The following is a 57,671-nucleotide window of genomic DNA, read 5'->3' on the forward strand; positions in this document are numbered from 1 at the left end:
ATGATCCCGAGCTCGCGCAAGCCTATGCCGGCCTGTGTGACATCTTCGTGATGGACGCCTTCGGCACCGCTCACCGGGCCCAGGCCTCCACACATGGTGTGGCCAAATTCGCCCCGGTGGCCTGTGCCGGGCCGCTGCTGGCGGCGGAGCTGGACGCGCTGGAGAAGGCGCTGGCCGAGCCCGCGCGGCCGATGGTGGCGATCGTCGGTGGCTCCAAGGTGTCCACCAAGCTGACCGTACTGGAGACCCTGTCGGCGAAGGTGGACCAGCTGATCGTGGGCGGCGGTATCGCGAATACCTTCCTCGCTGCCGCCGGTAAGCCGGTGGGCAAGTCCCTGTGCGAGCACGAACTGACCGACACTGCCAGCGCGCTGATGGAGAAGTGCGAGATCCCCCTGCCGGTGGATGTGGTGACCGGCAAGGAGTTCAGTGAGACCGCCGCGGCCGAGACCAAGCCGGTGGATGAGGTCGAGGCCGACGACATGATTTTCGATATCGGCCCCGAATCCTCCGCGAAGCTTGCCGAGATCCTCAAGGACGCGAAGACCATTATCTGGAACGGTCCGGTGGGGGTGTTCGAGTTCGACCAGTTCGGCGGCGGCACCGAGCACCTGTCGAAAGCCATCGCCGACAGCGATGCCTTCTCCATTGCCGGGGGTGGTGACACCCTGGCGGCGGTGGACAAATACGGTATCGCCGACAAGGTCTCCTACATTTCCACCGGCGGTGGTGCCTTCCTTGAATACGTCGAGGGCAAGACCCTGCCGGCGGTGGCCATGCTGGAGGAGCGCGCCGCCGAGTGACGGCGCGCCGCTAGAGGCCGAGTTTTCCCAGGTCACCCCGGCGCAGATCGGGGGACCTATCTAGAGAGATGTCAAAAAACCAAAGGTAAATTCCATGGCATTGATTAGCTTGCGTCAACTGCTGGACCACGCCGCCGAGCACGGCTACGGGGTCCCGGCGTTCAACGTCAACAACCTGGAGCAGATGCGCGCGATCATGGAGGCGGCCAAAGAGACCGACTCCCCGGTGATCGTGCAGGCCTCTGCCGGTGCGCGCAAATATGCCGGCGCACCCTTCCTGCGCCACCTGATCCTGGCTGCGATCGAGGAATTCCCGGGGATCCCGGTGGTGATGCACCAGGACCACGGCACCAGCCCGGCCGTCTGCCAGCGCTCCATCCAGCTGGGCTTCAGCTCGGTGATGATGGACGGCTCCCTGCAGGAAGACGGCAAGACCCCGGCCTCTTATGAGTACAACGTCGACGTTACCCGGCGTGCGGTGGAAATGGCGCACGCCTGTGGCGTGTCCGTGGAGGGCGAGCTGGGCTGCCTGGGCTCACTGGAAACTGGCATGGCCGGCGAGGAAGACGGCGTTGGCGCCGAGGGCCAGCTGTCCCACGACCAGCTGCTGACCGACCCGGAAGAGGCTGCGGACTTCGTGCAGAAGACCCAGGTGGACGCACTGGCGATCGCCTGCGGCACCAGCCACGGTGCCTACAAGTTTACCCGCCCGCCCACGGGCGACATCCTCGCCATCGATCGGATCAAGGAGATCCACGCGCGCATCCCGGACACGCACCTGGTGATGCACGGTTCCTCCTCGGTGCCGCAGGAGTGGCTGGCGGTGATCAACGAGTTCGGCGGTGAGATCCCCGAGACCTACGGTGTGCCGGTCGAGCAGATCTGCGAGGGCATCAAGCACGGCGTGCGCAAGGTCAATATCGATACCGACCTGCGCCTGGCCTCCACCGGTGCCACCCGCCGCTTCCTGGCCGAGAACCCGTCCGAGTTCGATCCGCGCAAGTTCTACAAGGCAGCCCTGACCGCCATGAAGGACATCTGCGTGGCCCGCTACGAGGCGTTCGGCACCGCCGGCAATGCCAGCAAGATCCGCCCGCTGGGGCTGGAGGCCATGTACCAGCGCTACGAGGCCGGCGAACTGGAGCCGAAAATCAAGTAACGAGCCGATAGCCGATTAATACAAACCGGTTAATACAGAAAAGGGGCGCCCCCTCAGGAGGCGCCCCTTTTTTGTTTCCGCTCCATGAGGTGGTAACAGCGGCTGCCCGTCGCGGTGGGGTGAAAGTGACTGATAGCGAGGGCCGGGCTGGCCCCTTGAGCCGCTCGCTTGCACGCGCCACGCCAACAGGGGCATTATCGTTGCTCGTAACCTCTCCGGGCCCCTGTGGCAGCGGCCTCAAAAAACAAGAAACATGGCGGAATCACTGATCGTGCTGGAGCCGCAGGCCGACAAGGGCCTGCAGCAACAGATTCGTGAAAAAATTATCCAGGGTATCCTTTCCGGCGGTATCCCGGCGGGCCACCGGATGCCTTCCTCGCGCCGGCTCGCCGGGCAACTGGGGGTTGCCCGCAACACCGTGGTATTGGCCTACCAGCAGCTGGTGGATGACGGCTTCCTGGTGACTCGCGAGCGCAGCGGGTTTTACGTCACCGATTCCGTGCAGTCCCATGGTGTTATCAGCCCCGGTGAATCCGGCACCGGTGTGGCGACCAGCGAGCCGGATCGTGCCTTCTGGCGGGAGCGGTGCAACCCTGTGCATGTCAGCCGCCGCGCCCTGCGCTCTCGTCCGGCCAACTGGCTGCAGTACCCCTTTCCGTTTATCAGTAATGAATACGACCCGCGCCTGTTCCCGGGGGCGGAGTGGCGGGAGTGCTCGCGGGATATATATGCCGGCCGCGAAGTCGCCCAGTGGGCGACGCTCGGCGCCAATGAGGATGACCGCCAGCTGGTGGAACAGATCTGCACCCGCTTGTTGCCGCGGCGCGGTATCTACGTCGATCCCGGGCAGGTGCTCGTGACCAGCGGTCTCGACCAGGCGTGCTACCTGCTGGGCGAGCTGTTTATGGGAACCGGCCGGCAGCTGGCGATGGTCAGGCCGGCCTGTGCCGGGACGGAGGAGATCTTCCTCGCTACCGGGGTCAACGTTAACGCCGTTACGCAGGACAGCGACGGCCCCGAGCTGGGGACGGGGCTCACTGACAGTGACTGCTGGTACCTGCAGCCCAATGCCCACAACCCGACCGCGGTGACCACCAGCCTGGAACGTCGCCGCCAGTTGCTGCGCCTGGCCGGTGAACAGGGGGCGGTCATTATCGAGAATGATTGCGAGCACGACTTCTGCTATCACGGCAGCCCCCTGCCGCCATTGAAAAGCCTTGCCGGCGGTGAGTCGGTGATCTACCTCTACCAGCTGCCCAGGGCGGTTGACCCGGGGATGCAACTCGCAGTTATGGTGGCGCCCAAGCCGGTGGTCCAGCGATTGCGGGCCCTGCGTCATACCCTGCGCGAGCGGGTGCCGGCGATCAACCAGCGCCTGCTGGCGAAATTCATCGCCGCCGGCCACCTGGATGCCGCTACCTTCCGCATCACTCGCCAGCTGCGGGAGCGCTGGGTGGCACTGGGCGAGGCGCTCATGCACCACCTGCCCAAACTACTGGTTCGCCGTGCCAGTTGCGGCACCGCCTGCTGGCTGGAGTTGCCGGACCGGGTCAGCGCCGAGCAGTTGCAGAAACAGGCTGAGCAGCAGGGGCTGCTGCTGGAGGTGGTGCGCGAATACAACGCGCTGAGGATCGGGTTTTCCGCCATCGAGGCGGACCGCATCGAGGCTGGGGTGAGTATCCTGGCAAGCCTGATCAACGGCGAGTTGTCGCAGGATGAGGAGACGCTGGCCACCACCGGGGGCCGCCGCCTCAATGCCGCAGACATCACCGCGGAGTTTCCGGGCACTGTCCTGCTCGGTACCAATGCACTTGGCGAGTCCTACCGTATCGAGGTGCTGGAGGACGGCACCCTGCAGGGGTATGCGCGCAACGACGTCGACGTGGACGAGACAGACACGGGGCACTGGTGGCTGCAGGGTGATATGTGGGTGCGGCAGTGGCGCAACTGGTCCTACGGCCGCCAGGCGGCCTTTTACGTGGTGCGCGACGCGCACCAGGTCAAGTGGTTCAACGAGGAGGGCCTGCTGATCGACACCGGGATCGTCGCCCGGGAATAGTCGGGCTCGCCACAGCGGGCAGCAAGGCTATCCGCGATGGGGTATCAGGATTGAGCCCGGTCGAGCCGCGCTGCCGATGGCAGTGCAAGCATGCAAACCAGCAGCATGAAGCAGGCAATTCCCACCAGCTGGGTGTAGCTGCCGCCGCCGGAAATAAAGTATCCGGCCACCAGCGGGCCACAGGCCAGTCCCATCTTCGAGGCAAAACCGCCGAACGCCCCCATCTGGCCCGCGCTGTCGAACCTGGAGGCCATGGTCAGCAGGTAGGGCACACAGAATGCCCAGGTCATGCCGGTGGCAATGTTGGCGAGGATAAAGACCGGCCTGATATTGCTGAAGGCGAACATGGCCAGGCCCAACAGGGTGATCAGCAGGGCGATCCCGAGCGGGGCTGCCAGGGGGAAGCGCTGTCCCGTGTAAGCGGCGAGCGCCGCACCGCCGATGGCAATCAGGTTGGCCCAGAACAGGGTCTGGCTGATGAAGTCGAGCGGCAGGGCAAACGACTTGCCCAGGTCGAAGATAAAGGCGAACAGAGCCATGTTCGCGAACTGGAAGCAGAACAGCGCCCCCAGGGTGATCACCATCGGGGTTAGGGAAGGCCGCTCCTGCGCAATCGCCTCACCTACTTCCGTATCCGTCGGCAGCAGGGTCTTCCCGGCTCCCCGCGGCAGGGGGTAATCTGCCACAAACGGGAGCATCGCCAGTGTCAGGGTGCTGAAGGTAACCAGTGCATAGAAGGGCACATAGGTCCCGTGCTGCTGGACCAGCCCCGGCAGCACCAGCAGGCCGATGGCGCCGCCCGTGTACTGCACCAGCAATACCATGCTGTAAGCGCGCCCGGCGATACCGCTGCGTGCGATGGCCGCAAAGCCGAGTCCCACAAGTGCCCCGCCCAGGATGCCGTGTGCCAGCCGCAGGGGCTTCAGCAGTTCTATATTGCCAAGGCTGATAGTCAGCAGGTCCATGCCGATAGAGGCCACGAGCAGGCAGGCGGCAGCCAGTTTCCAGCGGGGTATCCTGCGGACAAGGAGGGAAATACAGAAAGCGCCGATCACCGCGCCGACCGTGTTGGCAAAAGTGATTTCCCCGGCCTGTGCTGCGGAGAGCCCGGCACCGGCCATCAGCGAGTCCACGATCACGGGGAAAATATTCACATAATAGAGCCCCGCCGACGACAGGAAGGCCAGCAGCAAGCTGGCAACCCAGCCATCTTCCGCCGCCCGCGGGAATCCCCCGCCCAATAATCCGCTGGCAGCGGCAGGCCGCCCCGGTTCAGTGATGCTTTCTGCGTTGTGGCTCATTGGTTCTCCCGGAACGGCTTTCGATCAGCATAACTTCTTTAGGACTTCCTGTGATGCGGGCGAGTCCGACGTTGCTGGCCCTAAGCTAACGCATAGCCACCGCACGAATAGTGCCAGTTGGGTCCGGGCGATGGGGCCAGCGGCAGAATTACGACCGTGCGGCCGGGCATTTTTCCGCCTGGCCTCATCGACAGCACGCATCTGGACCTATCGACCTCCCACCCAATTATCCAAGATACAGCCAGATCAAAGGCCCGGCCGAGCGGCGGGGCAACAAGCAGGAATCAATCTGGTGATGAAGAACAGGACATTCGGGATAGCGGCGCTGCAGTTGCGACTGGACGAGGCAGACAACCTGGAGCTGCTGTTGCAACGCATCCAGAAAACCAAGCTGCGCTATCCATGGGTACAGATGATTGTGCTGAGCGAACTGGCGCTGCGCGGTGTGGGGGTGCAGCACGCCCGGGAGCTGCCTTCGCCGGAAGAGCAGGCCTTCTGTCGAAGTGCCCGCGAGCTCGGGATCTGGCTGGTGCCCGGCTCCATGTACGAAAAGTGCGGCAGCTCGGTGTTCAACACCACCCCGGTCATCAACCCGGACGGTGAAGTGGTGGGGCGCTATCGCAAGATCTACCCGTTCCTGCCCTATGAGCGGGGCGTTGCCAGCGGTGGCCAGTTCCTGGTTTTCGATGTTCCGGATGTAGGCCGCTTCGGGGTCTCCATCTGCTACGACATGTGGTTTCCGGAAACGACCCGGGCCCTGACCTGGCTGGGAGCGGAGGTCATTATCCATCCCACCAAGACAGACACTATCGATCGCCGCGACGAGCTGGCGATTGTGCGCGCCAGTGCCGTCACCAACCAGTGCTACATCGTCGATGTGAATTCGGCCGGGGCGCAGGGCGTGGGACGCTCGATCATCGTGGGGCCCGAGGGTGAGACAGTCCACGAGGCTTCGGTGGAGGAGGAGGTTATCCCGTTCGAGCTCGACCTGGAGAAAGTTACCCGTGTCCGCGAGCGCGGCATGAAAGGCCTCGGCCAGGTACTAAAGAGCTTCCGCGATACGCCAGTGCATTACCCCCAATACGATGAAAATGCGGTCTCTCCTGCCTATGCGCAATTGGGACCATTGAAGGTACCGGAGTAACGGCCGGGAGCAACCCGGGTCATTTTATTTCAAGGCAACGACACCAAACGGCGCAGTCAGGCCGATACAATAGAGAAAATATCGAGGGAATCATGAAAAACCAAGCTAAAAGGAGTTTCAGCAAGCATCACCTGGCCCTGGCCATCACCGCGGTATCGGCTGGCTATGCCCTGTCAGTGAGCCAGGCTGTTAACGCGCAGGCCGACGACGCGATAGAGGAAGTCATCGTCACCGCGACTGCCCGTGAAACCAGTGTGCAGGATGTTCCCTACAACATCTCTGCGGTCTCCGGCGATGATATCAGTGCGGCGCAGATTACCGACCAGGCAGAGCTGATGCGGAACGTGCCCGGAGTTGCGGTGGTTGACCGTGGCAGCCGGAATTCCGGTGTGATCAACGGCATTATGATTCGCGGCCTCAATGTAGACAGCGCCGCGCTGGGCGATTATTCCGTTGCCGCAGCCCCGACTGTCTCAACTTATGTAAACAGCACCCCGGTATACGCCAACTTCATCCTGAAGGACCTGGAACGGGTGGAAATCCTGCGTGGGCCCCAGGGCACGCTGTACGGTTCCGGCTCTCTTGGCGGAACTGTCAGGTATATTACCCGCAGTCCCGATACCGAAGGCAATTCCGTGGATTTCAGTTCCGGTGTCTCCAGTACGACCGGCTCCGATGGCCTGAATTACAGTGCCGATTCGGTCGTTAACCTCGCCCTGTCCGATACCCTTGCCATCCGCGCCGCCGCCGGGCTCGTCGACAATGCGGGCGTGGTGGACTACGTGAATGTTTACCGGCTCGACAACAGTGGAATCCCGGTCGCACCCGAGGGGGTCCTGTCACCGGAAGCGGAGTACCGGACTGTCGAGGATGCGGATACCGTGGAAATCACCTATGCCAGGTTCGCGGCGCTCTGGCAGCCCACGGATGACTTCGAGGTGCTCTTCACCCACATGACCCAGGAAGACGAGATCGGCGGGCGGCGCCAGCAGACCGAGGGCCTGGATGGCTGGGGCAATGCCTACGACGATTACGAAAACGGGTCGATCCAGCTGGAACCGTCCAGCCGGGAAGCCTCGCTGAACAGCCTGGAGGCGGAAATAGACCTGGGTTTTGCCACGCTGACCTCCTCCAGCTCCGATTACGATCACAGCGGCGATTCGGTTTCAGAGAACACCGGCTTCTATGCCCAGAATGGCTGGATCGGTGCTTTCTATTACAACTACAACCGCCCCATGGCCTCCGCCGTGCGCCAGTATGAAGACTCGGCGTTTATCCAGGAACTGAGGCTGGTTTCCAACGGTACCGATAGCCTCGACTGGATCCTGGGTGCTTTCTATATCGACCAGGACACGGCGGGAGCCCAGCAGAGCTACCTGCGCGGTTACCAGCAGTGGGCCGATGCCGCCTGGGGCGCAGGTATCGTTGCCAGCGACCAGGACTGGGATTATGCGCGCGACGACAATTTCACCGAAACAGCATTCTACGGTGAACTGACCTGGCACCTGGACGCCCTGCACCTGACACTCGGTGCGCGCCAGTTCAGTAATGAGTATGAATCTGCGGTTTACATGGATTTCCCCGCTTATGGCTCGGGGGCAATTTTCCCGGTGCTTAACGACAGCCGCGTTACCGAGGATGATGGTCTCCTGTTCAAGGCGAACGCCGCCTACGATATTTCCGCAGACATGATGGCCTACGCCACTATCTCCGAGGGTTACCGCCGGGGGGGATCGAACGCAGCCCCCACCAGTGGTTTCTTCGGTGAAGATCCCTCCTGGGCTGAGTACGAGGCAGATACCGTGGTCAACTATGAGGCCGGTATCAAGGGCAGCGTTGGCTCTATGACCTACACCGCTGCCGCCTTTGCGGTGGAGTGGGACAACGTGCAGGTAAATACGGCCACGCCCTACTGGGGATTCTTCGCGGTCACCAATGGAGAGGCGGCGAGCACCTCGGGTATCGAGCTTGAGCTGAGTGGCGACCTGAGCCAGGACCTCGGCTACAGCCTCGGCTATGCCTATGTCAACGCCGAACTGGATTCAGATCTCACCGCGCCCGGTCGCTCCGCGCCGCTTGCCAGTGCCGGGACGCGCCTGCCGGGAACGCCCGAAAATACCCTGACGGCAGCGCTGGACTACCGCGCGCCGCTCGGCAATGGCGGGCTGGAAATGATCGGCCGCATGGCGGCTTACTACCAGTCATCGACCATGAATGCCGCCAGCGACAGCCAGACCTACGCCGCTGAACTGGATGGCTTCTCGCTGCTCGATGGGCACATCGGGGTGGCCGGTGAATGGTGGACGGCAACGCTGTTTGCCAAGAACCTGACCAATGAGGAAGGCACCACCGGGCTGTTCAAGGAAGAATACATGGGAACCGATCCCTCGCAGCAGTATTACGGCAACGGGGCCAAGAGCTTCCTGGTTCAGCCGAGAACCATTGGCGCGAACCTAAAATTGAGCTTCTGATTTCTTCCTTGAATGGGTACATTGGGGCGCATTGCGCCCCTTTTTTATCTTTGCAAAGCGAACAGACAAGTGAATGCCAGAGAAGAGCAGGCCAGTCTCCAGGGCGGAATAGCCGACGTTAACCGGTTGCTGGGCGAGGCGCGATTCCTCGCCGCAGACCAGGCAATCGCGCAGCTGCGCCGGGACTTCGCCGACAACCTGGATTTGCTGTCGCTGCATATCCGCTGTCGCCTGTTCCTGGGCAAGCACCGCGATGTCAGGGCACTGCTGGCGGAGTACCGCCGCCGTGCGGGACAGGACCGGCATCACCTGGAGTGCTGTGCTGAACTGTTTTCACAGGTCCAGGTGCCGGCGGAGGCGATGGCAATCTATCGCCTTCTGGCAAGGGACGGCAATCGCAATGCGCGCTATAACCTGGCGGCAAACCTGGTCGCCCTGGGAGACCTCGGGGAGGCTGAGTCGATTCTGGAGCGACTGGTACAGGAATGGCCAACCGATGGCCAGGCCCACCAGGTGCTCAGTGGTATACGCCGTGTGTCCACCGATTCCAGCCATATCCCGACACTTGAGAAGCTTATCGCACGCAGTGATCTGGCGCTGAAAGACCGCATCCAGCTGCATTACGCGCTGGGCAAGGAATTCGAGGATATCGGTGAATTTCGCCGCGCATTCGAGCAGTTCGGGCGCGGCGCGCAGTTACGCCGCGCGACCATGCGCTACCAGGTCGAGGGGGATTTACAGGTACTCGAATTGATCGGCGCGGAGCACAGTAAGCCTGCAGCGGAAAGTGATGTCGACCAACGGGGGGAGGAGGCGGTCTTTGTCTTCGGCCTGCCGCGCTCCGGTACGACACTGGTAGACCGTATTCTCTCAAGCCATAGCCAGTGTGACAGCTTCGGTGAAATCACCGACCTGCCGCTATCGCTGATGGTGACTGCCGGCCACAGCCTCCCCAAGGAGGAACTGGTGCGGGCGACGGCCCAATGGTCGGGCAAACAGATTGCGTCTGCCTACCTGGAGCGGCTCGCACAGTTCGATTCAGCCGCGCACAAACATATTGATAAGACACCACAAAACTTTCTCTACGCCGGATTGATCGCGCGCAGCATGCCCGGCGCAACCATGATCTGGATGGATCGCCACCCACTGGATGCCTGCTTTGCCATGTTCAAGACCCTGTTCCGCATGGGCTATCCGTTTTCCTACAGCCTGCAGGACCTGGGGCACTACTACATTGCCTACCATCGATTAAGGGAAACGTGGCAGGAGAGGTTAGCCGACCGGATTCGTTTCCAGTCCTATGAGAGGCTCGTGGAAAAGTTCGATGACGAGGCGCCGGCACTGGTGGCCGCGGCCGGGCTCGATTGGGAGCCGGCGTGTGGGGAATTCCACCGCAACCGCAGCCCCGTGGCGACCGCCAGTTCGGCCCAGGTGCGGCAGCCGCTCTATACGCGCTCAGTGGGACACTGGAAACATTACCGTGAGCAGCTGGCGCCACTGGCTGAGGCGCTGGACAAGGCGGGCATTGCGGTGGAGTAAACGGCTGGATGCCGGCACACGCCGGCATCCGGTACTTGGGTAGGCGGGATCAGCGCGACAATTCGCGCACGAATTCCGGTGCCTGTTCGCGCTGGGCAATACACAGGTCGATGGCCTCGGCAGTCTGCGCCAGGCTGCGCTGGTGCCCCGGGGCCAGGTCGCCGTGCTTGTCGAACAGGTCCCGCAGCTGGTGCAGGCGGTCGCGGTTGCAGAAGGTGCGCGCGAAGGCCGGCGTGCGGCGGCGCCACTGCCCGGGGATCTTCTCGATCACGGCAGGGAAGTTCTCCTGCAGCCACTGCCAGTGCTCTTCCTGCACTGCCGGCTCGGCCATGGCGCTGGCGATCAGCCCGAAGGCCTCGCGCGGACCAACCTCGTTGCTGAGGGCCAGTTTCTGTACATCCCCGGCCTGCTCCGGTTTGTTGGCGGCGCCGATGGCATTGGCACTGGCGTTGTCGAAACGCGGGTCGTCCAGTTCGCCGCGCACCCTGACCAGGTGCGGCAGGAATTCGTCGCCGGCATCCTGAACCGCCACTACCAGCGCCGGTTCGTACAGGTCGGAATCCAGCGCGGCGGGATCGCGCTTGCCCTTGAAACCGGTGAAGGCGGTGGCCTTTTCGGCAAGCTTCCCGCGTGCCTGCCTGTCCTCGGCAACCAGCGCCATAAAGGCCAGCAACTCGCTGTGCAGCAGCTTCTCTTCTGCGTCGCTGCTGCCGGCGGTGCGGTCCAGGACCGGCTGGTAGAGCTCGCGCAGGAAGCGGGAGAAGTCCGGCAGCGCTTTCTCCGGCAGCATACTGCGGCGGTACTCTGCCAGGTTGCCGAGCGCTGCGGTGATTACCTGCCGGCGCTCGGCGGCGGCGGATGCACGCACCACCCCGAGCAGCGTCGCGACCGGCAGTTCGCCCGCCTCGAATGCGGCGAAGGCGCTGTCGATGACGGAGAGTTGCTCGGTGGCAGTGAGATCGGCGAAATGCTCAACCAGCGGCTGCCACTGGTCGCCGGCGAAGTTCCAGCGGTAATAGCCACTGCCGTCCGCGTTGGGCAGCAGCCAGTTCGGGCACTGGTCGCCCTCCAGCGGCACTGTCTGCTGGTTTTCCGCCAGCATCAGGCACTGGCGACCCCGGTCGGTGCGCAGGCACAGTGGGATGGTCCACCGCTGGCCGCTCTGCTGGATCGGCGAGCCCAGTGGGCGATAGCGGTCCTGGCTGATGGTTACCTGCGGCTTGCCGGCAGTCTCGCATTCCAGGTTTACGGTCAATACCGGCACCCCTTTCTGCTCGACAAAACTGCGGAAGGTATCGGTCAGCTCCGGGGTATTGGTCTCCTCACCGATTACCCGGTAGAAATCCTCTGAGTCGGCCACGCCGTCGGCGAAAGTCTCGACATAGCGTCCCAGCGCCGGGCGAAAGCGGTCCGGCCCGAAGTACTGGTCAACCATGTGGATCACCGCCAGGCTCTTGGCATAGGTGATGGAATCGTAGGCATTGCGGATATCGTCGTTGCCATCGATGGGCTCGCGGATCGCCCGGGTGCTGTCGAGCGAATCGAGCTGCATGGCGCTGATGGCCCGCACCGCGGCGTTAAGCTCGTGGCCGCCTTCGGGCTCGAAGATGGTCAGGCTGAGCGGCGTGCCCCAGGTGGCGAAGCCCTCCTTGAGCCACAGGTCATCCCACCAGGGCGGGGTGACCAGGTTGCCGAACCACATGTGGGCCAGTTCGTGGGCATGCACACCCAGCAGGGCCAGCCGCGCGCCCGGCGCCGGCTCATCACCCTCCACCAGGATGCGTTGCTCGCGGTAGGTGATGGCGGCGGACAGCTCGGTAGCGCCACTGGGCCACTGCGGCGCGGCGATAATGTCGAGCTTCTCGAACGGGTAGGGGCGCTGCAGCTCCTGCTCGAAAATCTCCAGCATGCGTGGTGTGACGTCGAGGATATAGGCCATGTCGTCGCCGCGACCCTTGCGCGCGAAACCCCGCAGGGGTACGGCTTCCTTGCGGTATTCATTGGCCGGGATTGCCGGGCGCTCCACCACGTCGAAAGGCCCTACTGCCAGTGACAGCAGGTAGGTGGGAGTGGGGCGGGTGGTGGCAAAGGTTACTTTCTCCAGGCCATCGCCGGCGGGCTCGCGTTTCGCCTCCGGTCCGTTACTGATGGCGACGTAACCCTCGGGGATGGTCAGGCTGATATCGAACGGCGCCTTCAGCCCCGGCTCATCGAAGCCGGGCAGGTACTTGCGGGCCTGGATGGATTCGGACTTCGCCAGCGCGTAGGACTCACCCTGCTCCTCCACCTTAAAGAGCCCGGCGAGGTTGCGGTCGAAGTCGGCGCTGTACTGGAGCCGCAGGGTGAACTCGCCGGCGGGCAGCGGCCGGGCAAAGCTTACCCGCACCACGCCGCTGTCGAGTACCTGCTCGTAGTCGGCGGCCACTTTTTCACCCGCGGGCGTGACCGCGGTGGCCTCGCTGACCCGGAGATCCTTGCCGTGCATCCAGATATGCTCCGCCGGCTGGTCGAGCTGGATGTCGATCTCCACGCTGCCGGAGAAATCGTCCCGGCGCGGGTCCAGCAGGAGGTCCAGGCGGTAGGCGGTGGGGCGCACGCCCTCGGGCAGGCGGCCATCGGGCGCTGGCGAGACTGCGGCCTCGCCGGGGGCCTCCGCTGGCCCGGCAGCGGTGGACTCGCCCGAGCCGGATGGGGATTCATCAGAGGGGCCGCAGGCGGCCAGTGCCAGTAGCGCCACGGCCAGCAGGCTGCGCAGGGTTATCTTCTTCATAGGCTCCCGTTACTTGGCAAAAGCCATCATTGTAACGGGTCGGGAAGGCATTGGCCCACGACCGGCCGTCGCCATCCCGGTGCTGGCCGGGCTCTGGCAACCATGCAAATGACCCCTGCGCCATTCCCGGCGGCAGGGCTCGGGAGGCGGAAGGAAAGGTGACTGCCCGGATTTTCCTGGTCCCAGAAAGTCCGACGGACGCCCGGTTCTCGTCTAAAATTGTTCTTTTTTTGTACAGCCAAAACCGGTAGTGTGTGAGCCTCTTCGACCTGCCATGGAGGGCGTTAGCAGAACTCACTAGTGGCAAGAACTATGTTCCATCGCACGCTCGCTTTGTTGGTAATATTTTCCGGTTTGATCCTCTCCGCCTGCAGCGCGCAGCACAACCTGGGCGAGGAAACCTGGTACCAGGTGGACAGCGAGAACTTCCGTATCGTGACCAATGGCGACCCACAGGCGGTAGAGACGCTGGCTCGTGACCTGGAGCGCTACCGTGCGGTGGCGCTGAAACTGCTGGGGGCCGAGGGGGCCCGGCAGGAACAGCAGAAGCTCACTATCTACGCCACCGCGGATCGCCAGACCTACGCCGGCCTGGTGGGAGCCGAGCTGGCGGAGATGACCAATGGCCTGTTCGACACCACGGCCCAGGGCAGCTACGCGCTGGTGAACCTGGATGGCCGCAGCGGCACGCGCCAGCTGCAGGCGCGCGAGTTCCTGTTTCACGAATACACCCACTTTCTCAGCTACCACGGCAACACCACCCATTACCCCTACTGGTACAGCGAGGGCTTTGCCGAGTTCATGTCCACCATGACTTTCCCGGTGCCGGGCCGCTACAAGCTGGGTGCCGTTCCCGAGGAGCGGGCCATGACCCTGCTCTACGCCAGCCCCATGCCGATCGAGCAACTGTTGCGTGCGACCGTAATGAACACGCCGAATGAGGAAAAGCCCCGCGTCTATGCCAGTGGCTGGATGCTGGCCCACTGGCTGATCATGGAGAGCGGCAAGGTAGAAGAGTTCAAGGATTATGTCCGTGCCTTTAACAGCGGGGCTGACCCGGTGGAATCCCTCGAGAGTACTTTCGGGGTCAAACTTGCCGACGTCGAAAAGCGTTATGAGCAGTTGTTCCAGGAAGGTGAATTCGAGATGGCGGGCGGCATAGTCCCGGCTGAATTCCGCGAGGTGACACCCGATGTCCGCCAGCTCCCGCCGCAGCGTGCGATCGCGGAGGTGGGTCACTTCCTGGTGCTCTCCGGCTATAACCTCGGCGGTCTCGATTCCCTGCTCCAGTATGCGCACGCCAATGGCCTGATGAGTGCGGAACTGGTCGCCGTCCAGGCCGATGCGGAAACCCGCATGGGTAACTACGAGGCGGCCGAAAGGTTACTGGCATCTGTTCCGGTGGCCGAGCGCAGCAAGTTTCGTTACCAGCATGTGGACGCCTGGCTGGGGCTGACCCGCCAGGCCAACACCACCGTCGACCAGCGTAATCGGGAAGAGCTGAAAAAAGTGCGCGACAAGTTCGTGTTCCTGGTGAACAACGATGCTGAAACCGCTTCCCACTGGTATGGGCTGGCGATGAGCATGGAGATGCTCGATTACCCCCGGGAAAAATACCTGGAGATGCTCGAGCAGGCCTACCTGCGTGCACCGCGACAGGTCCATATTGCCCAGTGGATGGCCCGCGAACTTTATGACAAGCGGGACGCCGAATATTTCGCCCGGGTGGCCGAGCCGTTGCTGATGGAACTCAATGACGAGGACCAGTACCAGCAGATGAAACTCATGCTGGCGGAGATGAAGGCCGAAGAAGAACCCGGGGTGAAAGCCCGGGTCGACAGGACCCTGGCCAGTAAGGCCAGTGAAAAAAACGAGGGATAACTCCCCGGATAAACCCCGCCACCTGGCGGGGTTTTTTGTTTAGGCCTTCAGATGGTGGCCCCGCTCGCTGCGTCGGGCGATTCGCCGGAACCCGCGCCGTGTTCCGCGGTGGTCGGGTCGATAATATTGCGCACCTCTGCCACCGAATCGGCTGGGAAGCCCCCCATCTCGGCGTGCTTCAAAATCGATTCCCGGTCCGGCGCGATGTAGATGCAGTAAACCTTGTCGTCCGTTACATAGCTCTGCACCCACTGTACCTGGGGGCCCAGCTGCTGCAGGACGTCACAGGATTTCTGCGAAATACCGGCCAGTTCCTGCTGGCTGAGTTGGCCGGCCTCCGGAATTTCCCTCTCGATTACAAATTTGGGCATTGGTGCTCCCTCCCGTGTCCGCTGTCATTTTATGTCTCCGGTGTGCGCCGCTGGCGAAGGCTGGCCGCCCCCGGACAAGCGCAAGCTGAAACAGTTTAGACGGTCAGGCAGGCTTCTGCGGCTGGCCCTTCTTCCTGCTTGTCGACAGTGGCTGGACAGAAAACACCCTCACTGGTTTCGATCCCCTCACTGGAGGCGCGAGAACTCTCTCACAATACTGGAGTCGTAACTGCGAGCAGGGTGCCAGCGCGGCATCGTAGCGCGTGGGGCGAGTGGTACCATATGGCGGTGCTGGTGCAGTAAATTTCGGGGCGGGAATCCTGGCTATACCGATTGGCTGCGGAAGAATAATGGGTGTGATACCCGGGTAGTACGTCAGGCCTGGCAATATGATGAGTTTGCAAGAGTGGCGCAACGGCGCCAGCATTTTCGCCCACGGGGATTTCCCGGTTTTCACCCGTGTCGGCGGTAATCCCGCCGGGCCGGCGCTGTTGCTGCTGCATGGCTTTCCCACTTCCTCCTGGGACTGGAACCGCGTCTGGGATGCGCTGGCTGCCAATTTCAGCCTGTATACCCTCGATATGCTCGGCTTCGGTGACTCCCCCAAACCGCGCAATTTCCCCTATCGCATCGAAGACCAGGCGACCCTGGTCGAGTCGTGGCTGCTGCACCTGGGGGTGGGGGAATTCCATATCCTCGCCCACGATTACGGTGATACCGTCGCCCAGGAGCTGCTGGCACGCTACCGGCAACGACAGGATGCAAGCGGGGATAAAGGCGTCGGCCTGCGGGTCGCGAGTGTGTGCCTGCTGAACGGTGGCCTGTTTCCGGAGGCCCATCGGCCGGCGCTAATCCAGCGCCTGCTGTCTTCACCGGTGGGGCCGCTGGTGGGGCGCATCGGTAACCGCAAAAGACTCGCCGCCAACATGGCGCGGATTTTCGGCCCGCAGACCCAGCCCTGCGAGGAGGAAATCGATAATTTCTGGAAGCTGCTCTGCAACCGCGACGGCAGGAGAATCCTGCACCGCCTGGTACGCTATATGTCAGAGCGTCGCCGACACCGCAAACGCTGGGTAGGCGCGCTTTGCGAGACTGAGGTGCCCTTGAAACTGATCGTTGGCCTGTTCGATCCTGTCTCCGGCAGGCATATGGCCGCGCGCTACCGCGAGCTGGTTCCGCAGGCAGATATAACCGGGCTCGAGGGTATTGGTCACTACCCGCAACTGGAAGCGCCCCAGGCAGTGCTGGATGCCTTGCGGGGGTTTATGCTCCGCCACGGGCTGGCAAAATACCCGGCGCAGGTGCTGGCCGGGGCCTGACGACCCGCAACTGTTTGAAGGGGAAAGAGTCGATGCGCTGCTGGCGCCGCTACTGGAAATTCCTACTGGCACTGGCCGTGGTGGTGGGCCTGGTCCTGTTGCAATTCTCCGGCAGGCGCGGGGAGAACCGCATTGCCCCTTCCCTTCATGAAACTGCCGCTGGCCACGGTTCGCTGCTGTCGCCCCTCCCGGCCTTCCGCCTGCGATTCATCCCTTCCTGATCCCCCGCCGCGGTCATTCGCCCACGCGGTTTGGCGCACGGAACTACGCGAGACTGGCAATGCGAGGTCGTTAACGCGGCGCATTAATGGTCCATTCCTGAATTGTCCTGCTTTTTCACGCCAGGCAACCCCGGTGTGACGTGTTTCTCAATCCGCACCCTTGTTATAGTCGTAGGCCTGTATGGCGGCTGTCTGAGCGAACACCAGTCACCGCGATCGAAAATAATGCAAAAGGCCTACCTGTGAATACCAGACTCTATCCAGCGGTTTCCATCCTGTTCCTGCTGCTTGCCCTGGTGGCCTGCGGGTCCGGGGAAGATGCCAGCGAGCAAGCAGGCGGTAACCCTGCGGCGGAAACGACGGCGGCCACGGCAGCTGCCGCTGGGGAGGTGCCCGCAGAACCAATGCCGCCGGCCTTCCAGAACTATTCGGAGCGCGGCGATCTGCCGGCGCTGCGCGAACGGGGGGTGCTGCGCCTGCTGGCGCCCCGCGGCGAAGCCGAGGATGCGCTACCCCGTGACGGCCTGCCGGGCAGTGCCTGGCGCGAGCTGGCGGAGAAATTCGCCCGCAGCCGGGGATTGAAGCCGCAGTGGGTATATGTGGAATCCTTTGCCGGCCTTGTCCCGGCCCTGGTGGAGGGTCGAGGCGACGTGATTGCGATCAACTTCTCGCGTACACAGGAACGTGAGGAGCGGGTTTCCTTTACCCGGCCCCTGCAGTATGTGCGCGAGTTGCTGGTGACCAGTGCCGAGGAGGGTAAGGTCGCCGCCGATGAACCCATGCTGGTGGCAGTGCGCCGAGGCAGCGCATTTGCTGCCACGCTCGAGGCGCAAAACGCGCTGGAGGAGGGTCCTGCAGGCGAGGGGCGATTCACAATCGCCTACCTGGACGAGCCAGTTGATCACGATTCGCTGCTCGATGCAGTGGTCGCCGGTGATTACCAGGCCACCGTACTGGACAGCAACCTGGCCGATGCCCTGCTGCCAGACTATCCACAGCTGGAGGCGAGCGACAGCCTGGGTTCGCAGCGCGCTATCGCCTGGGCGGTGCGCAAGGAGAACCCGGCCCTCAAGCGCGCCCTGAATGAGTTTTTTACTTCCGAGCACCTGGTTGCCAGCCAGATGAGGGAACGGCCGCTGCGCGACTGGGCTGAAATCCAGTCGAATCGCACCCTGCGGGTACTGACCCGCAATCACCCCGCATCCTATTTCATGTGGCAGGGTGAGCTGATGGGGTTTGATTACGACCTGCTGCAGCAGTTTGCACGGGAAAACAACCTCCGTCTCAGCATGGTAGTGCCGGGGCCTGACGTAGATCTCGGTGAGGCGCTCCGCTCCGGGCTGGGGGACGTGATCGCTGCGTCCCTGACGGTGACCGATGCGCGCCACGAGCAGGGCCTGCGCTTTACCCGCCCTTACCTTGAGGTGACCGAGCAGGTGATCGCCGCCAGGCCACTGCCGGACACCGATGCGGATCAACCGATTGCAGAGTTTTTGGCAGGCAGGGAGGTTGCGGTAAACCCGCTTACGAGTTTCTACAGTAACCTGCGCGCACTGGAGGAAACGCAGGAGCAACCCCTGCAGGTGGTTCCGGTAGAGGGCGCGGCGACCGAGCACCTGATTGATGCAGTCGTTCGTGGTGAATACGACTTCACCGTAGCGGACTCGCACCTGGTGGATATCGAGAGCACCTATCGGGATGATTTTGCTGTGGTCGGGGAGCTGCCGGGCAAGCGCGACATTGCCTGGGCGGTGCGGCCGGACCAGCCGGTACTGCTGAAGCACCTCAACAGTTTCCTCAACAAGCACTATCGCGGTCTGTTTTTCAATGTCACTTACAACAAGTATTTCCGGCAGGCCAAGAGAATTCGCAGCCACACCGCCAAGCGCCTGCGCAATACTGACGAGCTGTCACCTTTCGACCCGCTAGTGCGCAAATATGCCGGGGACTCGGACCGTGACTGGCGCATGGTCGTGGCGCAGATGTACCAGGAGAGCCAGTTCGACCCGCAGGCGCGTTCCTTCGCCGGTGCCCGCGGCCTGATGCAAGTACTGCCGCGTACCGCGGCCCAGATGGGCATCTCTGACCTGTTTGTCCCGGAGAATAATATCCGCGCCGGCGTTACTTATCTCGACTGGCTGGAAGAGCGCTTCCCCCGCGACCTGGACTTCGACCAGAAAATCTATTTTACCCTCGCGGCATACAATGCGGGGCACGGGCATGTGCGCGATGCACGCCGGCTGGCGGAATCCCTCGGCAAGGATCCGGACCGCTGGTTCGGCCATGTGGAAGAGGCGATGCTGAAACTGTCGCAGCCGGAGTATTACCGCAAGGCGCGCTTCGGTTACGTGCGCGGCCGCGAGCCGGTCAATTATGTCCGGCAGATTCGCAGCCGCTACCTGGGTTACCTGGCGGTGGCGCGCAACGAGAGCGGGCAGTAAGCGCCCGCATTAGCGAGCGGGCTGGCCGAGGTCGGACAGCAATCGAGCCAGCCAGGCCGTCACGCCCGGATACTGGTCCATATCCAGCACAAACTCCTGCCCCCGCGCGGCGCTCTGCAGTTTGCAAAAGCCGGGCATATCTCCCGGGCCCTGTTCCCAGCGCCAGAGGTTGGCGTGGTAGCTAAGCGGGCTGCGGCCCGGCTGCGGATAGAAGGAGTCCGGCAGTCGCCAGGCGGATGGTCGGGGTGAGTCGGGACGGGTGAGTACCAGCCGCTCCTCCAGCCGGGGGAAAATTCCTGCGCCGGGCAGCGAAGCGGCTCGGCCACAGAGATCGATTTCGTCACTGGAAATATAGAGAGTGTTACGGGGGTCCGCACCGATATTGAAGTGCGGGTGATAGCGCGCCCACGGCAGCGCGTTCATGGGCAGTCCGTCTACCGCCTTTACCTGGCCGATACCCATCCAGCCCCACAGGACATGTCGCGCCGGGGCCTGCTTCACAAAGCGCCAGTGCCCTCCCACCATCTCCACCGGCCGGAAGAGCCCGAAAAACAGGAACAGGTCACCCTCGTCCACGCCCTGTCGACGCAGGTGTCCCTGGGCGGCACCGGTCTGTCCCAGTAGCGGCCGCCAGCCGCGCCGGCGCGAAAGCGCATCACGGTACATGTCCGGGTCCAGGTGCACGCCTTCGGTAGCGGTGTGACGACCACGAGTCAGGTCCTGGACCAGCTCGCCAATCGGGATGTCCCGGAAATGCAGCTGCCCGTATTGGATGCCGGACCTGGCGTCGGGAATGGGCAGGGGATAGAGAGACCCATCGGGAAAGATCGGGCTGGGACAGCCGCCGGCGGAGGAGTCGAAGCCCTTGCGGCTCAGGATCAGGCGCATGGATTCCCTCCTTTACGGTGGACAACTGGCAGGGGCCTGGAGCTTAACCCGGGAGGAGAGCAGAGAAAACCCGCCTGGCACCATTTCGGCTCGGTGGAAACCCGGCGTCGCGAGTCCCCGTTCATCGGCGTATTGGCACCAACACATGCACTGTCGCTGCTGCCCCAGGGGCATGAAGCTATTTTTGCATCGAAAAAACGGGGCCGCTCTGGACCCCTGCCAAGGTGGGATAGAGAAAAGGTGTGTGAAATTGTGGCCACGACATGGCCAGTGAGGAAAACTTCAGTATTCCTTGTAGGGCAGGAACTTGCCGGACAGCACTACCCTGACCCGGTCCCCTTTCGGGTCAGCCTCCCGCTCGATATCCAGCGAGAAGTCGATTGCGCTCATGATGCCATCCCCGAACTCCTCGTTGATGAGTTCTTTTATGGTGCTCCCGTAAACGTTTACCACTTCGTACCACCGATAGATCAGCGGGTCGGTGGGCACGGCGGTGGGTAGTGAACCCTTGTAGGGCACGGCCTGGAGCCAGGCGATGGCGTCTTCGGGAAGGTCGAAGATCTCCGCCACAACCATTGCCTGTTGTTTACTCATGGCCATCTGTCCCAGGCAGGCGGCAGTGGTCCATTCCTTTGACAGGCCGAGCGCGGCGGCCACCTGGCTCCAGCGGATGTCCTTGCGGATTCTTGTTGCCTGGATCATGCGGGTCACTTCTTCACGGCTGTTGATCATGGTTTTCTCCTCAAGTGGTGTCGGTAAGCAGGTAGAACATTGTGATCAGGGCGAGGAATTGCAGCAGCGCCAGGCCCCGCCAGAAGGCCACCGGGTTGCGCTCGATCAGCGGTGGCCGCTCAGCGGAGAGGTAAGCCGGGTTGGGATGGCGAAGGTCGTAGAGAAATTCCGACAGCTGGTCGTAGCGCCGGTGGGGATCCGGGTGCACGGCACGGCGGATCGCCGCATCAACCCATGCAGGCAGTTCGCGATCTGTCCGGACCAGACTGCGATAACCGAGCCGGCGCTGCGCGCTGATGGTGCGTGCCCGCGCCATTCTGGGGCCATAGGGAAACTCGCCGGAAAGCAGGTGGTAGGCCAGCACCCCGAGTGAAAACAGGTCGGAGCGGGGTGATGGCGCCTGTCCGAGGAGGCATTCAGGAGCGCTGTAAAGCGCAGTGCCCAGTAGCTCGTCGCCGCCACTTGCGCCGGCCAGCTCCTCGAGTCCGCCGATCCGTACCGCACCGTAGTCGATGATCTTAACCGTCCCGGCCCGGTCGATCATGATGTTGTCCGGTTTCAGGTCCCGGTGCAGCATCTCCATGCGATGCAGGGCCTGCAGCCCCCTGCCCACCTGGCCGACGATATCCCGGACTGTTTCCAGGTCGGGTTGTGGGTGGTCGCGGAGCCATTGGGAGAGGGGCTGCCCGTCGATGTACTCGGAGGTGGTGTAGAGATAATGCCGCTCCCGGTCGATGGGTGCAGCCCCCAGCAGGTGCGTATTGCTGACGCGTCGGGCGATCCATTCCTCCGCCAGGAATCGCTCCAGGTAGGCGGCATCACCACCGGATTCAGTGGCGGGGACCTTGAGGAACACACGGGTGCCGCTTGCGCTGTCGGTGGCCAGGTAGGCGCGGCTACGGGCAGTTGCGTGAAGCTCCCTCTGGATCAGGTAACCGTCCAGTTCACTGCCGGCCCGAAGCGCCGGCGGCAGGGGCAGGCGATCGGCAGCCCGCCGCAGGGCGGTGGTTTCCTGTCCGGGCAGCTCATCGATGCGCACGACCTGCACGGTCAGGTTGTCGTTACTGCCATGCTCCAGTGCGGCTCGCCCGATTGCCCTCGCGGCTGTATCCAGGTCCAGCTGCGGATCATCCAGCAGGTCAATGATCACGCCCGCGGGGACATATTCGTGCACGCCATCGGTGGTGAGCAGGTAGCACTGCCCCTGCTGCAGGGGCAGGTTGCGGTAATCGGGCTCGTCACGATGGCGCGATCCCAGCGCCCGGCTCAGGTAGCTCTCGCCGGCCGAGCGCCACTGGCGGTGATCGCTGGTGAGCTGTTCCAGTGCGCCGTCCTGCAGGCGGTAGATGCGTGTGTCGCCGATATGGAACAGGTGGGCCATGCGGCCCCGCAGCACCAGGGCGCTGAATGTACAGACGTAGCCGCGGTCGCGCTCGAACCGGTAAGGGCCTGCACGTGTCTGGGTGTCCAGCCAGGAGTCGATAGCCGCGATCACGCGGGTGCCCGCATTGCGCACCGACCAGGCCTCCGAGGTGCAGTAGTAGTCCTCGAGGAAGGTCTTCACGGCCGTCTCGCTGGCGACCTGGCTGACCTCACTGCTACTGATACCGTCGGCAATAGCCAGGGTCACGCCTTTCACCGCCAGCTGCGGTAGCCGCGGCACCACTGCACCGTGAAAGTCCTGGTTGTGGGGCTTCCGTCCGGCGCTGCTGAACTGGCCGATAGAGACCCGCAACTGGCTCGCGGAGGCATGTGGTGATTGCCCGGCCACCGCTGGCCGGGCGTGGATGGTTGCCATTAATAGATGGTACTGATCAGCTTGCGCTGACCGACGCGCCGACCGCGCTGTCGAGGCTGCGCTTGGGGGCAGTGCGCACATGGGTGCTGTACAGGGTGAGACCGGTGAAGGCGAGGCCGCCCACCAGGTTGCCCAGCGCGGTGGGGATTTCGTTCCAGAGGAAGTAGTCTGCCACTGAGAAGCCGCCACCCATGATCATGGCGGAGGGGAACAGGAACATGTTCACCACAGAGTGCTCGAAGGTCATGAAGAAAAACAGCATGATCGGCATCCACATGGCCAGCACCTTGCCACTCACATGGGTGGAAATCATCGCGCCCACGACGCCCATGGATACCATCCAGTTACACAGCATGCCGCGCAGGAAAATGGTGAACCAGCCGGCGGCACCGTACTCCGCGTATCCCACGGTACGGGACTCGCCGATCCCGGCGATCTTCTGGCCCACCGCGCCCGGCTCGACCTGGAAGCCGTAGGTGAAGACGAAGGCCATCATGAAAGCTACCGTGAGCGCCCCGCCAAAGTTGCCCAGGAAGACCAGCCCCCAGTTGCGCAGGATGCCGTTCACCGTAACGCCGGGGCGGCGGTCGAGCCAGGCCAGGGGCGTGAGCACGAATACGCCAGTGAGCAGATCAAAGCCCATCAGGTAAAGCATGCAGAAACCCACCGGGAACAGCACTGCACCGAGCAGCGGACTGCCGGTGGTGACGGTAATGGTGATCGCGAATACCGCCGCCAGCGCCAGGATGGCGCCGGCCATATAGGCTCGGATCAGGGTATCCCGCGTGGACATGAAGATTTTTGCCTCACCGGCATCGACCATCTTGGTCGCAAATTCCGTGGGTAATAGGTAAGCCATGTTGTTATCCCCGGTCTGTGGATTGTCTGTGTCTCCACACGGCGCCGCTTCGGAAAAAGTCGCCGGCCCATAAAAAAACGGCGTCCTCACACGGCGGGGGAAACCCTGCCGCGGAAGACGCCGTTGTCTGTGGAAACTGGTTTTTCTGAAAGACCGTAGCTAAACGGCCCGCCACTCAGAAATTAGCAACATTCATGCCAGCCCTGGGCGGGCAGCCCAATAGCGATACAGCGCTGTCCGAGAGGCTGGCAGACGGGGGCGAAGCGCCGTAAGTCCGGGCAGGAGGGGGCGTAAGGTTATCGAGCCTGGAAGCCGGGCACCAGCCCCCGACAAAAAATGCACTCTCCGGGTGCATTAACCCTGACCGGCCGTCGACTCAGAGCAGGTAGCGGGATATATAGTGTGATATGTCGAGTATGCGGGTGGTGCCGCTGAACTCGAACCGTACCCTGCCCACGGATGAGAAGTAGATTTCCAGCTCGGAATCCAGGTCAAAGGTGCCGGAGGTTTCAACCGAGTAAGCGACAATGTTCTTATAGGGCAAGGAGGTGAAATCTTTCTTGCTGCCAGTGATTCCCTGCACATTCACCGCAATAATTCTCTTGCTGGTGAACACCACGCCATCGCGAATGGATTTGTAGGAGTCCAGGATTTCCTCTCCATCGAGCAGCAGCGGTGCTACTTTCTCTGCATAGGCTGCATTCTGCTTGAGCTTGAAGAACCCCTTGTTATCAAAGTCGATCATGGTTCATTTCCTTTTTGTTTTGCTTCTGCTATCAGTCCTCGATAGGCCGAGAGCTGGTGAGCGCGACGCTCGGCATCGCTCCCATGCTAGCGTGCTCAGGGCTTGATACGCAGGCATCTCCGGCTTCTCTGGCGCTGGTTTTTCAGTGCTTTTTCCAGTGTTGGCATCAATCCGGAATTTTTATCCAGGGCGTTGCGATACTGCTCCACGCCCTCTACGCCGCATACTATTGGGAAGACCATTGCAAAAGCCTTGCTGTATAGCGTATCTGCCTGGGCATTCACGTTGGGCACTGCCGAGAAGACGCGCCCACTGAACCGGTCAAATAAATCCAGCTGCTCTGCCGGGAACAGGGCGGCGGTTGCAGCCTTGACCTGGCTGAGCTTGTACTGGTCCCGGCGCAGGATATTATCCAGCCATTCTTGCTTGGACTCGGCCCGCGGGCGGATGGCTGCGGCGGTGATGGCGCTATTGTGGCCACGGTCGGTGCTGTCCCGTGCCTGCTCTTTTTCCAGTAGCTGCCGGTAATCGCCATACAGGTGGCGATTCAAGAGAATGACGAGTTGCCAGCGTCTGTCCTGGTCGATGGTCAGTCCCTCAATGGTCAGCTGGCTCCCCAGCAGCTGTATGACCCTGTCGAGGGCCTCCCCGGTATGGGCCACCGTGGTAAAGCTGTCGAACCACGTTTTCTGTTCGTCACTGCCGCTCGGTGCGTCGCTCAGTTGCTGCCATATAAAATCTTCGATTACCCCCAGTCGCTCGAGGCGCATGTCCTGTGGTAGGTCGATGCGATACAGGTATTCACTGGCGGACTCGAGGTGACTGGCGATAGCGCGGATAACGTTGATGTCTTGTTCTGCCCCCGCATTTTCACGCGCAAACCTGATCCATTCACTAAGGGACATCCTGCCTGCCAGCACGCTGTCGTACAGGTTTTGCCACAGCATCAGTCGCGTAAAGGCACTTTCGATATCGTTGATGTGCTGCGACAGCTGTTCCACAGTCCTGGAGTCAAGCTGTACTTTCACATATCCCCAGTCCTCCTCGTTGGGATTGAGGATCTGCGGGCAGGGCAGGCCTTTGGCCGCTTCCACTTCGGTCTCGGCTCCACTGTAGGTCACCGGCAGGGTCTCCACCCGGCTCATGGTGTCGCGCTGCATCCGGTATAGGCCCAGCTGTATCCGCTGCTCCCGTAATACCGGGTAATCATCCGGTGCACTCTGGTGAAGGGTGAGTCGCCTGATTTGGTCGTTCTTGCAGCTGAACCTGGCCCTGATCGTGTTTACCCCCGGCTGGTAGAGCCAGTCCCTGGTCCACTGTTCCAGGTTCCTGTCTGCCGCCTCTCCCAGGCTCTGCATAAAGTCCTGCAGCGTGGCATTGCCATAGGCGTAGTCGTGCAGGTAATTTCTCACTCCCTGGCGAAATTCCTCGCGGCCCAGGTAATAGGGCAACTGCTTTAGCACTGAGCCGCCTTTGCCGTAGGTAATGCCGTCGAAGTTGGAGAATGCCTCGGCCGTATTGGCTACCGGAAGTTCAATGGGGTGGGTGGTCATCAGTCCATCGGCGTCGTAAGCCGACTGCTTCGAACGCAGGTAGAAGTTCTCCCATACATCGTCGAAGTCACTGTTCTCCGCCAGCGCCAGGTAAGCCATGTAGGTGGCAAAACTCTCCTTGAGCCAAAGGCCGTTCCACCAGTCCATAGTCACCAGGTCGCCGAACCACATGTGTGCCATCTCATGGGCGATTACATTGGCGAGCCGCTGGCGCTCGGCCTGGGTTTTCTCGCCGCGGGAAACGTAGGCCTCATTGAAGGTAACGGCGGCCACGTTTTCCATCGCACCGATGGTGAAGTCCGGCACGATTACCTGGTCGTACTTCCCGAACGGGTACTCAATAGCGAAGTAATCCTGAAAGAACTCAAAGGACTGCTTCGTGAAAGTAAACCAGTCCTCTGGCTTGACGTTGGCTGCCAGGGTCTGGCGTGCCATCAGGCGGAGCGGGATACCATCGGCATCGTCTTCCCATACCCGGTAAGGGCCGGCATGCAGGGGCAGGATGTAAGAGGAGAACTTCTTTGTCTGCGGGAAATGCCAGTGCCGGTAATCGTCGTCCAGCTCTTCAATGCTGTCCTCGCGGACGGTGGTCACTACCTGCCAGTCGGCTGGCGCCTTCACATCCACCCTGTAGTGCGCTTTCAGGTCGGGCTGGTCAAAGTGTGGGAAAAAGCGGTTCGCCTTGTAGGGTTCGAAGTGGGTGTAAAGGTAAACGCTGCCGTCTTCAGGGTCCTGGAATCGATGCAGGCCGGAACCGTCGGTGGAGTATGGATGGCGATAAAAAATGGTAATGCGGTTGTCGCCTTTCGCCAGGTGGTCGGGCGCGATGCTGATGAAATAGCCGTTGTACTCAAACGGCACCTCATCCTCGCCCACCTTGACCTGCTCTACGGTGCCTCCGGAAAAATCGATGGTGAGCGGCTGCTGGAGATCGCCGGTCAGCCTGGTGTCTGCGACCACGGTGCCGCTGAAGGACTCACTCTCGGCGTCCAGGATGACTGAGATCTTATAGTCCACATTGGCAATTTGCTGCCTGCGCCACTTGGCATAGTCGGCAGTCAATTCCGGGTTATCTGCCCGGGTAACGGCGTCTTGATCGGCCGCCTTCCGCGATGATGAAGCAGCGGCCACCCGGTTTGACTCAGGCAGGCTGTTTCCCTCGATGGAAGCGTTTCCACTTTCGCTGTCATTATTGCAAGCGGTGAGCAGGACAGCGCACAGAAGGGTGGCGGCGAAGGGGGGCACTTTATACATGGAGACTCCAGTGTTGTAGCGGCGCCGTTAGTGCTGGAGGCGCGAGTCTTTTGTTCTGGTGATCTTATATCACGGCGTGTGCGCGGCTTCGAGACACGCTAACAGGAAGTGGACCTTGGCGTGCCTCGGCGCGGTGTTTCGGGCGCAATAAAAAGGCCCCGGAGGGCCTCTGTGATCTTGTCGGACGGTGTGCGCAGCTGGCCCCACGTGTAGGCAGCCGGTCAGTTACAGATACTGGCAAAAGCTGTGCTGGATGTGCTTTTCAGGGAGGGGAACATGTGGTGATCCGTCATGTAATCGTTCAGCAGCTTTCTGGCGGTCCAGAACCTGGATCGCTCCATATCTGACATGCCCCGGTTGAAAAGGTAACGTCCTTCTGCGGGTGCCAGTGCGCGCCGCTCGGCAATGTAATAGGCATTATCCGCCATCGCGTTATCGACTTTGTCCTCGAGTTGCCCCTCGGCATCGACCTTCAGCTGGAAGCTGGGCAGCAGCTTGGCTACATTCCCATCCAGGTTGAGAAGTGCAGGATCAAGTGTGCTGAGCTCTCGGGCGACGTAGGCGCTGAGTTTGTTGCGCCTTACCTGGTATTTCACGAATGGCCTTACTGTCAGGAAAGACTCCTTGTCGTCCTCGGCCAGTGCCAGGGCAGATTCCATCATGACCACACTCTGGGTGTTCAGGTATTTTTCGTACTCCAGCAGCTCGCATGAAGCATGCAGAAAATTGCTGAACAAAAGCGCACTGCTGAAGCAGAAATACCTACCTATAAGTGCAAGCATGGTTCCCCTCCTTTGTTGTTATTCTTTCCTTTCTTTGTTTATACCACGAAAGCACGGCGGCAGCGATTTACCCAGTGGTTAGCGAATCGAGGCCTTGATCTTCTGCCAGAGACCCGAGCCGACCATTTCATCGGCGGCCTCCAGTATTTCCCGAATGGTCGCAAGCAACTCAACTTCACCGGCCCAGTGCCTTTCTGCCAGTTCGGGGTTTTCATTGACGATATCGTTAAGTACGTAGGCGGAGAGGGCCAGGTCATCTATGTAACCCACCGGGCCGAGCACTGCTTCCGGGATAAAATCGATGGGCGAGACAAAGTAGGCGATGGCACCCGCAAGTTTGGCTTTTGACCTGGTGGGAACATCGGGGTCCAGCGCCAGCTTGCAGAGCAGGTGGAAGAAGTCGGGGACCAGGAGGATATATTCTACCCAGGGGCTTTCCTTGGCCTTATCCGATTCTGCCCAGTCCTTTACCTTCCGGCGCATTTCCACGTAGAAATCGCTATTCCTGGACATGCCGCATCTCTCCGGGGTGTTCAGCCACCGCTGTCAAATTGCACATGGGCTTGTTATATCACGGTGCTCGCCACCTTGTGAAATCCACGAATGCTGCTATTTGCGGCAAATCCGCCTGGGAAAATGCTGCTGCGCAGCTGGGAATGGCCGCGCCGGTCACGGGGCACCGGGCGGCCGGGATGCGGGAAAATCAGTTGCTGGGGAACGAGAACTGCGCGCCCTCGCGCACACCGCTCGACGGCCAGCGCTGGGTGATGGTCTTGCGATTGGTGTAGAAGCGCACACCGTCCGGGCCATAGGTGCCCAGGCAGCCGAACAGAGACCGCTTCCAGCCGCCGAAGCTGTGGTAGGCCACGGGCACCGGCAAGGGGGTGTTGATGCCTACCATGCCCACCAGGATATTATCGCTGAAGTAGCGCGCGGCCTCGCCGTCGCGGGTGAAGATGCAGGTGCCGTTGCCGTACTCGTGGTCGTTGATCATCTGCATGGCCTCGTCCATGCTCTCGGCCCGCACCACCAGCAATACCGGCCCGAAGATTTCCTCCTCGTAACAGGTCATGCCCGGCCTGACGTTATCGATCAGGGTCCCGCCCACGAAGAAGCCGTTGTCATAGCCCTCCACCTTCGGGTTTCGTCCATCCACCACGATGGTTGCACCCTGCTCCGCGGCGCTGGCGATATAGCCGTTGACCTTGTTCATGTGCGCCTCGGTGATTACCGGGCCGAAGTCGTTGCTGCTGTCGGTGTAGGCGCCCACTTTCAGGTTCTGCATGGACTCCGTCATCTTGCCGACCAGCGCATCCGCGGCTTCGTCACCCACACATACCGCAACCGAGAGCGCCATGCAGCGCTCGCCGGAGGAGCCGAAGGCGGCGCCGGTGAGGGCGGCCACCGCGTTGTCCATGTCGGCGTCGGGCATGATGATGGCGTGGTTCTTGGCCCCGCCCAATGCCTGGCAACGCTTGCCGTGGGCGCTGGCGGTGGTGTAGACGTACTCGGCGATCGGGGTGGAGCCCACAAAGCTCACGGCCTGTACACGCGGGTCGGTCAGCAGCGTATCCACGGCGACCTTGTCCCCCTGCACCACGTTGAGCACGCCGTCCGGCAGGCCGGCCTCCTGCATCAGCTGGGCCAGGAACAGGGAGACGGAGGGATCGCGCTCGGAGGGTTTCAGCACGAAGGTATTGCCGCAGACGATGGCCAGCGGGAACATCCACAGGGGTACCATGGCCGGGAAATTGAACGGGGTGATGCCGGCCACCACGCCCAGCGGCTGCATCTCGCTCCAGGAGTCGATGTCCGGGCCCACGTTGCGGCTGTGCTCGCCCTTCAGGAGGTTGGCGCCGCCGCAGGCGTACTCAACATTCTCGATGCCGCGGATCAGCTCGCCCATGGCATCGTGGGAGATCTTGCCGTGTTCCTCGCCGATCATCGCGCAGATCTTGTCCGCATTCTCCTCCAGCAGGTGCTTGAAGCGGAAGATGATGCGCGCCCGCTTGGCCGGCGGTGTGCGTCTCCAGGCCGGGAAGGCCGCCTGGGCCACGGCAATGGCTTCCTCGACGGTCTCTTTCGCGGCGATGGCCACCTGCCGGGCAACCTCGCCGGTTGCGGGATTGAATACGTCCTGGGTGCGCTCGGCGGCCTCGCTCACCTTGCCATTGATGTAATGACCCACAATGTTCATGTGTCTTCCTCTTTTATTTGTAACTGCTCTAATTTTTATCGTCACCAGCGGGCCGACCCGGCTGGGGTTGCTGGTTCCAAGGCCGGGTCCGGGATGACGGGGTGCTTCTTATCCGTTTGCCACTTCGCTGATGGTATCCCCCAGGGCGCTCACCAGTGTATCAATCTCCTCGGGCTGGGCGACAAAAGGCGTGCCCAGCTGCACGGTGTCGCCACCATAGCGCACGTAGAAACCTTTCTCCCACATTTTCATGGCGATCTGGAAGGGGCGCTTCAGGGGCTCGCCGGGCGCCGCCTCGATGGTCAGGCCGGCGGCCACGCCGCAGTTGCGGATATCCGTCACCAGCGGCAGGCCCCGCAGCTGGTGTACCCGCTCCTCGATCACGGTGGCCAGCTCGCGCGCGCGGGTGAAGAGGTTCTCCCGTTCCAGGATATCCAGCGATGCCAGCGCCGCGGCACAGGCCACCGGGTGGGCGGAATAGGTGTAGCCGTGGGGGAGCTCCAGCGCGTACTCGGGCCCGCCGTTCTCCATGAAGGTGTCATGGATCTCCTGCCTGGTCACAACCGCCCCCATCGGCACGGCGCCGTTGGTCAGCTGCTTGGCGGTATTGATGATGTCGGGGACCACGCCGAAGGCCTCGGCACCGGTGGCCGCACCCATGCGGCCGAACGCGGTGATGACCTCGTCGAAGATCAGCAGTATGTCGTGCTGGTCGCAGATCTCCCGCAGGCGCTGCAGGTAGCCCCTGGGCGGCGGCAGCACGCCGGCGGAGCCCGCCATGGGCTCGACGATTACCGCCGCAACATTCGAGGCATCGTGCAGCGCCACCAGGTCCAGCAGCTCATCCGCCAGGTGGGCACCCTCCTCGGGCATGCCCTTGCTGAAACGGTTTTCGGGCAGCACCGTGTGGGCCAGGTGGTCGGCGTCGACCGCATTGCCGTACAGCGCACGGTTGGCACCGATGCCCCCCACGCTGATGCCGCCGAAATTCACCCCGTGGTAGCCCTTGATACGGCCGATCAGCTTGGTCTTGGTGGGCATGCCCTTCTTGCGCCAGTAGGCGCGGGCGATCTTGAGTGAGGTCTCGGCAGATTCGGAGCCGGAGCCGGTGAAGAACACGCGATTGAGCCCCGCAGGCATGAATTGGGTAATGCGCTCGGCCAGCTCGAACGACCCGGGGTGGCCGAACTGGAAGGCGGGGGAGTAGTCGAGGGTAGCCAGCTGGTTGCTGACCGCCTCGGCGATTTCCCGGCGACCGTGGCCCGCCCCACAGGTCCAGAGTCCGGACAGGCCGTCAAAGATGCGCCGGCCGTCGGCGCTGGTGTAGTAGCAGCCCTCGGCGCCGGTGATGATGCGCGGGTCCTGCTTGAACTGGCGGTTACCCGTGTAGGGCATCCAGTGGGCGTCCAGCTGCGCCTGGGTCAGGCCGGCGTATTTGTCGTTCATTCTTGTGCTCCCGGTTCTGCGCGGATTGTCCTTGAGATAACAGGGACTTTAGGCGATGGCCAAAGTTGCATAAACTGCAATTTATCGATCTTTAGTTTCATTTCCGTGCAACTAAGCGTGCGGATCCGTAGGAGCCTGCTTGCAGGCGATAAGTGTGCCGGGCGCCGGGGCTGTTCGCCTGCAAGGCAGGCTCCTACAGGGCATACCGGCATTTGGCGAGGACAACGATGGCGCGTACACAGGCGGCCCTGCTAGGCCAGCTTTCCGATATCGACCTGCGGCTGTTGCGGGTATTCCGTGCCGTGGCCGAGGCCGGGGGCTTCTCCGCCGCCGAGCTGGAGCTGAACGTGGGCCGCTCCACCATCAGCCGGCACATCAAGGACCTTGAGGTGCGTCTCGGCGTCACCCTGTGCCGGCGCGGCCGCGCGGGCTTTGCGCTCACCGACGAGGGCCGCCAGATCTACCAGGCCACCCTGCGGCTGCTGGCCTCGCTGGATGCCTTCCGGGGCGAGGTGGCAGACGTGCACAGGCGTATGACCGGGCACATTTCCATTGCGCTCTTCGACAAGATGGCCACCAACCCGGCCGCCCGCATCGGTGAGGCCCTGCGACGCTTCGATGACCTGGCCCCGGAGGTGACCCTGGATATCCACATCGAGCCCATCAACGAGGTCGAGCGGGGCGTGATGGAGGGGCGTTTCCAGCTGGGGGTAATTCCGGCCCACCGGGCCTCACCGAGCCTCGAATACCAGCACCTGTTCGGGGAACAGATGTACCTCTACTGTGGCTACCGTCACCCGCTGTTCGACACCGCCGATATCTCCATCGACGACGACACCATTCGCAACTGCAAATATGCAGGGCTGGGCTACCACTCACCGAACATGGAAGTGGGTAACCGGTTGGGGCTAGAGCGCGATATTACGGTCAATGACCAGGAGGCTATCGTTCACTGCCTGCAGTCGGGGCGTTATATCGGTTACCTGCCGGATCACTACGCGGATGGATTCGTGAAAAAAGGGGAAATCAGGGCGGTGTGTCCGAAGAAATATCAGTATCAGTGCGACTTTGTGGCGATAAGACGGGTGTCGCCCGGGCCATCACGGATCGTCACGGCGATGTGGGACAGCCTTGCTGCCAGCCATGGTGAAAAGGACAATTAATAGAGGCGCAACTGAACGTCATAACCGGGGGAGCAGCCGGGAGAGGATCGGGGAATGATAATACCCCCGGCTGTACCAAACCTGTCATGTCTCTGGCTGCTGGTTAACGCTCTCTTGGGGCAACAGCACCGCACGAATCGATACCGGCTTCGACCTTGCATAGAGCCGCCAGGTAGCGCCTACTGGCTTCCGGATAATTATTTTCATCCAGGTAGTCCACGATTTCGATAAATTTGGAGGGTGCTATCGCGAGATCCCGAAGGGCGTATGTGAACATAGGGGTGAGTTTTGCGTGTCGTTCCTTCGAGCTGGATACTGAATACAGTGCGGTTACCTGCTGAAGCATTTCAACATTCGGCAGCGCGGTAAAACCATAGCGAGCCGAGAGGGTCTCAAAGTGCTGGCGGAGTCCTTCAGCACCAGCCATCTTCACCTTTCTTGAAGGCGCCCAGTCGGGGAATGTGGCATGCAGGGCAAACTTCAATGACGTGTGTTTGGTGCTACGATGTGTTTCTTCCGGGAAGTGCTGCGCCTGGTAGCGGCCGGGCATTGCCGGTTCCAGTACCGCATCGATCTTTTTATAAGGCCCGAGCATGTGCTCTCCCTCGCTCGCCATGGTGAGTACCAGGGGCTTCCTTCGCGCGAGCTGTTCCGCTTTGCGGCTTTCCACTCCGGAGAGGATGGCGCCATCCTCGAGCGAGGGGCTGAACGCAAAGTACCGGTTTACCGGCAGGCTACCGGTCAGCCACTGATGCATCACATAGCGACCGGAATGCGAGTGCCCGGAGAGAATCCTGTAGTTGGCAGCGGGATACTGATTTTCAATCAGGGTGAATAGTTCCTCCACTAGAAACTTTGCGAAGGCACTATCGCCGCTGCTTTCAATACCCAGTTCCGGACCATCGCTGGCAATGCCCACAATCATCAGCTCCGGGACTGTTTTGGCAACCAGGTCCAGGGTGGCAACAGCGGGAAGCATGTCCCACTGCCCATGCAACAGGTACAGTACCGGATATTTGCGGCCAGGATAGCCGGTACTCTCCGGCACGTGGATATATATTTCCTTGTCGGCTGCAAGGATTTCAGAATGCACAACACGTGATTCGGCGTAGGAGAGGTCTGCAGCACTGCAGAAAGTGGCGCAAGCAAATGCGAGGAGCGCGATGGTGATTTTCATTTTTATGCTCATCTTTATCCTCAGCCAGCATGCAGCAAAGCACTCAGTTAACAACATGCTCTATTTGTGGCTGCGACGAGAGTTGCAATAGAGGCCGGCGAATGCTGCCTGCTCGGAACATCAGCCAATCCAGCGAAAATACTATCCCCACCGGCATTGCAGTATCCGGATTATGCTACACAACATTAGCCGTGGTATGGCACGTGGGTGATGCGCAAAATCTGGTAGGGCGCCGGGAGGCTGGTGCCGTCTTGCCAGCTAATCGATCCTGCCGTATGCGGCTGGGTTAGCCAGAACCACCACTGTCCTTGCCACTCCTGCTTCCCCCATCACCAACATTTAGATATCCACTGGAATCGGCGATGACATAGGTTCTCCTTCCACCGCCTGGGTTCCTGCCAAATTGTACAGTCAGCCATGCCAGGCCCGATATCAGGAAGAAGACAAAAATAACCGGTGCGACGCCGGCTCGCAGTGCGCTATCAGATGAGACATCCATCAGGTGCCATGATCCGGCAAGCCCGACAAGGTTGACCAGAAGAGCCTTCATCGCTAAGTCCTTTTTTCGGTTTCTTGCCGTGAGAGACAGCCGCGGGGTCCCGGTGCGGCCGGCAGGATCTACATGATCCGTCTGGCCTGCTTTATATCATCCTGCTATGTCCTGTTCGATGGAATGTATTCTTCTGTAATTGCGGTTTGTACACCGGTGCAAAATGCTGGTGCAAAACCGTTTTTTTGTACCAGTGAACCTTGCCTGTAACTGCAAGGGTAATCGCGATCTTGGCTTTGCAAATAGGGCGGCTGGTTCGGGGTACTAGAGCTGAAGAATATGGCGGGAGGAAACGACGGCGATCGAAACAGCCTGGTTAGCCAGTGGGAGGCAGTAAATAAAGCGGGAGGAAAGCGCGGGTCGCGCAGGAAAAGAAATAGGCTGGTTAACTATCGGTATCGAGAAAGCACACAGGGGGCGCTGTGGGCGCACCCCTGGGTGCCGGGCAATCACGCCGGCTCGGCGATGGGATCCACTGTGTTGATCCGGTCAATATAGGGTGCCAGCTCCGGCTTGTGCTCGAGGATTTCCTCGCGGGTCAGGCCGTCGATCTCGTGGGGGAATACCAGCCACTGGGCCGTCTTGTGCAGGTAATAATCCGGCTCGCGCTCCGTCTTATTGTTGGCCGGCTTGTAGTAGGGCGTGGCCACGCGGATTGACGGGGTGTTTTTCTTGCAGGCCCTGTGCAGGTCCTTGATGGTCTGGTCGATGCTCAGGCCGGAGTCATGCACGTCGTCCACGATTAGCAGGTTGTCGTGGGACTCGAGGCGCTTGATCAGGTAGGTCAGGCCGTGCACGCGCACATGCTTGTCCCGCTGGCCGATGCCGGTGTAAGACGAGGTACGGATAGCAATGTGGTCCGCATCCACTCCCATCACATGCAGCAGCTCCTGTACCGCGATACCCACCGGCGCGCCGCCGCGCCAGACGCCGACGATGTAGTTGGGGCGAAAGCCGCTCTGGAAGATCTGTTCCGCCAGTGCGTAGGAATCTGCCAGCAGTTGCTGGGCGCTGATAAAGTGCTTCTTCATGATTCTACACCTCAGAAAAACATGAATTTGGCGATGAACAGGGCTGCCAGCGCGTAGACGCTGATGCTGACATCCTTGGAGCGGCCGCTCAGGGTCTTGATGACCGCGTAGGCAATGAAGCCCAGCGCGATACCGTTGGCGATGGAAAACGACAGCGGCATCATCACCGCGGCAATTACCGCCGGCGCCGCCTCGGTAATGTCATCCCAGTCGATGGACGACAGGCCGGAGGTCATCAGCACCGCCACGTACATCAGGGCGCCCGCCGTGGCGTACGCCGGAACCATGCCCACCAGCGGCGAGAAGAACAGGGCCAGCAGGAACAGGCCGGCACACACCACGGCGGTCAGGCCGGTGCGGCCGCCGGCGGCCACGCCCGCGGTGCTCTCAACGTAGGTGGTGGTGGTGGAGGAGCCCAGTAGCGAGCCCACCGCCGAGGCGGAACTGTCGGCCATCAGCGCCTTGCCCATGCCCGGCAGCTGCTTGTTCTCGTCGAGCAGCTTGGCGCGGTCGGCGGTGCTGAGCAGGGTGCCGGCGGTGTCGAACAGGTCCACGAACAGGAAGGCGAAGATCACGCTGATCATGCCCACCTCAAACGCGCCGGCAATATCCAGCTGCATGAAGGTGGCGGCCATGCTCGGCGGTGCGGAAACGAGGCCGCCGAACTCTACCTTGCCCATCACCAGCGCGATCAGGGTGACGGCCAGAATGCCGATCATCACCGCGCCCAGCATGCGCCGGTAGGCCAGCGCCGCGATCAGGAAGAAGCTGGTAGCGGCGAGGATGGCATCGCTGGAGCGCAGGTCACCCAGGGTCACCAGGGTGGCCGGGCTCGCCGTGACGATACCGGCGCTCTTCAGCGCGATGATGGCCAGGAACAGGCCCACGCCCGCGGCCAGCGCCTGGCGCAACGACATGGGAATACTGTCGATAATCCACTGTCGCACCCGGAAGATACTGAGCAGCAGGAAAATCACACCGGAGATAAACACCGCACCCAGCGCCACCTGCCAGCTGTAACCCATCTCGCCCACAACCACGAAACTGAAGAAGGCATTCAGTCCCATGCCCGGTGCCAGGGCAAACGGGTAATTGGCGTAGAGCCCCATGATCAGGCAGCCCACGGCCGCTGCCAGGCAGGTAGCGGTGAACACCGCACCCTTGTCCATGCCCGCCGCGGCCATGATATTGGGGTTCACGAAGATGATGTAGGCCATGGTCAGGAAGGTGGTCACGCCGGCGATTACTTCCTGGCGCACATTGGTCTGGCGCTCGGACAGCTTGAACAGCCTCTCCAGCAGGGAGGTGCCCTGTACTGTCTGGGGAGCTGCAGAACCGGCGGTCGCGGAGGTACGGATATCAGTCATGTCGGTGCCCGGTGTCGGAGTTCAGGAATCAGAAGTGATACTTGAGCAGCAGGTTCACGTTGCGCTCATTGGAGTCGATGCCGAAAGTACCGTCCTTGATACCGAATTTATCGTTCCAGTGTACGTACTCGATGCCCGCGTACAGGGCTTTGGGCTGGCCCCACTGGGCGCCCACATCCCACTTGAGCTGGGAGGTGAAGTTCAGGCTGGGGTGCGCGTCCACTGCAGCGCTGGTCCAGTCTATAAAGCCGTCGTACAGGAAGTCTGCACCGCCCAGGGAGAACGGCAGGCCCCACACCAGGGTCAGCTGCTCGTTATCGGCCTTGTCGTCGTTTTCGCGATGGTACACGTTGGCCTGCACGTAGGAGAAGCCGGGAACTTCCAGGTCGAAACCGACACCCGCGAGCTTGTTCACGAAGTGCGGGCCGGTGGCGGTGAGGCGGTCAGGATCGTCGAAGTTGCCGATCTCCAGTGTGCCGGCCGCCAGCACGTCTTTTACCGGGCCAAAGGAGAGTTCGCGGCCAGCCAGGTTGCCCAGGCTCAGGCGCGGGGAGATCTCGGTATAGAGCTCGTCAGAGCCCGCGTCGGATGCCAGGTAGTCGGCAAACATGAACACATCGCCCCAGCTGTGGCCGCTCACGTGCTCGAAGGTAACCACGTTGCGCGTGGAGTCATCGGTACCCAGGCCGTAGTTGACCTTGTAGTCGCTGCCGTAGAGCAGGCTCAGGCTGTTGTCGTTCCAGATCATCTCGGCGCGGGCCGCTACGGAAAGCAGGCCGGCGGCCACAAGTAGCGCGGACTTGGGCAGGTTCATGGTGTTCCTCTTGTACTGCAATACGCGGGCAGAACCGCCCCGCGCTGGCAAAAGACCGGCACAGCCGGTTTCTGGTTAAAAAATGAGCGCGGAATTTACCGGATTTATGACCTGATTTCCAATTTTTTTCAGTTTTATGAGCGAGGCTGAAAAAGCAGCAGGTGAGCAAATGTGTTCTCTGTCTTTCATTTTGTAGAAATTATTTTCGGTCTCCACCGCCGGTGGTTTCGTTCCCGTGGGAAGAATATCCAATCCGGGCCTGGCTTCGTCCTGAATCGCGGTATTAAACATAAGGGAAATGGAGGGGTGGGGCGGTCCTGCTGACTAGATTGGAGGGAGCCGGGGAGTCCCGGCCCTGGCTTCAGGCCGTGAACTGAAAGCCAATCAGCGAGATACACAGCAGGAACCCGACCACGGGCACCCAGAATGGATAGCGGGTCACATCCTCCACCGCTGGGGGCGTGTGGATTTTCACGGTGACCAGGGCCAGGTTCACCAGGCAGAAGACCACCAGCATGATCAAGCTGGTGATCTTCGCCAAGAGCGTCAACGGCAGCCACAGCGCGATAGCGAGGATTATCCCCGCCACCAGCAGTGTCGCCGCTACCGGTGTGCGGGTTTTCGGGTGAACCCGGCGGAAAACCCCCGGCGCCATGCCCTTCTTGGCCATTCCGTACAGCAGCCGCGAAGCCATGATGATCTGCACCAGTGCCCCGTTCACCACGGCAAACATACTGATGACCCCGATGAATACCGGTGAATAGCCGGCATTGCCCACCATGCTTGCAAGGGGCGCGCGGCTCTGCGCGAGTTCTGGCAGCGGCAGTGTGCGGACCGCCAGGGCGGCAACCGCCATGTAGAGCACCGTCGATACGGTGATGGCAATAAGGATTGCCCGCGGCAGGGTCTTGCGCGGGTTCCTGACCTCCTCGGCCAGGTTGACCATGTCCTCGAAACCGATAAACGCGTAGAAGGCCAGGAAACTGCCCACCAGCACCCCCGACCACTCGGCTGCGTGGGGGAAGCTTACGATCTCCCCCCACTCATGGGCAGGAGCGGCATGTTGGCTCGCGTAAATGACAAATAACAGCCCGGCGGCCTCAATCAGGGTAACCACCGTCACCGTCAGTGCAGACTGCTCGATACCCCACAGGGCAACGATGGTCAGCGCCGCCATAAGCACAATAATGGCGAGAGAGTGCGGCACCTCGATAAAAAGGTCCAGGTAGCCGACGAAGCCGTTGGCGATAGTGGCGGCCGAGACGATACCGGTAGCGGCCACCAGCACGGCGACCAGTTGCGCTGGAAGGCGCCGCTTCCACGCCTGGTGGATGTAGGCCGCCGAACCGGCGCTGTGGGGGAAGCGCGATGCCAGCTCCGCATAGGAAAGCGCGGTGAAGGCGGCGATAATTCCCGCCAGCAGAAAGGCGTGGGGAAGGTAAAGCCCGGCGCTCGCACCCACCTTGCCCACCAGCACATAGATGCCGGCGCCGATAATCGTGCCAATACCATAGAAGCTGGTGGCCGGCAGGGAGAGTGAACGCTTCAGCGTGTTGGATGGAGGCATACTTATAGCCGGTTTGACCGGGGGCGGAGTGTGGATGAAGCGTAGACACAACTCTTCATAGTCAGCCCCGGCCCGGCAGAAGAGGACCGCCGCGACAATATATCCCCTGCCGCCAATTCGGGCCCCGGTGGGACTATGGTAGTGGGGCAGGGCCCCGCGCCACCGGGCAGCGGTGACCATAGGATTCATTCACCGGCAGACCTGGGGAACGCCATGGCGGACTACAAGCTCTACTACTGGGACCTCCCCTTCCGTGGCAACTTCATCCAGTTGCTGCTGGAAGATGTCAGCGCCAGTTACGAGCGACACGGTGCCGGAGAAATCTACCCGGATAAAAGCCTGCAGATCAGGAACCCGGGGATGGCGCCGCCCTATCTGTACGAATGCAAGAGCAAAACCTATTTTGCGCAGATGCCCGCGTGCCTGATGCACCTGGGGAGGGAGTACGACTACCTGCCGAAACGGGCCGAGGGCCATACGCTGGCACTGAAGACCATCCTCGACTGCAACGATGTGCTAATGGAGATCACCAACTGTAACGGCATGCAGATGTGGGAAAAAAAGAGCTGGGATGAATTCCGCTACAACCGTCTGGCAGACTGGATGCGGCTATACGAGAACACCGGCCTGGAGCACGGCTTCAAGACCGAGGGCGGCTTCCTGCTGGGCTCCACCATCTCGGTGGCCGATATCGCCACTGCGGCCCTGTTCGGCACCATGATCTGGTCGTTCCCGCAGTTGGGGGTGGACCTGCAGGATAACGCGCCGAACGTCGCCCAGCTCTGCCAGCGCATCGAGACTCGCCCGAATATCCGGCGCTTCCTGCAAGAGCAGCGGGAAGAGAACGGCAAGGGATATTGCGGCGGGCAGATCGAGGAGTCGCTGCGCAAGGTGATCGGCTAGCAGCCCGGCTGGAAAAAAAGGGGCGGCTCTGGGCCACCCCTTTCCCACTATCTGCATCGTGAATGCGAATTCTGGTTGCGCTTTGAGCGTCAGGTAATTTTTTACCGGTTACGCTTTAATCCCCAAGCGCCCGAGTGCGCGCAGCGCCAGTGGCGATTAGCTCATCCGCCACAGGTATAGCGCTGGCAGCTAATAGAGCCTGGAAATACGGCTGTGGACGGCAACTAGGATTCTTGCGTGCAGGCGGATACTATTAGGACGTTTCTATCTGAAAAAATGGAATTGGCGTATTCTCTTTACGTTCCCCGCGCCATTCCAACAAGAATAAATTACCGGAGGCCATATGAAATCCAACTGCCTGCACCTGGCGATACCCGCCGGCGACCTGGAAAAAGCCAAAACATTTTACTGCGATGTGCTGGGCTGCAAGACCGGCAACAGCGAAGAGGGGCGCTGGGTCGACATCGATTTCTGGGGTAACGAACTGACCCTGCACCAGAGTGAGGAGCAGCTACCCAACGTGCGCCACGATGTGGATATGGGCGCCGTAGCCGTCCCGCACTTCGGCATTCACCTGCCGGACGACGAGTTCCAGGCACTGAAGGGGCGCATCGAGGAGGCGGGGCTGGAGTACCTGGACAAGCCCTACCGCCGCTTTGTGGGGGACGAGTACGAGCAGGAGACCTTCTTCATCAAGGACCCCAATGGGAATGTGCTGGAGATGAAGTCGATGGTGAATCCGGAGCTGATGTTTCGGTAGCAGTAGCTACAGCGGCTCTTGCCTGGGAAGCGATTGGCAAGTCACTGGCGATAAAACCCGTGCTGCCCCAGGGCGGTGCGGATATTCTCCACCACTGAGTTACTGAGCTGGCGATAATCCGGATAGGGCGTCAGTAACAGGTGCCTGTCCGGGTCGATGCTGACAGTCGGGCAATCCGGCAGGGGCTGCGCATGGTGGTTCAGTGTACTAAAGCGCTTCAGGTTGTCCTTGCCGCCGATCCAGTGCCAGAGAGCGGTGTGGGAAAGCGCAGGCGCAAAGCAGAGTGCCGTCTGCAAGAAGAGCTCTTCATCCCGGAAGCTGCGCCAGTCGTCGGCATCCGGGCTCGTAACCTTGGACAGCAGTGTCACAATCTTGCGCCAGTGATTGGAGTTAGCGGCCACCAGTTCCTGGCTGCTGGGTGCACGGGCAAGCTGCGCCAGGCCGTTGGGGCGGTGGGGCAGGTACAGGGCGAGCCGCGGCCGAGCCGCACCCAGATAGCCAACGGAAGTCACCTGCTCACTAGCAGCCTTAGTCATACCAATCCAATTCCGTAGCGCGCACTAATTTTTCCGCGCGGCGAAGTAAGCCCGCAATGGCTCGCGCACCAGTTCCTCGTCAGGTCCCTCCTGCAACTTGACGGTATCCGGGTGGAACGGGTGCCACGACTCCGCGCGGGAAACCCACAGCTCGTGGGTGGGGTTGAAGATACCCTGGTCATCCAGGCTGGCCACGGTCAGCATTTCCACTACCGGCGATGCGGGCCAGTGCGCCGATATCGGCGAACCGCACGCGCTGCAGAACTGCCGGCGTAACTCACGCCCACTCTCGGCCATGACGTCGTAGTGGTGCAGCTTGCCGGAAAGGTAGGTGACCCTGTCCCGCGGGACGAATACAGAGGCCGAAAAGGCACTGCCGCTGGCGTACTGGCAATCCCGGCAGTGGCAGATAAACTGCACCAGGGGCTTTTCCGTGCATTCATACCGGACCTGGCCGCAGGCGCAGCCACCAGACAGTGGTTCCAAAATCACTCTCCTCTCGGGAAAATTTTGTGCGTTCCATTGAACCCTCGATCAGCGTCAACCTAACCGGGATATCTTAACTATCGGTATCGGCTACCCGGTCTACCGACCTGGCAGCGGTCGGCCGGAACGGTAGCCTCAAGTTCTTTCTATTCGCGCGCAGGCTGATGTAGTGCCGGTGGCCTTTTCCTGCGAATCCAGCAGGTCAAAGATACCTTCCTCCCGCAATACCCGCATACCAAGCCTCTGGCCGGAGACCCCCGGGCGCAGCCTGTAATCGAAGCGCAGCCGGCCCCCACTCTCTTCCGCCTCAAAATAGCGGCAGTCCACCTGGCCATGTGCTGTATCCAGTTGCTCGCTCAGTTCGATATGGTGCGAAGAAAACATAAACAGGCAGTTGGGGCGTGTGGACAGTCGCTGCAGTATTGCCAGCGATGCGTCGAAGGCGTCTTTCACATTGGTACCCTTGAAGGGTTCATCCATCAACGCCACCACATATTCTCCCTGCGCGACGGCTTCCGCCACCACTTTCACCCGCAGGGCCTCGGCCCGGAAATAACTGACCCCGCTGCGCAGGTCATCAGACAGGCAGATGGAGCTGAACAGTCGCTGCACAGGGGCGAAACGAAAGCTGGCCGCCGGAACGCCCATGCCCAGGTGGCCCAGGTAGAGTGCAGTGGCAAAAGCACGCAGGTAGGTGGTCTTGCCGGCCATATTAGGACCCGTCAGAAACAGTATCCTGTGTTGCTGGTCCAGTGCGACCGGATTGGGAACCGGTTTGTCGAGGTAGGGGTGGAACAGGCCCTCGCCGCTCACCTGCGGTAACCCTTCGTCGACCTGGGGCATCACAAACCCGTGCCTGACGGTGGCGTCTGCCATGGAGACCAGTGCGTCCATTTCGTAGACAAGGCTCAGCAGCTGGTTAACGGTCTCCTTCTCCTGCACACGCAGCAACTGATCGAGGCGCAGCAGGCGCCAGGTGCTCAGGCCGCCTACTGCGTGGTCGGGTACTCGCTGCAGCTCCGGTCTTGCCAGTAACTTTTTCATGTCCCCCAGTAGCGGCGCAAACTCGCCCCCGACCCCAGCCAGGCCCGGCTGCGCGGTAAACTGCCGCAGAGACTGGATCATCTGTGCGGCGCACTGGACACCGCGCAAAATACTGAAGAAATGGCTGTCCTGGCTGGACCAGATCTGCACGGCGCCCAGCACGAACTCCAGCCAGCCGCGGTAATCCACCGCCGGCAGGATCTTGCGCATGTAGTCTTCGGTACTGTCGCTGGCATAGGCAGACGGGAGGGCATCGAACAGTGCGCGCTGGCCTTGAATAAAAGCGATGGATGCCTGGATCTCGCGAATACGCGCTGCTTCCGCTGGAGGGTTCTCCATGCGCCGGCGCAATGCCTTTGCACCACCTGCCGTGCGGGTGAAGTTGCAGAACTCAAACAGGCAGGGACCAGACGATGTGGATTCGAAGATTTCAAGATCGAGGAGTGTGTGGTGATCGAGGCCAAGAATGGCAGGACTGGCGGTAACTTCGGGCATGCGTGGATTTCCCGGGCTGCAGGCAATGGATGCCGTCGACGCGATGGGCCGCGACGGGGCGAACCCGGAGCGTATTGCCTCCGGGGTCGGTTTCATCTTGCAGTATTCAGTGGGCAGGTAAAAGCGATGCGTTGAATAGCGCGTCAAAGGATGGCCCCGGATCGCGCAGGTAAATGGGGCAGGTGCCTGGCCTGATCTCCTGTCACCGAACCTTCCCGGGGACTTTCGCTTCGCTCGACCCGGGTCGCGGCGTGGCGTACCTGACGGTATAGTAGTCCGGCACTGTCGTCATGTCCGAGCAGTTTTCCCGTGTGCCTTTCTCAGGGAAGCCCTGTACCCGTTCCACTTCACCAGTAATAAGTAACAACATGCCCAAGACTGAGGGACCCGCCAACCACGAACATGGAGTGGCAACGCACCCAGGCGAATCGTCGCGGATGACCTTCCGCGCGATGATGGCGGAGCTGTGGCAGTTTATGCGGCCCTACAAGTGGGTGATGCTGGCTGCAGGGGTGGCGCTGGTCTTTACGGCGAGTATTACGCTGTCCATCGGCCAGGGGATCCGCTTCCTCGTGGATCAGGGGTTGGTGGCAAGCTCCAGTGCGGCGCTGCGCAATGGGGTGCTGGTGCTCATTGGCCTGGCACTGCTGATGGCCGTGGGCACCTATGCGCGCCATTACCTGGTGTCCTGGCTGGGCGAGCGCGTAGTGGCGGACCTGCGCAAGGCGGTGTTCGACCATATCGTGACCCTGCACCCCAGTTATTTCGAGAGCAACCGCAGCGGCGAGATCATGTCCCGCCTCACCACCGATACCACCCTGCTGCAGCATATCATCGGTACCTCTTTCTCCATGGCACTGCGCAGTACGCTGATGTTTGTGGGCGCACTGGTGTTGCTGCTGTTCACCAACCTGAAGCTGAGCCTGATGGTTCTTTTCGGCGTGCCGCTGGTGCTGCTCCCCATCGTGCTCTACGGACGCCGGGTGCGGAAGCTGTCCCGGGCCAGCCAGGACTCCATTGCTGATGTGGGCAGCTATGCCGGTGAGGTCATCCAGCACATAAAAACGGTGCAGAGCTACACGCGCGAGGAGCACGAGAAGCAGGCATTTGGCCGCGAGGTGGAAAACGCGTTCCGCGTCGCCAGGCGCCGTATACGCCAGCGCGCACTGCTGATTGCGGTGGTGATACTGCTGATGTTCGGAGCCGTGAGTGCGCTGCTGTGGGTGGGCGGCAACGACATGATCGCCGGGCGCATGAGTGCCGGCGACCTTGCCGCATTCGTGTTTTACGCCATGTTGATGGGCTCGGCACTGGCTACCATCTCCGAGGTCTACAGCGAGCTGCAGCGCGCCACCGGCGCCACCGAGCGGCTGGTGGACCTGTTGCAGGTGGAAGCGGAGATCCCCGCGAGCGTGGGCGGCGATGAGAAGGGAGAAGCGCGCGCTGTCGCTCCAGGCCGGGTGGCCTTCGAAGCGGTGGATTTCAGTTACCCCTCCCGGCCGGACCAGCCGGCGATCAGTGAACTGAGCCTGGTGGTGGAACAAGGCAAGAGCCTGGCCCTGGTGGGTCCGTCAGGTGCCGGCAAGTCCACCCTGCTGGAGCTGCTGCAGCGCTTCTATGATCCACAGGGCGGGCGCATTACCCTGGACGGCGTTGATATCCGCGAGCTGGGCACCAGCTCCCTGCGCCAGCAGATGGCGGTGGTGCCGCAACAGCCGGCCCTGTTCACTGCCGATGTCTGGTACAACATCCGCTACGGCCGGCCCGATGCCACCGATGAGGAGGTGATTGCGGCGGCGAAGGCGGCCCATGCCCACGAATTTATCCAGCAGCTGCCGGAGGGCTACAACAGTCACCTGGGAGAGCAGGGAACCCGCCTGTCCGGCGGGCAGAAGCAGCGCCTGGCCATTGCCCGGGCGATTTTAAAGGACCCGAAAATCCTGCTGCTGGACGAGGCCACCAGTGCGCTGGATGCCGAGAGCGAACACCACGTGCAGCAGGCGCTGCAGGAACTGATGAAGGGCCGCACCACAATCATCATCGCCCACCGCCTCGCGACGATACTGCACGCGGACAGGATTGCGGTATTGGACCGGGGGCAGGTGGTGGCACAAGGGAAGCACCTGGAGCTTGTCGACACATCGCCGCTGTACAAGCGCCTGGCGGAACTGCAGTTCCAGGACTCCAGGGCCTAGGCGCTGGGCGTTAAAAGATAGTGTTATGGCTTGATGTATTGCCAGTAACTCTCAGGCGCCGGTTTCACCAGGATGCCCTTGGAGACGAAATCGGCTTCCGCTTTCTGTATATGCGGTGTGTTGACGTGGGCCTGGAAGGCAGCCTGCGAGTCCCAGGTCATGAAAAGCAGGAAGGTATTGGGATTCTGGCGTGAGCGATACCAGCGATATTCCCGCATGCCGGATTCGCGGATGCTGGGCAAGTAGACATCTTTCACTACTTCTTCCATTTCTTCGACTTGGTCGTTATTGGCCTCAAAAACCACCGAAACCGTGTAGCCGTCCATCTATCGATCCTCACCCTCTGTCTAGGCGATGCCCGTAGCACCAAGTAGCGATTGTGCCGCGGCTGGCGGCGGGCTCTAAGGCCATTCTAGATCAATAGTCCGCTCTGGGTTTTGCCATTACGCGGAAGATATCAAAAGACCCGAATCCATGCTGCTGGATGAGGCTAACAGCCGGCGGACCTGCAGTTTGACGATGTGGAAGGGCAGAAGCCCGTTATAGGGTAGTGGGATAGTGGGGAGCGAGGCGATGGGACTTCGAGCCGGAACTGTGCAAGGAGCATAAACAAAAACGGGCCCCGAAGGGCCCGTTTTTACATCTGTAGGTGGCTTACAGCACTACGATGTTTTCAGCCTGCGGGCCCTTCTGGCCTTGAGTTACGGTGAACTCAACTTTCTGGCCTTCCAGCAGGGTGCGGAAGCCGGAGCTGGAGATCGCGCTGAAGTGGGCGAAAACGTCCGGGCCGGACTGCTGCTCGATAAAGCCGAAGCCCTTGGATTCGTTGAACCACTTGACGGTGCCGGTAACTGTATTAGACATAACTAATTCCTGAAATTTAAACAGAGTGTTGCCTACAAGAGGCGGGTGTTGCTTGGAGGTAAAGACTCTTGAAAACTGCAGGACGAGGTATTACGAGTAAAACAGCGAAGTAGCGGTATCAATAGAGGACTTTCTTTCTAGCAGCCGTCACATTACCCGCAAACGGTCGCGCTGTCTATAAATTATTCAGTTGTTTTCTGGCGCAGATCGCCGGCACTACCGGGGACCCGCGCCAGTACCGCTTGGTCAGACGAGGCGTCAGGCCGCGCGGGCCTCCGCTCGCGCCCGATCCACCAGGTACTCGTCGTAGGTGCCCTGGAAGTCATACAGCCGTTGATCCTTGATCTCCAGCACCCGGGTAGCCAGCGAGGATACAAACTGGCGGTCGTGGCTGACGAAGATCAGGGTGCCCTCATACTGGGCCAGCGCCTTGTTCAGTGCCTCGATGGACTCCATGTCCAGGTGGTTGGTGGGCTCGTCCATGAGCAGGACGTTGGTGTCCATCATCATCAGCTTGCCGAATAGCAGGCGGTTCTTTTCACCACCGGAACAGACCCGCGCCTTCTTGTTGGCGTCGTCCGCGGTAAACAGCAGGCGGCCGAGCATGCCGCGCACCGCCAGGTCGTCGTGTTTGGGGGTGCGCCACTGGGACATCCACTCGAAGATGGTGAGGTCGTTGTCGAAGTCCGCGCTGCTGTCCTGCGGGCAGTAGCCGATGGCCGCATTCTCCGACCATTTCACCTCGCCGCTGTTGGCCTGCAGCTGGTCCACCAGGCAGCGCAGCAGGGTGGTCTTGCCCACGCCGTTCTCGCCGATCACCGCCAGTCGGGCCCCGGCTTCCAGGATCATCTCACCGCCGGCAAACAGCGGTTCGGCGTCAAAGCCGTGGGACAGATCTTCCAGCGTCAGTGCCTGCCGGTGCAGTTTCCTGCACTGCTGGAAGGTGATGTAGGGCTTCACCCGGCTGGAGGGCTTGATCTCGTCCAGCTTGATCTTCTCCATCTTCTTGGCGCGCGAGCTGGCCTGCTTGGCCTTGGAGGCGTTGGCGGAGAAGCGGTTTACAAAGCTCTGGAGTTCTTCCAGTTCCGCCGTCTTCTTCGCGTTCTCCGCGTGCAGCTGTTCCTGGATCAATGTGGAGGCCGCGACGAAATCCTCGTAGTTGCCGGGGAAGATGCGCAGCTCGCCGTAATCGATATCCGCCATATGGGTGCAGACCGAATTGAGGAAATGGCGGTCGTGGGAAATGATGATCATGGTGCTGCGGCGCTGGTTCAGCACTTCCGCCAGCCAGTGGATGGTGTGGATGTCCAGGTTGTTGGTGGGCTCATCCAGCAGCAGGATGTCGGGATCAGCAAACAGCGCCTGCGCCAGGAGTACCCGCAGCTTGCGGCCCGGCGCTACCTGTTTCATCAGGCCGAAGTGCAGCGATTCCTCGATCCCCGCCTCCAGCAGGATCTCGCCCGCGCGGCTCTCGGCACTGTAGCCGTCCAGCTCCGCGAACTGCACCTCCAGCTCCGCAACGCGCATGCCGTCTTCCTCGCTCATTTCCGGCAACGAGTAGATGCGGTCGCGCTCCTGCTTGATTGCCCACAGGCGGGCGTCGCCCATGATGACCGCGTCGACGACTGTATGTTCCTCGAACGCAAACTGGTCCTGGCTCAGGATACCCAGGGTGCAGCCGGGCTCCATGGACACGTTGCCCGCGGTGGGCGCCAGGGCACCGCTCAGGATCTTCATAAAGGTGGACTTGCCACAGCCATTGGCCCCGATCAGGCCATAGCGGTTGCCGTTGCCGAACTTGGCAGAGATGTTTTCAAACAGCGGCTGGGCACCAAACTGCATGGTGATGTTGGCGGTGGTGATCAAGAGCGTATTCCCGGGGGCTTCGAGGTGGGCGGTATCAGTGCGATTCGCCATCGCGGATGCGTACGGCGGGCCGCGCACTATAGGGGGCGGCGGGCTGCTTGTCGAGGATTGTGGCCAAAAGATGTACAGCGACGGGCGGAGAGCGGCCGGCACCGGCCGGTCATCAGCCGTTAGTAACCAGCTCTCGGGGCTCTCTCGCGGTCCGGGACTTCAGCCGCCCTTCACGCAGACATAGACCGAGTTGGTCGATTCCCCACTCAGGAACGGGTTATAGAAAGACACCACATGTGAATCCACCGTCTCGAACACCGTTCGCAGCAAAGCCTCAAAGCTTTCCTCCGGCAGGTTCTGCGACCACATGGCGAATACGCCGCCAGGCTTCAGCTGCTCTGCCATCAGCGCCAGGTTTTCGGTGGTATAGAAGCCGGCGTTGGCGGCATTCAGGTATTCGGTGGGGGAGTGGTCGATATCCAGCAGGATGGCATCGAACTTCTTGCCCTGGTTCTCCGGGTCAAAGCCTGTCTCAGGCGCGGTGGCCAGGTCGAAGAAGCTGCCGAGCACATAGCGATTGCGTTTGTCAGCGTTGAGGATTTTCCCCAGCGGCACCAGCTCGTCTTTATGCCAGCCGATGACCGTGTTCAGGGCCTCCACCACCAGCAGCTCATCAATGCGCTTGTCCTTCAAGGCCGCGACCGCGGTATAGCCCAGGCCCAGGCCACCCACGACAACATTGAGCCTGTCGCCCTGCGCCGCGGCCAGGCCGAGCGTCGACAGCGCCTCTTCGGCCTCGACAAACATGCTCGACATCAGGAATTCGTCGCCCAGCTTCACTTCGTAGATGTCCCTGTCCCCCAGCGCGGGAATGCGCCGCCTGCGCAGGGAGATCTCCCCCAGGGGGGAGGGCTGGCTGTCGATTTCTTCGAATAAGAGGGACATGGAAGATGCGTCCTGAAGTGCAGATAGCTATGGGATAGCGGATTATATCGCGCCTAGAGCGCGTAGCGACCAATATAGTGCGCGATATCCTTGATGCGGGCCTTGCCGCTGAATTCGAACCTTACCCTGCCTACTTCGGAGAAGTAGAGCTCCAGTTCACTGTCGATATCGAGCGTGCCGGAAGTCTCGATGGAAAAGGCCACAATATTCTTGTAGGGCAGGGACGTAAAGGCCTTCTTGCTGCCGGTAATACCCTGGATATTGACGGCGATAATACGCTTGCTGGTGAACACCACGCCGTCGCGCATCGACTTGAAAGCGTCCAGCACTTCCTCGCCGTCCATCAACAGGTCGGATACCTTTTCGGCGTAGGCCTGTTTCTGCTTGAGTTTGAAGATGGTCTTGTTGTCGAAGTCGATCATGAGGCTTTTCGCTACCTTTACAAATGGACAATGTTTGAGTGTTAAAACATGGATATCAAAAATCCATTCTTTCGGCCATATACTACTTAACACCCAGTTTGCATAATGCTGTAGTCAGATGAAGTCTGCATAGCTGGTCAAGTTGCGGTATCTGAAAACTGACAACATGGTTTTTGTACCGGTTCAATCGAGGATGCCATACAAGCGATCGCGCCTATGCCCACTGTATCCCAAGCCTGGCTTAACGACCTTTACCAGGCAGAATCAAGACGTGTGCTCGCCACCCTGATTCGCCTGCTCGGTGATTTTGACCTGGCCGAGGAAGCCCTGCACGATGCCTTCGCCGCCGCGCTCACACAATGGCCAGATGATGGCATACCCGATAACCCACGTGCCTGGCTGGTTTCCACCGGGCGCTTCAAGGCGATCGACCAGCTGCGCCGCAAGGCGCGCTTTGACGTATCGTACGAAGATTTTGCCGAACGGCTGGAAGCAGAACTGGTGACCGGGGAGGAAGAGGAGCACAGTATAGAGGACGACCGCCTGCGCCTGATCTTCACCTGCTGCCACCCGGGGCTCGCTCCCGGGGCGCGGCTGGCCCTGACCCTGCGCGAAGTGTGTGGCCTGAGCACCGAAGAAATCGCCCGCGCCTTCCTCACCGCCACCCCGACCCTGGCCCAGCGGATCGTGCGCGCCAAGGCGAAGATCCGCGATGCCGGGATCCCCTACGAGGTGCCGGAAGCGGACCAGTTACCCGAACGCCTCGAAAGTGTGCTGCAGGTCATCTACCTGATCTTCAATGAGGGCTATTCCGCCTCCACCGGTGACGCCCTGATTCGCCATGACCTGGCAGCGGAAGCCATTCGCCTGGCGCGCCTGCTGTGCGGGCTGTTACCCGAGCCAGAGGCCGAGGGCCTGTTGGCGTTGTTACTGCTGCAGGACTCGCGCCGCGCCGCGCGCGTCACCCCCGATGGCGACCTTGTCCTGCTGGAAGAGCAGGACCGCGCCCTCTGGGACCGCCAGCAGATCGGGGAGGGGAGCAACCTGGTACTGCGGGCACTGGCCAGCCGCCGTTTCGGGCCCTACACCCTGCAGGCCGCTATTGCCGCGGTACATGCTGAAGCCGATTCCGTGGAGGCCACCGACTGGCCACAGATCGTAGGCCTGTATGACGCCCTGCTCGCATTGACCCCATCACCAGTCATCGAGCTCAACCGCGCGGTGGCTGTGGCGATGCGAGATGGGCCCGGGGAGGGACTGCGCCTGATAGATACCCTGCTCGCCCGTGGGGCACTCACCGACTATCACCTGTCCCACGCCGCCCGTGCCGACCTCCACCGCCGCCTGGGCCGGAAAGATGAAGCGCGCGCCGCCTACCAGCGTGCACTGGAATTGGTACAACAGGGGCCGGAACAGCGCTTCCTTACGCGCCGGCTGGCCGAGCTGGATGCAGACTGATTGATTCGGAAAAAATCCAGAAAAATTTCATCCCCCAGTCGAATTCCACCAATCCTGTTCGACTATCTATCAAGGCGCACAAATTCAACAATGCAGCCCACAGTGGGTCACAGTGGCCTTCTGCCTGTTTGGGCACTATAGGAGCACAAAACAATGGGCACTGAAGCGGGAGCTTGGCCTGTTAGAGAGCTGCCTGGAATGAAACCGCCGTACCAAAACAGCGGCTGGCAAGGAAAGAGGAGCACAGAATGAAGTACCTGGCACTGGTCTATTACGACGAAAAGCTTATGGAGCAAAAGTCCCAGCAGGAATGGGATTCCCTCAACCGGGAATGCATCGCCTGTGTCGAGGGCCTCAGCAAAGACGGCCACTACATTACCGGCAGCCCGCTGCTGCCCACCAGCACGGCGACCACCGTGCGGGTGCGCGACAACCGCGTCACGGTGACGGACGGTCCCTTTGCGGAGACCAAGGAGCAGCTGGCCGGCTTCTATATGCTCGAAGCGAAGGACCTCAACGCGGCTATTGTCCTGGCCAGCAAGATTCCCCCGGCACGCTACGGCTCAGTGGAAGTCCGCCCGGCGCGGGAGCTGGTGGAAACCGGCAACCAGGCCGGTGGCAACGCGGCTGAACCAGTGGAAGAGAGCACAGGAGAAATACCATGAGCGGCACCGTACGTCTGCATCGCATCCTGCGCGCCCCGGCAGAGCGCGTTTACCGCGCCTTCCTGAATCCCCGGGCAATGGCCAAGTGGCTGCCGCCAGACGGCTTCTACGCCAATTTTGACTACCTGGAACCCGAGGTGGGCGGCACCTTCAGGGCCTCGTTTATCAACTTCAGCAATGGCCAGAGCCACTCGTTCGGCGGCGAATACCTGGAGCTGGTTGAGAACGAGCTGATTCGCTACACCGACACCTTCGACGACCCGAACCTCCCGGGCACCATGCAGGTGACGGTCACTTTGAAGGACGTCTCCTGTGGTACCGAGCTCACCATCGTCGCCGAGGGCCTTCCCGACATGATCCCGGTGGAAATGTGCTACCTGGGCTGGCAGGACTCCCTGGAGGGACTGGCTCGCCTGGTCGAACCGGAAATCAGTGAGTGATATTTATCCCGCAAAACATGCAAACGACACAGCCAATCTAAGGAGCAGCTATGAAAAACTACCTCGCCATGTATCTCGGCACCCCCGGCTCAATGAAGGGCTGGGAGCACCTTTCTGAAGAACAGCGCCAGCAGCGCATGCAAGAAGGCATGGCCGCCTGGGGCGACTGGATGGAAACGCACAAGGATATCCTCGTGGAAACCGGCGGCCCGCTGGGCAAGACCAAGTGCATCGATCCTACCGGTATCAGCGACACCAGCAACAACATGATCGGCTACGTCATTATCAAGGCGGAAACCCACGAGGCGGCCGCAAAACTCTTTGAACGACATCCGCACTTCAGCATCTTCCCGGGGGACTGTGTGGAAGTGATGGAGTGTCTGCCGATTCCAACGGCATGAATCCAGCCGCTGGCGGGCAGTGCCTGTCCGGCAGCGGTAAAGCTATTGCCACAATAGAATTTCGAAACCAAAAATGATCAGGCTAAACGAACACTGCCAGCCCGTGTCTTGCGCGTCATCTGGCTGATGAATGAGCTTGGCCTGGAGTATGAATTACACCCCGTGGACCTGCTGGCAGGCGAGGCCCAACGGGAAGGCTTTATTGCTCTAAATCCCGCCGCCAAGGTCCCGGTATTGGTCGATGGCGATCTGGTGCTAACAGAATCCGCGGCAATCCAGTTATACCTGGCCGAGAAGCATCCTGAAGCGGCACTTATCCCAGATTCCCTGCTGGACAGCGCCCAGATGCATCGCAGGATATTCTTTCTGGTGACGGAGATCGAGCAACCCCTTTGGCGCATAGCGCGGCATACATTCGTGTACCCGGAAAACCAGCGGCTACCATCGGATATAGAGCTGGCGAGACAAGAGTGCGTGAAGATGGTGCGCGTACTCGAGCGACACATGGAGGGACGTGAATATATAGTGGACGACCGGCCCAGTGTTGCGGATTTCAATGGGGCCTACACGCTCGACTGAGACAATGAAGAGAGCCTGCTCGACGGCATCCCGAGGTTGAGAAATTATCTGGAATCCATGTGTCCCTGGCCGGCAGCGCCGATAAGGATTTAACATTGATTGAAAGATTCGCCAACCCCTTGTTCTGGCACCAGTTCTGCTCTCTCCGGTAAAGACCAGTATGGAGAGAATAATATCTAGCGCCACATCCAGAATATTTTCCGCCACCTTCACATGGTTATATTCCTTATGCAGCAGCCACCCCTGCCTCCCAACACCGGAATATGCCATCTGCGCACGGAGATTGCGCTTGGCAGCGAAGGCCCGGGAGTCAACTTCCTTAAACAAGAGGGGCGTGGAAGTTGTGCCGTGAAGCTAGTAGAGAGGTGGTCGGCTAATGGATTGCGGTTATTGCGCTGATTCCGTTGTTGCTACAGCCATCTCTGATGGCTTATCAGCGTCTCTCTTTATCTACGTACTAATACCTGCAGCGCAAGATTATTAATGGTGATCATTCTGAGAATCAAAATGAGCAATAACATACCGAGCCAAGTAGATCCGATGGAACCTCCGCCCCCTTGTCTTTCAGACTGGCTACCGCTGCCTGACCCATCATCGTTAGTGTTATCGCCGCTGGTGCTTTCCGGAGCTATAACGCGATTTCCGATTGCTACTGTCAGCCAGTGGCCGTAATCTTTTCCTGGCGGTGCTGCTACATAATTTGGCTCTGGCGAAACATAGACCCTGGTCCACCCGCTCTCCAGTTTCTCTACGGCCATGTGCGACTCTGGGGCTTCAATCCAATTGCCATCAGGTTGCTGGTAGGCAACAACTATCTCGCTTGCCGACAAACTTCCCTGTATATAAAGTTCTGCTCCGTCTCCTCCGACGCCAGATACATGGGAAGAAACTATGGGAGTGACCATAGTGGAAATCCCCAGGCCCTCCGGTAAGTCAGCTTCAAGTAGCTCTAGGTCTAACAGGTTTACGGATCTGGCACCGCTAAGGATTCTAAAGCCAAATAGATTACCGGTACGATCTTCGAGCAAGATCGGTTTATCATTTTTGCGATCGGTTTCTACCCAATCTAAAATGTTTTGCCCGCTGTCTTGAATCCTGACTGAAGCGTATCTCTCAGAGAAATTTCCCGCTGCGTCCCTGACTTTAGCTCGAAATACCAGCCACTTATCTTCCCCTGGTGGAATCGAGGGCGCCAGCAGATATGGCGAAAGGGTGTCCGCTCCCGCAAGGGTAAATTTCGGCCCAAGGAAGACATCCCATTTAACATCAAGCTGATCTCTATCCAGAGCATCTAGCTTGATTTGGATAGTCTTCCCCTCGCTTACTAAGGCTGGCGATAGTAAATCGAAATTCGGTTGATTCACCGGAATTGCTTCTTCACTATTAAAGCGGTAGTAACCCTTAAGCTTGCTGCCTTCGGAGCTGCAGAATGTATCGAAGTCTAACGCCAATGCCTGGATCCTTCCCCGTTCATCCCGACGCAGATGCGATACGTGAATATCCGATATGGCGCCGGAGCAGCCCCTGGCATTAACCCCAATAGAAAAAGATGGCTGCCCTTCATAAGGAATACGTTGTAGATTAAAGTAGCTGCCTTCGCGCAATAATTCACCTTCAGGTAGCTGAAGGTTAATGCTCCATCGGTCTCGGCTAAGGAAGTTTAAATTAAGTATTTCGTATGGCGTAAAGGGATAAAGCTCTGGGTCGTTTTGTTGCAGCCGAATTTCTGCTGTGCTGTTATTTTCTCCTGCCAGGACTCTGCCTTCGCCTACCCAGCTCCCGGGTTCGCTTATCAATACAGCCCGGGTCTTTGGTGTCTCTGGTGCGATTACTCGAACACGCACTTCGTCGCTTGCCGTTCTCCCTAGGCTATCGTTCACGGTTAGCCGGAAAGTGAGCAGATGGGCGCCCTCCGGCAGCATGGATGTATCGATCAGGGCCACAGGAGTCGTAGGGTTAGAAATGGAAATTATAGGGCCGCCAACCTGCTGCCAATCATAACTACTAATATTGCGAGAGGAGCGCGCCGAATAGGAGAAGAACCCTATGAGATTGGCGGTATTTCCGTGAACAACTTCTATATCAGAGCCGGCAATTGCGTAGATGCCGTCGTCGTCTACGGGAATAAGGGAGTTATAGCGAATTCTCCCCATCAGTCGGCGTGTCGTAAAATTGTTGCACTGATCCTCATAGTCAATGGCGAATCGGGTGATATTCCCCGCATCGTCGAAGGCGCGATCTACAATATTATAAAAAGAGTTTTCGGATGGTCCGTATATGTAATCGCAATACTGATAGAGGTGCAGGCTGGGGATGGTGTTGCCGTAAACTGCGCCACGATTGGCTGCAGAAAACGGAGAATTATCGATGTCTAGTTCCCCTTCGCCGGCTTGCTCAAACTCAATCAAAGGGGATTTGTTGTATTTAACAAGTACACCCTTGCGCATCGTGCGAGTAACATCAACCAAGGTAGAGTCAAATTCCTGCCGAACTATCTCGATCGGGGCCCAGTAGTTGTGAGGTAAATCGTATAGAGTGCTTACCAGCCCCTCGCGCACCCCGCCCGCCTGGACTAGCATACGATCGGTGGCAATTCGGCCTTGGTCATCCTCGATTTCCAGCTCCAGCTCGATCACACCTGAATTAATTTCAATGGGAAAAACGAAACTCGGCAGTGCCGTTTTGGCATCATTGAGGACCACTGGCGGCCCCCCGACCTGGCGCCACTGGTAGGACGCAATAACTCCGCCTTCAGACGATGATGAGGAGCCATCTAAGAAAACAGTCGAGCCGGGAGATACCGTTTGATCGACTCCTGCGTGAGCTACCGGTTGTAGATGAAGTGGTATAGTCGAGTTTAAACGTAGCTTGGCATTCGTGTAACGCAGGGCGTTCTTGCAGCGTATCCTAAAGTCGGCAGCTAATTGTCCTATGTTTCCTTCGATATCGTATGTGATCTCATGGACCTCAATATCGCCGACAAGCTGTGAGCAGGCATCTCCCGTGCCCGATATGCCCAGTCCGGCGTAATAACTGGTGGCGCCTTTAAATTCAACTGCCTCATAATGACCAGGTGCTGGGAATCCGCCGATTGGGCCTTCTACGCTAACAGAAGCGATAGCAGTACTGGGGTCTGGTTCGACATCGTTTTCGTAGGCTGTGATATGCAGTCCACCGTGGACGACACTCCGGTCTACGGTGAACTGGAAGTTATCTTCTGTCAGTTCCAGCTTGCCGTACTTTCCAGCCGAGCCAACAAATATGCCTGACTCTCCTTCCAGGTAGATGCTAACTTGTCCGAAGGTCGGAGCGGCGATAAGCGCGACAAAAATTATTATTATAGCTTTCATATTGTATTCTCTAAATCGCCTTATACAGCCCTTAGAAAATTCGCGGGTTGGGTTTTGAGCGGGGTCTTAATTTGGCGGCTTGAGCAAGCACATGGCCTGTCCATTTTTTCGCTAACACATTCGCCAGTTTAGCCACGAGCTGTCCTTTTAAAGTTTTCTGGTGGCTATACGGCCAGGTGCTGTGATGTGCATAATGTTCATCCTGTGGATAGTTTATATCACAGCGGCAGGCATTACTGCATAGTACAAGATCATATCTTTTGTAAATTTAGACTCAAAGAATCCCCGCTTACCCGTCAGGAACTCCGGTTGAAGGCTTTTGAGCAGGCATTCTCCTTGATCTAGCCGTTAACGTTATATCAGCACCCGGGCGAGGGCGACCTGCTGGTAGCTAGCGACAGAAGGCAGCGTAGAGCCACTCCAAAGGGAGGCATCTGGGTCAGTATTTTTGCCAGGGGTTATTGCGCGCAAAGGAGGCCAGATATAGTGCTTCCACTTTCCTCCGTGCCCATGGCGTCCTGCGCAAGAATTTCAGGCTGGACTTCACCGACGGATCATTCTTGAAGCAGTTGATATCGATTCGTTCCGCCAGGCCATCCCAGCCGTAGTGCTCTTGCAGCTCTTCGACGATGGTAGCGAGTTTTACGCCATGGAGTGGGTTGTTGGGCTGGGATTGCTGCATAGCGGGCCGGTTCGAATTTCAATTTAACGGGTGGGGTGCCGTTGGGCTGTTTGAATGCTCAGTATAGCCGCCCGTCGCTTTCGGCGAAATGTGGATTCAGGACGCACTCACTGGAGCTGTCCACTGGTGAATCGGGCTATCCCGGTGGGCTGAGACGGTAGTGAGTGCCTGCTTACCGACAGGCCCG

Annotated in this window: 50 protein-coding genes (2 of these 50 running past the window's edge); 20 read left to right on the plus strand and 30 right to left on the minus strand. The window is 60.4% G+C overall.

The window, feature by feature from the left end:
- The 3 genes from BLT26_RS14010 to BLT26_RS14020 form a co-directional block, all read left to right on the plus strand.
- A protein-coding gene (locus BLT26_RS14010; RefSeq protein WP_091515755.1) for a phosphoglycerate kinase crosses the window boundary here: on the plus strand, nucleotides 1–803 show its 3' portion. Its footprint begins 361 nt before the window's first position; 803 of the gene's 1,164 nt are visible here — the last part of the coding sequence; the start codon falls outside the window, past its left edge; the stop codon is at nucleotides 801–803.
- Nucleotides 804–897: 94 nt separating this feature from the next.
- On the plus strand, nucleotides 898–1,962 hold the full coding sequence (gene fba, locus BLT26_RS14015) for a class II fructose-bisphosphate aldolase (RefSeq protein ID WP_091515759.1): 1,065 nt from the start codon (nucleotides 898–900) through the stop codon (nucleotides 1,960–1,962).
- A gap of 253 nt (nucleotides 1,963–2,215) precedes the next feature.
- A complete protein-coding gene (locus BLT26_RS14020; RefSeq protein WP_091515764.1) occupies nucleotides 2,216–4,021 on the plus strand; it encodes an aminotransferase-like domain-containing protein in 1,806 nt (601 codons plus the stop codon).
- Between the two features lie 44 nt (nucleotides 4,022–4,065).
- Here BLT26_RS14020 and BLT26_RS14025 read toward each other — a convergent pair whose 3' ends face one another.
- Nucleotides 4,066–5,322: an MFS transporter gene (locus BLT26_RS14025; protein WP_091515768.1), complete on the minus strand. Its 1,257-nt coding sequence runs from the start codon at nucleotides 5,320–5,322 to the stop codon at nucleotides 4,066–4,068.
- Between the two features lie 295 nt (nucleotides 5,323–5,617).
- Here BLT26_RS14025 and BLT26_RS14030 point away from each other — a divergent pair, with 295 nt between their 5' ends.
- The 3 genes from BLT26_RS14030 (at nucleotide 5,618) to BLT26_RS14040 (ending at nucleotide 10,476) form a co-directional block, all read left to right on the plus strand.
- Nucleotides 5,618–6,466, plus strand: coding sequence for a carbon-nitrogen hydrolase family protein (locus tag BLT26_RS14030; RefSeq protein WP_091515772.1), 849 nt, complete (start codon nucleotides 5,618–5,620; stop codon nucleotides 6,464–6,466).
- Nucleotides 6,467–6,558: 92 nt separating this feature from the next.
- Nucleotides 6,559–8,937 carry a TonB-dependent receptor gene (locus BLT26_RS14035; protein ID WP_091515776.1) on the plus strand — a complete coding sequence of 793 codons (2,379 nt, stop codon included), beginning with the start codon at nucleotides 6,559–6,561 and terminating at the stop codon, nucleotides 8,935–8,937.
- Nucleotides 8,938–9,006: 69 nt separating this feature from the next.
- Entirely contained in the window at nucleotides 9,007–10,476 is a 1,470-nt protein-coding gene (locus BLT26_RS14040; protein ID WP_175453128.1) for a tetratricopeptide repeat-containing sulfotransferase family protein, read from the plus strand.
- Nucleotides 10,477–10,525: 49 nt separating this feature from the next.
- Here BLT26_RS14040 and BLT26_RS14045 read toward each other — a convergent pair whose 3' ends face one another.
- On the minus strand, nucleotides 10,526–13,246 hold the full coding sequence (locus BLT26_RS14045; RefSeq protein WP_091515782.1) for a M1 family metallopeptidase: 2,721 nt from the start codon (nucleotides 13,244–13,246) through the stop codon (nucleotides 10,526–10,528).
- A gap of 300 nt (nucleotides 13,247–13,546) precedes the next feature.
- On the opposite strand from BLT26_RS14045, the gene BLT26_RS14050 reads away from it, so the two are divergent.
- Entirely contained in the window at nucleotides 13,547–15,127 is a 1,581-nt protein-coding gene (locus BLT26_RS14050; RefSeq protein WP_175453129.1) for a hypothetical protein, read from the plus strand.
- Nucleotides 15,128–15,174: 47 nt separating this feature from the next.
- Here BLT26_RS14050 and BLT26_RS14055 read toward each other — a convergent pair whose 3' ends face one another.
- A complete protein-coding gene (locus BLT26_RS14055; RefSeq protein WP_091515786.1) occupies nucleotides 15,175–15,498 on the minus strand; it encodes a DUF4242 domain-containing protein in 324 nt (107 codons plus the stop codon).
- Between the two features lie 389 nt (nucleotides 15,499–15,887).
- On the opposite strand from BLT26_RS14055, the gene BLT26_RS14060 reads away from it, so the two are divergent.
- From BLT26_RS14060 to BLT26_RS14070, 3 genes are all read left to right on the plus strand, one after another.
- Nucleotides 15,888–16,817: an alpha/beta fold hydrolase gene (locus tag BLT26_RS14060; RefSeq protein ID WP_091515789.1), complete on the plus strand. Its 930-nt coding sequence runs from the start codon at nucleotides 15,888–15,890 to the stop codon at nucleotides 16,815–16,817.
- A gap of 32 nt (nucleotides 16,818–16,849) precedes the next feature.
- Nucleotides 16,850–17,038 carry a hypothetical protein gene (locus BLT26_RS14065; protein WP_091515792.1) on the plus strand — a complete coding sequence of 63 codons (189 nt, stop codon included), beginning with the start codon at nucleotides 16,850–16,852 and terminating at the stop codon, nucleotides 17,036–17,038.
- Between the two features lie 242 nt (nucleotides 17,039–17,280).
- Nucleotides 17,281–19,479 (plus strand): MltF family protein, encoded by a 2,199-nt coding sequence (locus BLT26_RS14070; protein WP_217631449.1) that lies wholly within the window; start codon nucleotides 17,281–17,283, stop codon nucleotides 19,477–19,479.
- Nucleotides 19,480–19,488: 9 nt separating this feature from the next.
- Here the strand turns inward: BLT26_RS14070 and BLT26_RS14075 are convergent, their stop codons facing one another.
- The 10 genes from BLT26_RS14075 to aptA form a co-directional block, all read right to left on the minus strand.
- Nucleotides 19,489–20,367 (minus strand): Nmad3 family putative nucleotide modification protein, encoded by an 879-nt coding sequence (locus BLT26_RS14075; protein ID WP_091515796.1) that lies wholly within the window; start codon nucleotides 20,365–20,367, stop codon nucleotides 19,489–19,491.
- 282 nt (nucleotides 20,368–20,649) lie between these two features.
- A complete protein-coding gene (gene cynS, locus BLT26_RS14080) occupies nucleotides 20,650–21,099 on the minus strand; it encodes a cyanase (protein ID WP_091515800.1) in 450 nt (149 codons plus the stop codon).
- A gap of 10 nt (nucleotides 21,100–21,109) precedes the next feature.
- Nucleotides 21,110–22,897, minus strand: a complete 1,788-nt coding sequence (locus tag BLT26_RS14085; RefSeq protein ID WP_091515805.1) for a bifunctional protein-serine/threonine kinase/phosphatase — start codon at nucleotides 22,895–22,897, stop codon at nucleotides 21,110–21,112.
- Between the two features lie 16 nt (nucleotides 22,898–22,913).
- The gene (locus BLT26_RS14090; RefSeq protein ID WP_091515808.1) at nucleotides 22,914–23,756 is read right to left on the minus strand and encodes a formate/nitrite transporter family protein; all 843 of its coding nucleotides are present in this window, start codon (nucleotides 23,754–23,756) and stop codon (nucleotides 22,914–22,916) included.
- A 376-nt stretch (nucleotides 23,757–24,132) separates the two neighbouring features.
- Entirely contained in the window at nucleotides 24,133–24,501 is a 369-nt protein-coding gene (locus tag BLT26_RS14095) for a PH domain-containing protein (RefSeq protein ID WP_091515811.1), read from the minus strand.
- Nucleotides 24,502–24,596: 95 nt separating this feature from the next.
- On the minus strand, nucleotides 24,597–27,308 hold the full coding sequence (gene pepN, locus BLT26_RS14100) for an aminopeptidase N (RefSeq protein ID WP_091515813.1): 2,712 nt from the start codon (nucleotides 27,306–27,308) through the stop codon (nucleotides 24,597–24,599).
- Nucleotides 27,309–27,529: 221 nt separating this feature from the next.
- Nucleotides 27,530–28,045 carry a hypothetical protein gene (locus tag BLT26_RS14105; protein ID WP_091515816.1) on the minus strand — a complete coding sequence of 172 codons (516 nt, stop codon included), beginning with the start codon at nucleotides 28,043–28,045 and terminating at the stop codon, nucleotides 27,530–27,532.
- A 123-nt stretch (nucleotides 28,046–28,168) separates the two neighbouring features.
- Nucleotides 28,169–28,603, minus strand: coding sequence for a YkvA family protein (locus tag BLT26_RS14110; RefSeq protein ID WP_091515820.1), 435 nt, complete (start codon nucleotides 28,601–28,603; stop codon nucleotides 28,169–28,171).
- 190 nt (nucleotides 28,604–28,793) lie between these two features.
- Complete coding sequence (locus BLT26_RS14115) at nucleotides 28,794–30,287, minus strand: CoA-acylating methylmalonate-semialdehyde dehydrogenase (RefSeq protein WP_091515824.1); 1,494 nt, start codon at nucleotides 30,285–30,287, stop codon at nucleotides 28,794–28,796.
- Between the two features lie 108 nt (nucleotides 30,288–30,395).
- Entirely contained in the window at nucleotides 30,396–31,733 is a 1,338-nt protein-coding gene (gene aptA / locus BLT26_RS14120) for an omega-aminotransferase AptA (RefSeq protein WP_091515827.1), read from the minus strand.
- A 227-nt stretch (nucleotides 31,734–31,960) separates the two neighbouring features.
- On the opposite strand from aptA, the gene BLT26_RS14125 reads away from it, so the two are divergent.
- On the plus strand, nucleotides 31,961–32,896 hold the full coding sequence (locus BLT26_RS14125) for a LysR family transcriptional regulator (protein ID WP_091515830.1): 936 nt from the start codon (nucleotides 31,961–31,963) through the stop codon (nucleotides 32,894–32,896).
- A gap of 103 nt (nucleotides 32,897–32,999) precedes the next feature.
- On the opposite strand, the gene BLT26_RS14130 is transcribed toward BLT26_RS14125, so the two are convergent.
- From BLT26_RS14130 to BLT26_RS14150, 6 genes are all read right to left on the minus strand, one after another.
- Nucleotides 33,000–34,073: an alpha/beta hydrolase gene (locus BLT26_RS14130; protein ID WP_175453130.1), complete on the minus strand. Its 1,074-nt coding sequence runs from the start codon at nucleotides 34,071–34,073 to the stop codon at nucleotides 33,000–33,002.
- 286 nt (nucleotides 34,074–34,359) lie between these two features.
- A complete protein-coding gene (locus BLT26_RS16365; RefSeq protein WP_139169576.1) occupies nucleotides 34,360–34,623 on the minus strand; it encodes a hypothetical protein in 264 nt (87 codons plus the stop codon).
- 449 nt (nucleotides 34,624–35,072) lie between these two features.
- Nucleotides 35,073–35,654 carry a phosphoribosyltransferase gene (locus tag BLT26_RS14135; RefSeq protein WP_091515838.1) on the minus strand — a complete coding sequence of 194 codons (582 nt, stop codon included), beginning with the start codon at nucleotides 35,652–35,654 and terminating at the stop codon, nucleotides 35,073–35,075.
- 11 nt (nucleotides 35,655–35,665) lie between these two features.
- Complete coding sequence (locus tag BLT26_RS14140) at nucleotides 35,666–37,021, minus strand: NCS2 family permease (protein ID WP_175453131.1); 1,356 nt, start codon at nucleotides 37,019–37,021, stop codon at nucleotides 35,666–35,668.
- Between the two features lie 28 nt (nucleotides 37,022–37,049).
- Complete coding sequence (locus BLT26_RS14145) at nucleotides 37,050–37,835, minus strand: outer membrane protein OmpK (protein WP_091515841.1); 786 nt, start codon at nucleotides 37,833–37,835, stop codon at nucleotides 37,050–37,052.
- 361 nt (nucleotides 37,836–38,196) lie between these two features.
- Entirely contained in the window at nucleotides 38,197–39,402 is a 1,206-nt protein-coding gene (locus tag BLT26_RS14150) for an APC family permease (RefSeq protein ID WP_175453132.1), read from the minus strand.
- A 213-nt stretch (nucleotides 39,403–39,615) separates the two neighbouring features.
- On the opposite strand from BLT26_RS14150, the gene BLT26_RS14155 reads away from it, so the two are divergent.
- Nucleotides 39,616–40,305 carry a glutathione S-transferase gene (locus BLT26_RS14155; protein ID WP_175453133.1) on the plus strand — a complete coding sequence of 230 codons (690 nt, stop codon included), beginning with the start codon at nucleotides 39,616–39,618 and terminating at the stop codon, nucleotides 40,303–40,305.
- Nucleotides 40,306–40,648: 343 nt separating this feature from the next.
- Nucleotides 40,649–41,065, plus strand: a complete 417-nt coding sequence (locus BLT26_RS14160; RefSeq protein ID WP_091515853.1) for a VOC family protein — start codon at nucleotides 40,649–40,651, stop codon at nucleotides 41,063–41,065.
- A gap of 41 nt (nucleotides 41,066–41,106) precedes the next feature.
- Here BLT26_RS14160 and BLT26_RS14165 read toward each other — a convergent pair whose 3' ends face one another.
- The 3 genes from BLT26_RS14165 to BLT26_RS14175 all read right to left on the minus strand — a co-directional run bounded on the left by BLT26_RS14165 (nucleotide 41,107) and on the right by BLT26_RS14175 (nucleotide 43,626).
- A complete protein-coding gene (locus BLT26_RS14165) occupies nucleotides 41,107–41,601 on the minus strand; it encodes a DUF6942 family protein (RefSeq protein WP_091515856.1) in 495 nt (164 codons plus the stop codon).
- Nucleotides 41,602–41,625: 24 nt separating this feature from the next.
- Complete coding sequence (locus BLT26_RS14170) at nucleotides 41,626–42,087, minus strand: GFA family protein (protein ID WP_175453134.1); 462 nt, start codon at nucleotides 42,085–42,087, stop codon at nucleotides 41,626–41,628.
- Between the two features lie 135 nt (nucleotides 42,088–42,222).
- Nucleotides 42,223–43,626, minus strand: a complete 1,404-nt coding sequence (locus tag BLT26_RS14175; RefSeq protein WP_175453135.1) for a MutS-related protein — start codon at nucleotides 43,624–43,626, stop codon at nucleotides 42,223–42,225.
- Here BLT26_RS14175 and BLT26_RS16705 point away from each other — a divergent pair.
- Nucleotides 43,625–43,747 (plus strand): hypothetical protein, encoded by a 123-nt coding sequence (locus BLT26_RS16705; RefSeq protein ID WP_281245481.1) that lies wholly within the window; start codon nucleotides 43,625–43,627, stop codon nucleotides 43,745–43,747. The genes BLT26_RS14175 and BLT26_RS16705 overlap by 2 nt on opposite strands.
- Nucleotides 43,748–43,994: 247 nt before the next feature.
- Entirely contained in the window at nucleotides 43,995–45,821 is a 1,827-nt protein-coding gene (locus tag BLT26_RS14180) for an ABC transporter transmembrane domain-containing protein (RefSeq protein WP_091515867.1), read from the plus strand.
- Between the two features lie 23 nt (nucleotides 45,822–45,844).
- Here the strand turns inward: BLT26_RS14180 and BLT26_RS14185 are convergent, their stop codons facing one another.
- The 5 genes from BLT26_RS14185 to BLT26_RS14205 form a co-directional block, all read right to left on the minus strand.
- Entirely contained in the window at nucleotides 45,845–46,147 is a 303-nt protein-coding gene (locus BLT26_RS14185; protein WP_091515871.1) for a putative quinol monooxygenase, read from the minus strand.
- Between the two features lie 328 nt (nucleotides 46,148–46,475).
- Nucleotides 46,476–46,685 (minus strand): cold-shock protein, encoded by a 210-nt coding sequence (locus tag BLT26_RS14190; protein WP_091515875.1) that lies wholly within the window; start codon nucleotides 46,683–46,685, stop codon nucleotides 46,476–46,478.
- 258 nt (nucleotides 46,686–46,943) lie between these two features.
- Complete coding sequence (locus BLT26_RS14195) at nucleotides 46,944–48,551, minus strand: ABC-F family ATPase (RefSeq protein WP_091515953.1); 1,608 nt, start codon at nucleotides 48,549–48,551, stop codon at nucleotides 46,944–46,946.
- 210 nt (nucleotides 48,552–48,761) lie between these two features.
- Nucleotides 48,762–49,487, minus strand: coding sequence for a polyamine aminopropyltransferase (locus tag BLT26_RS14200; RefSeq protein WP_091515879.1), 726 nt, complete (start codon nucleotides 49,485–49,487; stop codon nucleotides 48,762–48,764).
- A 53-nt stretch (nucleotides 49,488–49,540) separates the two neighbouring features.
- On the minus strand, nucleotides 49,541–49,909 hold the full coding sequence (locus tag BLT26_RS14205) for a PH domain-containing protein (protein ID WP_091515882.1): 369 nt from the start codon (nucleotides 49,907–49,909) through the stop codon (nucleotides 49,541–49,543).
- A 216-nt stretch (nucleotides 49,910–50,125) separates the two neighbouring features.
- On the opposite strand from BLT26_RS14205, the gene BLT26_RS14210 reads away from it, so the two are divergent.
- The 5 genes from BLT26_RS14210 to BLT26_RS14230 all read left to right on the plus strand — a co-directional run bounded on the left by BLT26_RS14210 (nucleotide 50,126) and on the right by BLT26_RS14230 (nucleotide 53,452).
- Complete coding sequence (locus BLT26_RS14210) at nucleotides 50,126–51,367, plus strand: RNA polymerase sigma factor (RefSeq protein WP_091515885.1); 1,242 nt, start codon at nucleotides 50,126–50,128, stop codon at nucleotides 51,365–51,367.
- A 248-nt stretch (nucleotides 51,368–51,615) separates the two neighbouring features.
- The gene (locus tag BLT26_RS14215) at nucleotides 51,616–52,032 is read left to right on the plus strand and encodes a YciI family protein (RefSeq protein WP_091515889.1); all 417 of its coding nucleotides are present in this window, start codon (nucleotides 51,616–51,618) and stop codon (nucleotides 52,030–52,032) included.
- Nucleotides 52,029–52,472, plus strand: coding sequence for an SRPBCC family protein (locus BLT26_RS14220; RefSeq protein WP_091515893.1), 444 nt, complete (start codon nucleotides 52,029–52,031; stop codon nucleotides 52,470–52,472). Before BLT26_RS14215 ends, BLT26_RS14220 begins: the two co-directional genes overlap by 4 nt.
- A 50-nt stretch (nucleotides 52,473–52,522) precedes the next feature.
- Complete coding sequence (locus tag BLT26_RS14225; protein WP_091515897.1) at nucleotides 52,523–52,873, plus strand: YciI family protein; 351 nt, start codon at nucleotides 52,523–52,525, stop codon at nucleotides 52,871–52,873.
- A 108-nt stretch (nucleotides 52,874–52,981) separates the two neighbouring features.
- Nucleotides 52,982–53,452 carry a glutathione S-transferase family protein gene (locus BLT26_RS14230; RefSeq protein ID WP_217631450.1) on the plus strand — a complete coding sequence of 157 codons (471 nt, stop codon included), beginning with the start codon at nucleotides 52,982–52,984 and terminating at the stop codon, nucleotides 53,450–53,452.
- A gap of 446 nt (nucleotides 53,453–53,898) precedes the next feature.
- On the opposite strand, the gene BLT26_RS14235 is transcribed toward BLT26_RS14230, so the two are convergent.
- The 3 genes from BLT26_RS14235 to BLT26_RS14245 all read right to left on the minus strand — a co-directional run.
- Nucleotides 53,899–56,802, minus strand: coding sequence for a PKD domain-containing protein (locus BLT26_RS14235; RefSeq protein ID WP_091515900.1), 2,904 nt, complete (start codon nucleotides 56,800–56,802; stop codon nucleotides 53,899–53,901).
- Between the two features lie 439 nt (nucleotides 56,803–57,241).
- Entirely contained in the window at nucleotides 57,242–57,484 is a 243-nt protein-coding gene (locus BLT26_RS14240) for a VF530 family protein (protein ID WP_091515902.1), read from the minus strand.
- 172 nt (nucleotides 57,485–57,656) lie between these two features.
- Nucleotides 57,657–57,671: the final stretch of a hypothetical protein gene (locus tag BLT26_RS14245; protein WP_091515905.1), read on the minus strand. Its footprint extends 297 nt past the window's final position; 15 of the gene's 312 nt are visible here — the last part of the coding sequence; the start codon falls outside the window, past its right edge — the gene reads right to left on this strand; it ends in the stop codon at nucleotides 57,657–57,659.

Source organism: Microbulbifer yueqingensis (assembly GCF_900100355.1).
GTDB classification, from domain to species: Bacteria; Pseudomonadota; Gammaproteobacteria; order Pseudomonadales; family Cellvibrionaceae; genus Microbulbifer; species Microbulbifer yueqingensis.

Coding starts and splice junctions, on each gene's coding strand:
- fba (WP_091515759.1), top strand. CDS start 898: ATGGCATTGATTAGCTTGCGTCAACTGCTGGACCACGCCGCCGAGCAC.
- BLT26_RS14020 (WP_091515764.1), top strand. CDS start 2,216: ATGGCGGAATCACTGATCGTGCTGGAGCCGCAGGCCGACAAGGGCCTG.
- BLT26_RS14025 (WP_091515768.1), bottom strand. CDS start 5,322: ATGAGCCACAACGCAGAAAGCATCACTGAACCGGGGCGGCCTGCCGCT.
- BLT26_RS14030 (WP_091515772.1), top strand. CDS start 5,618: ATGAAGAACAGGACATTCGGGATAGCGGCGCTGCAGTTGCGACTGGAC.
- BLT26_RS14035 (WP_091515776.1), top strand. CDS start 6,559: ATGAAAAACCAAGCTAAAAGGAGTTTCAGCAAGCATCACCTGGCCCTG.
- BLT26_RS14045 (WP_091515782.1), bottom strand. CDS start 13,246: ATGAAGAAGATAACCCTGCGCAGCCTGCTGGCCGTGGCGCTACTGGCA.
- BLT26_RS14055 (WP_091515786.1), bottom strand. CDS start 15,498: ATGCCCAAATTTGTAATCGAGAGGGAAATTCCGGAGGCCGGCCAACTC.
- BLT26_RS14060 (WP_091515789.1), top strand. CDS start 15,888: ATGATGAGTTTGCAAGAGTGGCGCAACGGCGCCAGCATTTTCGCCCAC.
- BLT26_RS14065 (WP_091515792.1), top strand. CDS start 16,850: ATGCGCTGCTGGCGCCGCTACTGGAAATTCCTACTGGCACTGGCCGTG.
- BLT26_RS14075 (WP_091515796.1), bottom strand. CDS start 20,367: ATGCGCCTGATCCTGAGCCGCAAGGGCTTCGACTCCTCCGCCGGCGGC.
- cynS (WP_091515800.1), bottom strand. CDS start 21,099: ATGATCAACAGCCGTGAAGAAGTGACCCGCATGATCCAGGCAACAAGA.
- BLT26_RS14085 (WP_091515805.1), bottom strand. CDS start 22,897: ATGGCAACCATCCACGCCCGGCCAGCGGTGGCCGGGCAATCACCACAT.
- BLT26_RS14090 (WP_091515808.1), bottom strand. CDS start 23,756: ATGGCTTACCTATTACCCACGGAATTTGCGACCAAGATGGTCGATGCC.
- BLT26_RS14095 (WP_091515811.1), bottom strand. CDS start 24,501: ATGATCGACTTTGATAACAAGGGGTTCTTCAAGCTCAAGCAGAATGCA.
- pepN (WP_091515813.1), bottom strand. CDS start 27,308: ATGTATAAAGTGCCCCCCTTCGCCGCCACCCTTCTGTGCGCTGTCCTG.
- BLT26_RS14110 (WP_091515820.1), bottom strand. CDS start 28,603: ATGTCCAGGAATAGCGATTTCTACGTGGAAATGCGCCGGAAGGTAAAG.
- BLT26_RS14115 (WP_091515824.1), bottom strand. CDS start 30,287: ATGAACATTGTGGGTCATTACATCAATGGCAAGGTGAGCGAGGCCGCC.
- aptA (WP_091515827.1), bottom strand. CDS start 31,733: ATGAACGACAAATACGCCGGCCTGACCCAGGCGCAGCTGGACGCCCAC.
- BLT26_RS14125 (WP_091515830.1), top strand. CDS start 31,961: ATGGCGCGTACACAGGCGGCCCTGCTAGGCCAGCTTTCCGATATCGAC.
- BLT26_RS14130 (WP_175453130.1), bottom strand. CDS start 34,073: ATGAAAATCACCATCGCGCTCCTCGCATTTGCTTGCGCCACTTTCTGC.
- BLT26_RS16365 (WP_139169576.1), bottom strand. CDS start 34,623: ATGAAGGCTCTTCTGGTCAACCTTGTCGGGCTTGCCGGATCATGGCAC.
- BLT26_RS14135 (WP_091515838.1), bottom strand. CDS start 35,654: ATGAAGAAGCACTTTATCAGCGCCCAGCAACTGCTGGCAGATTCCTAC.
- BLT26_RS14140 (WP_175453131.1), bottom strand. CDS start 37,021: ATGACTGATATCCGTACCTCCGCGACCGCCGGTTCTGCAGCTCCCCAG.
- BLT26_RS14145 (WP_091515841.1), bottom strand. CDS start 37,835: ATGAACCTGCCCAAGTCCGCGCTACTTGTGGCCGCCGGCCTGCTTTCC.
- BLT26_RS14150 (WP_175453132.1), bottom strand. CDS start 39,402: ATGCCTCCATCCAACACGCTGAAGCGTTCACTCTCCCTGCCGGCCACC.
- BLT26_RS14155 (WP_175453133.1), top strand. CDS start 39,616: ATGGCGGACTACAAGCTCTACTACTGGGACCTCCCCTTCCGTGGCAAC.
- BLT26_RS14160 (WP_091515853.1), top strand. CDS start 40,649: ATGAAATCCAACTGCCTGCACCTGGCGATACCCGCCGGCGACCTGGAA.
- BLT26_RS14165 (WP_091515856.1), bottom strand. CDS start 41,601: ATGACTAAGGCTGCTAGTGAGCAGGTGACTTCCGTTGGCTATCTGGGT.
- BLT26_RS16705 (WP_281245481.1), top strand. CDS start 43,625: ATGCGTGGATTTCCCGGGCTGCAGGCAATGGATGCCGTCGACGCGATG.
- BLT26_RS14175 (WP_175453135.1), bottom strand. CDS start 43,626: ATGCCCGAAGTTACCGCCAGTCCTGCCATTCTTGGCCTCGATCACCAC.
- BLT26_RS14180 (WP_091515867.1), top strand. CDS start 43,995: ATGCCCAAGACTGAGGGACCCGCCAACCACGAACATGGAGTGGCAACG.
- BLT26_RS14185 (WP_091515871.1), bottom strand. CDS start 46,147: ATGGACGGCTACACGGTTTCGGTGGTTTTTGAGGCCAATAACGACCAA.
- BLT26_RS14190 (WP_091515875.1), bottom strand. CDS start 46,685: ATGTCTAATACAGTTACCGGCACCGTCAAGTGGTTCAACGAATCCAAG.
- BLT26_RS14200 (WP_091515879.1), bottom strand. CDS start 49,487: ATGTCCCTCTTATTCGAAGAAATCGACAGCCAGCCCTCCCCCCTGGGG.
- BLT26_RS14205 (WP_091515882.1), bottom strand. CDS start 49,909: ATGATCGACTTCGACAACAAGACCATCTTCAAACTCAAGCAGAAACAG.
- BLT26_RS14210 (WP_091515885.1), top strand. CDS start 50,126: ATGCCCACTGTATCCCAAGCCTGGCTTAACGACCTTTACCAGGCAGAA.
- BLT26_RS14215 (WP_091515889.1), top strand. CDS start 51,616: ATGAAGTACCTGGCACTGGTCTATTACGACGAAAAGCTTATGGAGCAA.
- BLT26_RS14220 (WP_091515893.1), top strand. CDS start 52,029: ATGAGCGGCACCGTACGTCTGCATCGCATCCTGCGCGCCCCGGCAGAG.
- BLT26_RS14225 (WP_091515897.1), top strand. CDS start 52,523: ATGAAAAACTACCTCGCCATGTATCTCGGCACCCCCGGCTCAATGAAG.
- BLT26_RS14235 (WP_091515900.1), bottom strand. CDS start 56,802: ATGAAAGCTATAATAATAATTTTTGTCGCGCTTATCGCCGCTCCGACC.
- BLT26_RS14240 (WP_091515902.1), bottom strand. CDS start 57,484: ATGCAGCAATCCCAGCCCAACAACCCACTCCATGGCGTAAAACTCGCT.